This window comes from Bradyrhizobium sp. SRL28, from assembly GCF_018596315.1.
Taxonomy (GTDB): domain Bacteria; phylum Pseudomonadota; class Alphaproteobacteria; order Rhizobiales; family Xanthobacteraceae; genus Bradyrhizobium.
This window is the reverse complement of the sequence record NZ_JAHEAG010000002.1, coordinates 114,943-169,532: the sequence shown is the minus strand read 5'-3', so window position 1 is coordinate 169,532 and position 54,590 is coordinate 114,943. Positions and strand designations below refer to the sequence as shown.

60 protein-coding genes and 1 pseudogene (2 of these 61 only partly in view) are annotated in these 54,590 nt (G+C 63.5%); 23 read left to right on the top strand and 38 right to left on the bottom strand.

Annotated elements, in window-relative coordinates:
• Together KIP88_RS05205 and KIP88_RS05200 are read left to right on the top strand one after the other, a co-directional pair.
• Positions 1-390 carry the end of an alpha-D-ribose 1-methylphosphonate 5-triphosphate diphosphatase gene (locus KIP88_RS05205; RefSeq protein WP_214486790.1) on the top strand. The gene continues 804 nt to the left of window position 1, outside the view, so only the last 390 of its 1,194 coding nucleotides appear in the window; the start codon falls outside the window, past its left edge; it ends in the stop codon at positions 388-390.
• 20 nt (positions 391-410) lie between these two features.
• Complete coding sequence (locus tag KIP88_RS05200; protein WP_214486789.1) at positions 411-1,100, top strand: DUF1045 domain-containing protein; 690 nt, start codon at positions 411-413, stop codon at positions 1,098-1,100.
• A gap of 9 nt (positions 1,101-1,109) precedes the next feature.
• On the opposite strand, the gene KIP88_RS05195 is transcribed toward KIP88_RS05200, so the two are convergent.
• The 3 genes from KIP88_RS05195 to KIP88_RS05185 are packed head-to-tail and all read right to left on the bottom strand — an operon-like array spanning position 1,110 to position 4,077.
• Positions 1,110-2,609 carry a tripartite tricarboxylate transporter permease gene (locus KIP88_RS05195; protein ID WP_214486788.1) on the bottom strand — a complete coding sequence of 500 codons (1,500 nt, stop codon included), beginning with the start codon at positions 2,607-2,609 and terminating at the stop codon, positions 1,110-1,112.
• Between the two features lie 27 nt (positions 2,610-2,636).
• Positions 2,637-3,086 carry a tripartite tricarboxylate transporter TctB family protein gene (locus tag KIP88_RS05190; RefSeq protein WP_214486787.1) on the bottom strand — a complete coding sequence of 150 codons (450 nt, stop codon included), beginning with the start codon at positions 3,084-3,086 and terminating at the stop codon, positions 2,637-2,639.
• 10 nt (positions 3,087-3,096) lie between these two features.
• Positions 3,097-4,077, bottom strand: a complete 981-nt coding sequence (locus tag KIP88_RS05185) for a tripartite tricarboxylate transporter substrate binding protein (RefSeq protein ID WP_214486786.1) — start codon at positions 4,075-4,077, stop codon at positions 3,097-3,099.
• Between the two features lie 234 nt (positions 4,078-4,311).
• On the opposite strand from KIP88_RS05185, the gene KIP88_RS05180 reads away from it, so the two are divergent.
• A complete protein-coding gene (locus KIP88_RS05180; protein ID WP_214486785.1) occupies positions 4,312-5,238 on the top strand; it encodes a LysR family transcriptional regulator in 927 nt (308 codons plus the stop codon).
• A 64-nt stretch (positions 5,239-5,302) separates the two neighbouring features.
• Positions 5,303-6,253 carry a 5-dehydro-4-deoxyglucarate dehydratase gene (kdgD, locus tag KIP88_RS05175; protein WP_214486784.1) on the top strand — a complete coding sequence of 317 codons (951 nt, stop codon included), beginning with the start codon at positions 5,303-5,305 and terminating at the stop codon, positions 6,251-6,253.
• A gap of 243 nt (positions 6,254-6,496) precedes the next feature.
• On the opposite strand, the gene mmsB is transcribed toward kdgD, so the two are convergent.
• The 7 genes from mmsB to KIP88_RS05140 form a co-directional block, all read right to left on the bottom strand.
• A complete protein-coding gene (mmsB, locus tag KIP88_RS05170; protein ID WP_108512923.1) occupies positions 6,497-7,678 on the bottom strand; it encodes a multiple monosaccharide ABC transporter permease in 1,182 nt (393 codons plus the stop codon).
• Positions 7,675-9,237: a multiple monosaccharide ABC transporter ATP-binding protein gene (gene mmsA / locus KIP88_RS05165; protein WP_214486783.1), complete on the bottom strand. Its 1,563-nt coding sequence runs from the start codon at positions 9,235-9,237 to the stop codon at positions 7,675-7,677. Before mmsA ends, mmsB begins: the two co-directional genes overlap by 4 nt.
• Positions 9,238-9,326: 89 nt before the next feature.
• Positions 9,327-10,400, bottom strand: a complete 1,074-nt coding sequence (gene chvE / locus KIP88_RS05160; protein ID WP_283848488.1) for a multiple monosaccharide ABC transporter substrate-binding protein — start codon at positions 10,398-10,400, stop codon at positions 9,327-9,329.
• A 116-nt stretch (positions 10,401-10,516) separates the two neighbouring features.
• A complete protein-coding gene (locus tag KIP88_RS05155) occupies positions 10,517-11,401 on the bottom strand; it encodes an SMP-30/gluconolactonase/LRE family protein (protein ID WP_214487282.1) in 885 nt (294 codons plus the stop codon).
• Between the two features lie 8 nt (positions 11,402-11,409).
• Complete coding sequence (locus tag KIP88_RS05150; RefSeq protein ID WP_214486782.1) at positions 11,410-12,549, bottom strand: aldose epimerase family protein; 1,140 nt, start codon at positions 12,547-12,549, stop codon at positions 11,410-11,412.
• Entirely contained in the window at positions 12,546-13,478 is a 933-nt protein-coding gene (locus KIP88_RS05145) for a Gfo/Idh/MocA family protein (protein WP_214486781.1), read from the bottom strand. Before KIP88_RS05145 ends, KIP88_RS05150 begins: the two co-directional genes overlap by 4 nt.
• On the bottom strand, positions 13,475-14,245 hold the full coding sequence (locus KIP88_RS05140) for a FadR/GntR family transcriptional regulator (protein WP_214486780.1): 771 nt from the start codon (positions 14,243-14,245) through the stop codon (positions 13,475-13,477). Before KIP88_RS05140 ends, KIP88_RS05145 begins: the two co-directional genes overlap by 4 nt.
• A 295-nt stretch (positions 14,246-14,540) precedes the next feature.
• Here KIP88_RS05140 and garD point away from each other — a divergent pair, with 295 nt between their 5' ends.
• A complete protein-coding gene (gene garD / locus KIP88_RS05135; RefSeq protein WP_214486779.1) occupies positions 14,541-16,076 on the top strand; it encodes a galactarate dehydratase in 1,536 nt (511 codons plus the stop codon).
• Between the two features lie 52 nt (positions 16,077-16,128).
• Here the strand turns inward: garD and KIP88_RS05130 are convergent, their stop codons facing one another.
• Positions 16,129-16,584, bottom strand: a complete 456-nt coding sequence (locus KIP88_RS05130; RefSeq protein WP_214486778.1) for a host attachment family protein — start codon at positions 16,582-16,584, stop codon at positions 16,129-16,131.
• Between the two features lie 350 nt (positions 16,585-16,934).
• Here KIP88_RS05130 and KIP88_RS05125 point away from each other — a divergent pair, with 350 nt between their 5' ends.
• Entirely contained in the window at positions 16,935-17,258 is a 324-nt protein-coding gene (locus tag KIP88_RS05125; protein WP_214486777.1) for a hypothetical protein, read from the top strand.
• A gap of 153 nt (positions 17,259-17,411) precedes the next feature.
• The gene (locus KIP88_RS05120; RefSeq protein WP_214486776.1) at positions 17,412-17,843 is read left to right on the top strand and encodes a CBS domain-containing protein; all 432 of its coding nucleotides are present in this window, start codon (positions 17,412-17,414) and stop codon (positions 17,841-17,843) included.
• Between the two features lie 131 nt (positions 17,844-17,974).
• On the opposite strand, the gene KIP88_RS05115 is transcribed toward KIP88_RS05120, so the two are convergent.
• Both KIP88_RS05115 and KIP88_RS05110 read right to left on the bottom strand, forming a co-directional pair.
• Complete coding sequence (locus KIP88_RS05115; RefSeq protein ID WP_214487329.1) at positions 17,975-18,214, bottom strand: hypothetical protein; 240 nt, start codon at positions 18,212-18,214, stop codon at positions 17,975-17,977.
• A 77-nt stretch (positions 18,215-18,291) separates the two neighbouring features.
• Positions 18,292-18,528: a hypothetical protein gene (locus KIP88_RS05110; RefSeq protein ID WP_214486775.1), complete on the bottom strand. Its 237-nt coding sequence runs from the start codon at positions 18,526-18,528 to the stop codon at positions 18,292-18,294.
• Between KIP88_RS05110 and KIP88_RS05105 the strand changes: the two genes are divergently transcribed.
• Positions 18,527-18,706 (top strand): hypothetical protein, encoded by a 180-nt coding sequence (locus KIP88_RS05105; RefSeq protein ID WP_214486774.1) that lies wholly within the window; start codon positions 18,527-18,529, stop codon positions 18,704-18,706. The two genes, KIP88_RS05110 and KIP88_RS05105, sit on opposite strands and share 2 nt — an antisense overlap.
• On the opposite strand, the gene KIP88_RS05100 is transcribed toward KIP88_RS05105, so the two are convergent.
• A complete protein-coding gene (locus KIP88_RS05100) occupies positions 18,703-18,861 on the bottom strand; it encodes a hypothetical protein (RefSeq protein WP_214486773.1) in 159 nt (52 codons plus the stop codon). The two genes, KIP88_RS05105 and KIP88_RS05100, sit on opposite strands and share 4 nt — an antisense overlap.
• A 452-nt stretch (positions 18,862-19,313) precedes the next feature.
• Between KIP88_RS05100 and KIP88_RS05095 the strand changes: the two genes are divergently transcribed.
• A complete protein-coding gene (locus tag KIP88_RS05095; RefSeq protein WP_214486772.1) occupies positions 19,314-19,541 on the top strand; it encodes a hypothetical protein in 228 nt (75 codons plus the stop codon).
• Positions 19,542-19,840: 299 nt separating this feature from the next.
• Positions 19,841-20,056, top strand: coding sequence for a hypothetical protein (locus KIP88_RS05090; protein ID WP_214486771.1), 216 nt, complete (start codon positions 19,841-19,843; stop codon positions 20,054-20,056).
• Positions 20,057-20,088: 32 nt separating this feature from the next.
• Here the strand turns inward: KIP88_RS05090 and KIP88_RS05085 are convergent, their stop codons facing one another.
• The 13 genes from KIP88_RS05085 to KIP88_RS05025 form a co-directional block, all read right to left on the bottom strand.
• Complete coding sequence (locus KIP88_RS05085; RefSeq protein ID WP_214486770.1) at positions 20,089-21,423, bottom strand: c-type cytochrome; 1,335 nt, start codon at positions 21,421-21,423, stop codon at positions 20,089-20,091.
• A gap of 11 nt (positions 21,424-21,434) precedes the next feature.
• Positions 21,435-21,800: a gamma-butyrobetaine hydroxylase-like domain-containing protein gene (locus tag KIP88_RS05080; protein ID WP_249790585.1), complete on the bottom strand. Its 366-nt coding sequence runs from the start codon at positions 21,798-21,800 to the stop codon at positions 21,435-21,437.
• A gap of 29 nt (positions 21,801-21,829) precedes the next feature.
• Positions 21,830-21,985: a hypothetical protein gene (locus KIP88_RS05075; protein WP_214486768.1), complete on the bottom strand. Its 156-nt coding sequence runs from the start codon at positions 21,983-21,985 to the stop codon at positions 21,830-21,832.
• 30 nt (positions 21,986-22,015) lie between these two features.
• Positions 22,016-23,041 carry a formate dehydrogenase subunit gamma gene (locus KIP88_RS05070; protein ID WP_214486767.1) on the bottom strand — a complete coding sequence of 342 codons (1,026 nt, stop codon included), beginning with the start codon at positions 23,039-23,041 and terminating at the stop codon, positions 22,016-22,018.
• A gap of 70 nt (positions 23,042-23,111) precedes the next feature.
• On the bottom strand, positions 23,112-23,708 hold the full coding sequence (gene fdh3B / locus KIP88_RS05065) for a formate dehydrogenase FDH3 subunit beta (protein ID WP_028348819.1): 597 nt from the start codon (positions 23,706-23,708) through the stop codon (positions 23,112-23,114).
• 14 nt (positions 23,709-23,722) lie between these two features.
• A complete protein-coding gene (locus KIP88_RS05060) occupies positions 23,723-26,689 on the bottom strand; it encodes a formate dehydrogenase subunit alpha (RefSeq protein ID WP_214486766.1) in 2,967 nt (988 codons plus the stop codon).
• A gap of 13 nt (positions 26,690-26,702) precedes the next feature.
• Positions 26,703-26,918, bottom strand: a complete 216-nt coding sequence (locus KIP88_RS05055) for a hypothetical protein (protein WP_161853182.1) — start codon at positions 26,916-26,918, stop codon at positions 26,703-26,705.
• A 33-nt stretch (positions 26,919-26,951) separates the two neighbouring features.
• On the bottom strand, positions 26,952-27,740 hold the full coding sequence (locus KIP88_RS05050) for a molecular chaperone TorD family protein (protein WP_214486765.1): 789 nt from the start codon (positions 27,738-27,740) through the stop codon (positions 26,952-26,954).
• Positions 27,741-27,872: 132 nt separating this feature from the next.
• On the bottom strand, positions 27,873-28,571 hold the full coding sequence (locus KIP88_RS05045; protein ID WP_214486764.1) for a DUF3306 domain-containing protein: 699 nt from the start codon (positions 28,569-28,571) through the stop codon (positions 27,873-27,875).
• Positions 28,568-29,080: a DUF3305 domain-containing protein gene (locus tag KIP88_RS05040; protein WP_214486763.1), complete on the bottom strand. Its 513-nt coding sequence runs from the start codon at positions 29,078-29,080 to the stop codon at positions 28,568-28,570. Before KIP88_RS05040 ends, KIP88_RS05045 begins: the two co-directional genes overlap by 4 nt.
• 28 nt (positions 29,081-29,108) lie before the next feature.
• A complete protein-coding gene (locus tag KIP88_RS05035; RefSeq protein WP_214486762.1) occupies positions 29,109-30,131 on the bottom strand; it encodes a DUF6352 family protein in 1,023 nt (340 codons plus the stop codon).
• Positions 30,128-30,703: a DUF6505 family protein gene (locus KIP88_RS05030; protein WP_214486761.1), complete on the bottom strand. Its 576-nt coding sequence runs from the start codon at positions 30,701-30,703 to the stop codon at positions 30,128-30,130. Before KIP88_RS05030 ends, KIP88_RS05035 begins: the two co-directional genes overlap by 4 nt.
• Before the next feature lie 7 nt (positions 30,704-30,710).
• Complete coding sequence (locus KIP88_RS05025) at positions 30,711-31,466, bottom strand: biotin/lipoate--protein ligase family protein (protein ID WP_308163236.1); 756 nt, start codon at positions 31,464-31,466, stop codon at positions 30,711-30,713.
• A gap of 169 nt (positions 31,467-31,635) precedes the next feature.
• Here KIP88_RS05025 and KIP88_RS05020 point away from each other — a divergent pair, with 169 nt between their 5' ends.
• On the top strand, positions 31,636-33,672 hold the full coding sequence (locus KIP88_RS05020) for a 4Fe-4S binding protein (protein WP_214486760.1): 2,037 nt from the start codon (positions 31,636-31,638) through the stop codon (positions 33,670-33,672).
• Positions 33,673-33,733: 61 nt separating this feature from the next.
• Positions 33,734-34,531: pseudogene (locus KIP88_RS05015) on the top strand (Mrp/NBP35 family ATP-binding protein); the annotation flags it as partial.
• A 13-nt stretch (positions 34,532-34,544) separates the two neighbouring features.
• On the opposite strand, the gene KIP88_RS05010 reads toward KIP88_RS05015, so the two are convergent.
• From KIP88_RS05010 to KIP88_RS05000, 3 genes are read right to left on the bottom strand one after another with little or no spacing between them, the layout of a single operon-like run.
• On the bottom strand, positions 34,545-34,847 hold the full coding sequence (locus KIP88_RS05010) for a hypothetical protein (protein WP_249790536.1): 303 nt from the start codon (positions 34,845-34,847) through the stop codon (positions 34,545-34,547).
• 49 nt (positions 34,848-34,896) lie between these two features.
• Positions 34,897-35,922 (bottom strand): histone deacetylase family protein, encoded by a 1,026-nt coding sequence (locus KIP88_RS05005; protein ID WP_214486758.1) that lies wholly within the window; start codon positions 35,920-35,922, stop codon positions 34,897-34,899.
• Positions 35,919-36,659 carry a GntR family transcriptional regulator gene (locus KIP88_RS05000; RefSeq protein ID WP_249790535.1) on the bottom strand — a complete coding sequence of 247 codons (741 nt, stop codon included), beginning with the start codon at positions 36,657-36,659 and terminating at the stop codon, positions 35,919-35,921. Before KIP88_RS05000 ends, KIP88_RS05005 begins: the two co-directional genes overlap by 4 nt.
• 127 nt (positions 36,660-36,786) lie before the next feature.
• On the opposite strand from KIP88_RS05000, the gene KIP88_RS04995 reads away from it, so the two are divergent.
• The 8 genes from KIP88_RS04995 to KIP88_RS04960 all read left to right on the top strand — a co-directional run bounded on the left by KIP88_RS04995 (position 36,787) and on the right by KIP88_RS04960 (position 46,007).
• Positions 36,787-37,575, top strand: coding sequence for a class II aldolase/adducin family protein (locus KIP88_RS04995; protein ID WP_214486756.1), 789 nt, complete (start codon positions 36,787-36,789; stop codon positions 37,573-37,575).
• Between the two features lie 52 nt (positions 37,576-37,627).
• Positions 37,628-39,181: an ABC transporter substrate-binding protein gene (locus tag KIP88_RS04990; RefSeq protein ID WP_214486755.1), complete on the top strand. Its 1,554-nt coding sequence runs from the start codon at positions 37,628-37,630 to the stop codon at positions 39,179-39,181.
• Positions 39,182-39,252: 71 nt separating this feature from the next.
• Complete coding sequence (locus KIP88_RS04985; protein ID WP_214486754.1) at positions 39,253-40,224, top strand: ABC transporter permease; 972 nt, start codon at positions 39,253-39,255, stop codon at positions 40,222-40,224.
• Positions 40,221-41,060, top strand: coding sequence for an ABC transporter permease (locus KIP88_RS04980; protein WP_214486753.1), 840 nt, complete (start codon positions 40,221-40,223; stop codon positions 41,058-41,060). The genes KIP88_RS04985 and KIP88_RS04980 overlap by 4 nt, the downstream gene beginning before the upstream one ends.
• Positions 41,061-41,062: 2 nt before the next feature.
• A complete protein-coding gene (locus KIP88_RS04975) occupies positions 41,063-42,670 on the top strand; it encodes an ABC transporter ATP-binding protein (RefSeq protein ID WP_214486752.1) in 1,608 nt (535 codons plus the stop codon).
• 15 nt (positions 42,671-42,685) lie between these two features.
• Positions 42,686-43,621 (top strand): glyoxylate/hydroxypyruvate reductase A, encoded by a 936-nt coding sequence (locus KIP88_RS04970; RefSeq protein ID WP_214486751.1) that lies wholly within the window; start codon positions 42,686-42,688, stop codon positions 43,619-43,621.
• 9 nt (positions 43,622-43,630) lie between these two features.
• Entirely contained in the window at positions 43,631-44,707 is a 1,077-nt protein-coding gene (locus tag KIP88_RS04965) for a phosphotransferase (RefSeq protein WP_214486750.1), read from the top strand.
• A gap of 4 nt (positions 44,708-44,711) precedes the next feature.
• Positions 44,712-46,007 (top strand): aspartate aminotransferase family protein, encoded by a 1,296-nt coding sequence (locus KIP88_RS04960; protein ID WP_249790534.1) that lies wholly within the window; start codon positions 44,712-44,714, stop codon positions 46,005-46,007.
• A 300-nt stretch (positions 46,008-46,307) separates the two neighbouring features.
• On the opposite strand, the gene KIP88_RS04955 is transcribed toward KIP88_RS04960, so the two are convergent.
• From KIP88_RS04955 to KIP88_RS04940, 4 genes are read right to left on the bottom strand one after another with little or no spacing between them, the layout of a single operon-like run.
• Positions 46,308-47,144: an SDR family NAD(P)-dependent oxidoreductase gene (locus tag KIP88_RS04955; RefSeq protein WP_214486749.1), complete on the bottom strand. Its 837-nt coding sequence runs from the start codon at positions 47,142-47,144 to the stop codon at positions 46,308-46,310.
• Positions 47,145-47,150: 6 nt separating this feature from the next.
• Positions 47,151-48,029, bottom strand: coding sequence for an alpha/beta fold hydrolase (locus tag KIP88_RS04950; RefSeq protein ID WP_214486748.1), 879 nt, complete (start codon positions 48,027-48,029; stop codon positions 47,151-47,153).
• 26 nt (positions 48,030-48,055) lie between these two features.
• A complete protein-coding gene (locus KIP88_RS04945; RefSeq protein WP_214486747.1) occupies positions 48,056-49,105 on the bottom strand; it encodes a hydroxyacid dehydrogenase in 1,050 nt (349 codons plus the stop codon).
• Between the two features lie 28 nt (positions 49,106-49,133).
• Positions 49,134-49,280, bottom strand: coding sequence for a hypothetical protein (locus tag KIP88_RS04940; RefSeq protein ID WP_214486746.1), 147 nt, complete (start codon positions 49,278-49,280; stop codon positions 49,134-49,136).
• A 197-nt stretch (positions 49,281-49,477) separates the two neighbouring features.
• Between KIP88_RS04940 and KIP88_RS04935 the strand changes: the two genes are divergently transcribed.
• The 3 genes from KIP88_RS04935 to KIP88_RS04925 all read left to right on the top strand — a co-directional run bounded on the left by KIP88_RS04935 (position 49,478) and on the right by KIP88_RS04925 (position 51,137).
• The gene (locus tag KIP88_RS04935; protein WP_214486745.1) at positions 49,478-50,032 is read left to right on the top strand and encodes a thiamine pyrophosphate-binding protein; all 555 of its coding nucleotides are present in this window, start codon (positions 49,478-49,480) and stop codon (positions 50,030-50,032) included.
• An 8-nt stretch (positions 50,033-50,040) separates the two neighbouring features.
• Positions 50,041-50,649: a thiamine pyrophosphate-dependent enzyme gene (locus tag KIP88_RS04930; protein ID WP_214486744.1), complete on the top strand. Its 609-nt coding sequence runs from the start codon at positions 50,041-50,043 to the stop codon at positions 50,647-50,649.
• Positions 50,650-50,726: 77 nt separating this feature from the next.
• On the top strand, positions 50,727-51,137 hold the full coding sequence (locus KIP88_RS04925; protein WP_214486743.1) for a VanZ family protein: 411 nt from the start codon (positions 50,727-50,729) through the stop codon (positions 51,135-51,137).
• Between the two features lie 9 nt (positions 51,138-51,146).
• Here the strand turns inward: KIP88_RS04925 and KIP88_RS04920 are convergent, their stop codons facing one another.
• The 4 genes from KIP88_RS04920 to gcl all read right to left on the bottom strand — a co-directional run.
• Complete coding sequence (locus tag KIP88_RS04920; RefSeq protein WP_214486742.1) at positions 51,147-51,530, bottom strand: DUF1236 domain-containing protein; 384 nt, start codon at positions 51,528-51,530, stop codon at positions 51,147-51,149.
• A 128-nt stretch (positions 51,531-51,658) separates the two neighbouring features.
• Positions 51,659-52,546, bottom strand: a complete 888-nt coding sequence (locus KIP88_RS04915; protein ID WP_214486741.1) for a 2-hydroxy-3-oxopropionate reductase — start codon at positions 52,544-52,546, stop codon at positions 51,659-51,661.
• Positions 52,547-52,573: 27 nt separating this feature from the next.
• Positions 52,574-53,359, bottom strand: a complete 786-nt coding sequence (hyi, locus tag KIP88_RS04910; RefSeq protein WP_214486740.1) for a hydroxypyruvate isomerase — start codon at positions 53,357-53,359, stop codon at positions 52,574-52,576.
• Positions 53,360-53,376: 17 nt separating this feature from the next.
• Positions 53,377-54,590: the 3' portion of a glyoxylate carboligase gene (gene gcl / locus KIP88_RS04905; RefSeq protein WP_214486739.1), read on the bottom strand. 586 nt of this gene lie beyond the right edge of the window; the window shows 1,214 of its 1,800 coding nt (coding positions 587-1,800); its start codon lies off the right edge, out of view; the stop codon is at positions 53,377-53,379.

The following is a 54,590-nucleotide window of genomic DNA, read 5'->3' as shown; positions in this document are numbered from 1 at the left end:
GGCGCGCCTAATGTCGTGCGCGGCGGCAGCCATACCGGCTGGACCAAGGCCTCCGACATGATCGCCAAGGGCCTGTGTTCGGTGCTGGCGTCCGACTATTATTATCCGGCGCCGCTGCTGGCGGCGTTTCGTCTCGCGGCTGACGGCGTGCTGCCGCTGGCCGCCGCATGGCAGTTGATCTCGTCGGCGCCGGCGCGTGCTGCCTTTCTCACCGATCGTGGCTTGCTCGCCGCGGGACAGCGCGCCGACATCATTCTGGTCGATGACACGGTGCCGCTACGGCCACGAGTAGTCGCGGTCATTGCCGCGGGGCGTCTGGTGCATCTGACGGAGGCTCACCGTCTCGTCCGTTCATCCACAGCATCACGCAAGGCAGTTGCAGCCGCGTGAGGCGGCCCTATTCTGGCGCAATGGCAAATTACCCCCGTTACGCGATCTATTATACCGCCGCGCAAGGCAGCGCACTCGACCGGTTCGGCGCGTCGCTGCTCGGTTACGACGCCTATGGCGGCGACGAGCTGCCCTTTCCGGATGGGCTCCCGTTGGACTGGCGCGACCTGACGCAGGACCCCCGCAAATATGGCTTTCACGCCACGCTGAAGGCGCCGATGGCGCTGGCCGACGGCAAGGCCGAGGCACAGCTTGCCGCGGCATGCGAATTGTTCGCCGATCTGGCCCGGCCTGTGCCGGCGATCCAACCGGTCGTCGATTCGATCAGCGGCTTCATCGCCGTGATTCCCACCGAACCGTCGGCAGAACTCGAACTGCTCGCCGCTGAAGCGACCAAGGCATTCGATCCGTTCCGCGCTCCCCTTAGCCCGGAAGATCGCGCGCGGCGAAATCCGGCAGCGCTGACGCCGCGGCAGCGCGACTATCTCGATCGCTGGGGCTACCCTTACGTCTTCGAAGAATTTCGCTTCCACATGACGCTGACAGGACGGCTTCCCGCAGAACGGCGCGAACAGGTTGTGGCGATGCTGCGGGAGAGGTTTTCTGCGACAGGCATCGGGCCGCTCGAGATCGACGCAATTGCCCTGTGCCGTCAGGAAAATCCGAATTCACGCTTTCGCGTCATCGGCCGATGGCAATTACAGGACTGACGCCAGCCGTCATTCCGCCAGCGCTTGTTTCCGCGTTTTCAATATTTGCGGCGACAGCATCGCCAGCAACAGAACGGCGACGACGCCAAGGATAACCGCGCTGATCGGCCGTGACAGAAAGACGGTGAAATCGCCGTCCGCGATCAGCATTGCACGCCGAAAATTTTCCTCGAACTGCGGACCGAGCACGAGGCCGAGCAGCAGCGGCGCCGGCTCGACGCCGATCTTGATAAAGAAATAGCCGATCAAGGCGCAGCCCATCATCAACCATACGTTGAACAGGCTGTTGGCGATGCCATAGGTACCGATGCAGCAGAACAGGACGATGGCAGGAAACAGCAGCCGATAGGGAATCTTCAGCATCGAGACCCACAGGCCGATCAACGGAAGGTTGATCACCAGCAACATCAAATTACCGACCCACATGCTGGCGATGACGCCCCAGACGAGCTTGGGTTGCTCGGTCATGATCTGCGGCCCGGGCTGGATGCCCTGCATCATCAGCGCGCCGATCATCAGCGCCATCAGGGCGTTGGCGGGAATGCCGAGCGTCAGCAGCGGAATGAAGCTGGTCTGTGCGCCGGCATTGTTGGCGGCCTCTGGCCCTGCGACGCCCTCGATGGCGCCCTTGCCGAAGCGCGACGGATCGCGCGCAAGCTTCTTTTCCAGCGCGTAGGAGGAGAACGGCGGAAGCGCGGCGCCGCCGCCAGGCAACACCCCCAACACGGAGCCCAGTGCCGTGCCGCGCACCATGGCCGGAAAGGCGGCCCGCAGGTCCGCCCGGCTCGGGATCAGACTGCGGATCGACTGGCTGACGACGCGGCGCTCGGAAGGTCTCTCCAGATTGGCGATGATTTCACCGAGCCCGAACAGGCCCATCGCGATCGGCACGAAATCAAGACCATCCGATAGAGCGGCGATGCCGAAGGTCATGCGCGCGACGCCTGAGCTGACGTCGATGCCGACGAGACCGAGCAACAACCCCAGCAGCACCATCGCCAGCGATTTGGCGACCGAACCATGCGCGAGCACGACGGCGGCGATCAGGCCAAGCACGAGCAGACTGAAATATTCAACCGCGGTGAATTTCAGCGCCAGCATCGACAACGGCACGCTAAGCACTGCGATCACGATCGTCGCCGTGGTGCCGGCAAAGAACGAGGCGATGGCGGCAATGGCGAGCGCGGTTCCGGCCTTGCCCTGCTTCGCCATCTCGTGACCGTCGATACAGGTGACGACCGACGACGTCTCGCCCGGCACATTGACCAGGATGGCGGTGGTCGAGCCGCCATATTGTGCGCCGTAGAAGATGCCGGCCAGCATGATCATCGCGCTGGGGGGCGACAGGCCGAAGGTGAAGGGCAACAGCAACGCGACCGTCGGAATTGGGCCGATGCCGGGCAGCACGCCGATCGCGGTGCCGATGACCACGCCGATCAGGCAGAACAGCAGATTGTTGAGTTCGAGGGCCGTCGAAAGGCCCATCAGCAGGTTGTTGAAGAGTTCCATATGCGTCTGCCTGAGAAGCCCGCCGCCCTAGCGGGGCCAGATCGGGATCGGCAAGCCGAGCAACTTGACGAACAGAAGCACCGCGGCACCTGAAAGTACGATGGCAAACGCTATCGTTTCGATGAGCCGCCCTTCCCGCGTGGCGAAGCTCGCAAGGAGCACGGCAACGACGGAGGCGATCGCGAGGCCGAGGCGCTCGGCCGTGAGCGCGAAAACGCCGACGGAAGCCAGGATCGCAAGCAGGGGCCGCAACTGAACGGGCGCAATGCCGATGCGCATGCGCCAAAGGCCGCGCCCGGTGAAGAAGAGACCGAATCCCATCAGCGCGAGTGCGACGACGCGGGGCATGTAGCCCGGCCCCATATCGGCGGCGTGACCGACCGTCAGGTTGCGCGTGGCGACAAGGGTACCCGCCGCCACCGCCACCAGAAACAGGCCGAACAGCAGGTCCTGCAGGTCGATCCGGGAACGCGTCATCGTCCCGCCCTCAGCTGCCCTTGATGCCGGCCTCGCGGATGATCGTGCCCCAACGGGTCGTCGCATCATTGAGCCAGTTACGGAACTCCTCCGGCGATTGGGCCTTCACGACGCCGCCCTGCTCGGCGATCTTCTGTTGAATTTCAGGCTCTGCCAGGATCTTGCGGATCTCGGCGTTCAATCGCGCGACCATGGCCGGCGGCGTTCCGCCCGTGGTCAGGATGCCTTGCCAGGTCCCGGCATCGCCGCCGGGCAGGCCCGCCTCCTTGAAGGTCGGCAGATCGGGAGCCGACGCAATCCGCTGCTCGCCGGTGACGGCAAGTCCGACAAGCTGCTTGTTCACCACGAAGGGCATCGTCGCCGCAGCGCCGTTGATGATCACGCCGCTCTCGCCGGATACGACGGCGCGCGAGGCAGCCGCCCCGCCCTTGTAGGGAATGTTCTTCCATTGAATTCCAAGCTGCTTCGCCATCGCCACGGCCGTGATGTGCGTGGCGCCACCGACGCCTGAATTGGCGATGGTGAGCTTGTTCGGATTGGCCTTGGCGTAGTCGATCAGTTCCTTCGTCGACTTCGCCGGGACCGATTCATGGACGGCCAGGACGTAGGGGCCGAACATCACCATGGAAATGGGTGCAAGGTCCTTCTGAACGTCGAACGTGAGATCGGAAAACAGGCTGGGCGCCGTCGCGAGCGAGGCGACATCCATCAGCAACAACGTGTGGCCGTCAGGCTGCGCCTTGGCGACGGCGTCGGCCCCGAGATTGCCGGCCGCGCCCGGCTTGTTCTCGACCACGACCGACTGGCCGATGGCGGCGGACAGTTTTGGGCTGATCAGGCGGGCGAGAATGTCGGAGGTGCCACCGGGAGCGAAAGGCACGATCAGCCGCACCGGCCGCTCGAAATTCTGGGCCCCGGCCCCGCTTGACGCCAAAGCAGACACCGAAAGGACTGCGGCCGCGATCGCCCGGGCGAGAGATGGCATAGACATCGGTCTTCCTCCGTTTCAAAGCGCAATTGCGCGCGATCCCGCCGTTTCACCGGCAGGCTGCAGGCCTTCGAGGCTGCGTTGCGAGAAATGATAGGTCATGGGCAAGGTCGCCCATGAACTAGTCTGCGGATAGGTCGATACCTTTTTTGGATGGATCGGCCATGTCTCAGCCTATAGAAGCAGGACATCCGGCCGGTGACCGGCCCCTCGTCTCACGTTGAAAATACGGGTTTCATGTTTGAGTTGAGCCAGTTGCGCTGCTTCGTTGCAGTTGCGGAAGAACTGCATTTCGGGCGCGCGGCGCTGCGGCTGAACATGACGCAGCCGCCGCTCAGCCGCCAGATCCAGATTCTCGAACGCGTCCTCGATGTCACGCTGCTGGAGCGGAGCAACCGGGCGGTCAGGCTAACGCCCGCCGGGCAGCGTTTTCTGACCGATGCGCGGCATCTCCTCAAGCTGGCGGAAAGCGCGGCCGTGCTGGCCCGGCGGATGGCGAACGGCAAGGCCGGATCGATCAATATCGGCTTCACCGCGACCTCCGCCTACAGCTACGTGCCGGCGCTGGTCGCGGCCTGCCGGCGCGAACTGCCCGATATCGAGATCTCGCTGAAGGAGATGGTATCCAGCGATCAGCTCAAGCGGCTCGACTCCGGCGAGATCGATATTGCCCTGCTCCGCCCGCCGATTCCACGCGGCAATCTCGGCGCCTTCCGTGTGACGGCGGAGCCGCTGATCGCGGCACTGCCGAGCGGCCACCCGCTGGCGCAGGCAGCCCAATTGCGTCTGGAGGATCTCGCGGGCGAGCCCTTCATCATGTACGAGCCCTATGAAGCCCGCTATTTCCACGATCTCCTGGTCGAGCTGTTTTCACGCGCAAGCCTGGTGCCGAATTATGTGCAGCATCTTGCCCAGATCCATTCGATCCTCGCCATGGTGCATTCCAGTGTCGGCGTGGCGCTGGTCCCCGAGGCCGCGCTGAATCTGCATTTCAGCGGCGTGGTGCTGCGCCCCGTTCTGATGCAGTGGCAGCGGCCGGCCGAGTTGTTCTTTGTCTGGCGCGGCGACAACGACAATCCGCTGCTTCCCATCATTGGCGACATCGCCCGAGGCCTTGCCGCGGAGGCAAGCTCGATCCAATCAATGGATCGATCGATACAGTGATTGGGTGTCCATCCCCGGCCATCTTGCATTAATCGTTCAGCCTAAGCCGCTGAAGGATCAAAGCATGAGCAGGATGCCCCCCAAGGAGATGGCCAGCCGGATCGGCAATGGCCTGCTGTCGTTTCCCGTCACACCGTTTCGGCCCGACAACGCGTTCGACGAGGTCCGCTACCGCTCCAATCTCGACTGGCTGTGCGGCTATGAGGTGGCAGGGCTCTTTGCCGCCGGCGGCACCGGCGAATTCTTCTCGCTGAGCCCGGCCGAGGTCGCGAAGGTGGTGGCAACGGCCGTGAGCCAGACCAAGGGGCGCGTGCCGGTCCTCGCCGGGATCGGCCATGGTACGGCGACGGCGACGCAGCTCGCCATTGCGGTCGAGGCGGCTGGCGCCGATGGCGTGCTGCTGCTGCCGCCCTATCTGGTCTTCTCGGAACAGGAGGGCCTGGCGGCCCATATCGAGGCGGTGTGCAATGCCACAAAGCTCGGCGTCATCGTCTATAACAGAGACAATGCGATCCTGAACGAGGATACGCTCGAAAAGCTGTGCCAGCGCTGTCCCAACCTCGTCGGCTACAAGGACGGCATCGGTGACATCGAGTTGATGACCCGCATCCATCTGCGCATGGGCGACCGGCTGACCTATATCGGCGGGCTGCCCACGGCCGAGACCTTTGCACTGCCTTATCTGGAAATGGGCGTAACCACCTACTCCTCCGCAGTATTTAACTTCGTCCCGGAGTTCGCGACCAAGTTCTACTCCGCCGTGCGCCGCCGCGACCGCGAGACGGTGCAGGCGGGGCTCCGCGACTTCATCCTTCCGCTGATCGAGATCCGCAACCGCAAGCGTGGCTATGCCGTCTCGATGATCAAGGCCGGTATGAAAGTGATCGGCCGTGACAGCGGCCATGTCCGTTCGCCCCTGACCGACCTGACGCCGGCCGAGACCGAGGAGCTTGCGGCGCTCGTCGCGCACCTCGAAATGTGCGAGTTCGCAAAGCGGGAGCTGGCGGCTGCCTAGATCGGGATGGGTTGGAGTCGAATCGATTTCGCCGTTAGTGCGAAGCACGATCTCGTGTCCCGGATGCCGTGCAGATACTCTTCGGCGGTACACCGCAAGGCCCGGACACAAAATCGCGAAAACAACCCCATGCAAAGTAGAATGGGCCCCGGCCCGCAGCACTTTGGCCGCTTGCGTCCGGGGCACGAGATGGTCCGTCGTCACGGCCCAACCTAATCTCATCCTGCTCTAGCCGCCAAGGCGCTATCGCCGCTGATTGTAGACATCGAGGCAGACGGCGCCGAGCAGCACCAGCCCCTTGATCACCTGCTGGTAGTCGATGCCGATGCCGAGGATGGACATGCCGTTGTTCATGACCCCCATGATCATGGCCCCGATCACCGCGCCGCCGACCCTGCCGACCCCGCCATAGGCGGATGCGCCTCCGATGAAGCAGGCCGCGATGACGTCGAGCTCGAAGCCGGCGCCGGCCTTCGGCGTCGCGGTATTGAGCCGCGCGGCGAATACGAGGCCGGCGAGTGCAGCCAGCACCCCCATGTTGACGAAGGTCAGAAACGTCAACCGTTCGGTCTTGATGCCGGACAGGCTCGCGGCCCGGGCGTTGCCGCCGATAGCGTAGATATGACGGCCAATCACGGTGCGGGTGGTGACGAAAGCATAGAGCCCGATCAGCGCCGTCATGATGACAAGCACGTTGGGCAGGCCGCGATGCGAGGCGATCAGGCCGGCGAAGAACACAATCACGGCGAACAGCACCGCGCTCTTGGCGACGAAGAAGCCAAAGGGTTCCACGTCGATGCCGTGCGACGCCTGCCGCGCCCGGCTCTTCGCGCTGGTATAGACCAGCGCCACCGCCAATACGGCACCGATCAACAGCGAGGTCGGATACAGCGTACCGGCGCCGGGAAACAATTCCGGGATGAAGCCCGAGGACAGTTTCTGGAAGGTCGGCGGAAACGGCCCGACCGACTGTCCCGCCAGGATCGCGAGCGCAAGCCCCTTGAACACCAGCATGCCGGCCAGCGTCACGATAAAGGACGGGATCTTGAAATAGGCCACCCAATAGCCCTGTGCGGCGCCGATCGCCGCGCCGACGAGCAGGCAGGCGAGGAAGGCCAGCGGATAGGCAACGTGATAGCGCACCATCAGCACCGCCGCGACGGCGCCGACGAAGCCCGCGACCGAGCCGACCGACAGGTCGATATGGCCGGTGACGATGATCAGCAGCATGCCGAGCGCCATGATCACGATGTAGCTGTTCTGCAGCACCAGATTGGTCAGGTTGAGCGGCTGCAGCAGCGTGCCGTCGGTCATGACCTGGAAGAACAGCATGATCGCAAACAGCGACAGCAGCATGCCGTAGTTGCGCAGATTGTTCTTGATGAAGCCGGTGTGCCCGGGCAGCGCAACCGCCTTGTCGGTCATGGCCGCAAATCTCCCTGAAGTACCTTCTTGTCCATTTCCTTGTTGCGCATGATGGCGCGCATGATCCTTTCCTGGGTGGCCTCGGCGGCGGCGAATTCTCCGACAAAGGCGCCGTCATTCATCACGCAGATGCGGTCGCAGACGCCGAGCAGTTCCGGCATTTCCGACGAGATCATCACCACTCCCTTGCCCGCCTCAGCAAGCTCGTTGATGATACAGTAGATTTCGTATTTTGCCCCGACATCGATGCCGCGCGTCGGCTCGTCGAGGAATAATACTTTCGGATCGGTCATCAGCCATTTCGACAGCACCACCTTCTGCTGGTTGCCGCCGGATAGCTGGCCGGTCTCCTGATAGACGTCGGAACACCTGATCCGCATCCGGTTGCGGTAATCGTTCGCAACGCGCAATTCGGACATGTCATCGATCATACCTTGGCGCGCCACGCGGCCGAGGCTAGCGAGCGTGATGTTCTTGCGGACGTCGCTGTCCAGGATCAGGCCGAGCTGCTTGCGATCCTCGGTAACGTAAGCGAGGCCGGCATCGATCGCCGCCGCCACGCTCGACAGGTTGACTTCCCTTCCGTCGAGCCAGACGCGGCCGCTGATCCGGTCCCCCCAGGCGCGACCGAACAGGCTCATGGCGAATTCGGTACGGCCGGCGCCCATCAATCCGGCGATCCCGACCACCTCGCCGCGCCGGACCTCGAAATCCACTCCTTTGATCACGCGGCGTTCCCTGTGGAGCGGATGATGCACCGTCCAGTCCTGCACGGCGAAAACAGGTGCGCCGATCGCGGCGGTGCGTTGCGGAAAGCGATGGGCAAGGTCGCGATCGACCATGCTGCGGATGATCCGGTCCTCTTCCACCGGCTCGGCCCGGCAATCGATGCTGTCGACGGTGCGGCCGTCGCGCAGCACCGTGATCCGGTCGGCGACGCGCGCGACCTCCGACAATTTGTGGGAGATCAGGATCGAGGCGATGCCCTGGGCGCGGAACGCAAGCAGGCGATCCAGCAATGCAGCGCTGTCGTTCTCGTTCAGACTGGCGGTCGGCTCGTCGAGGATCAGCAGCCGCACCCGCTTGGACAAGGCCTTGGCGATTTCCACCAATTGCTGCTTGCCGACGCCGAGGTCCGTCACCAGCGTGTCGGGCATCTCGGTGAGGCCGACCTGGGCGAGCAGTTCCTTGGTCCGGCGGTAAACCGTGTCGCGGTCGATCACGCCAAGACGTGAGGGCGGATGCGACAGGAAGATGTTCTCCGCGATCGACATCAGCGGAATCAGCGCCAGCTCCTGGTGGATGATGATGATGCCCAGCGCCTCGGAATCATTGACGTCGCGAAAGCGCCGCTCCTCGCCGTCGAAGATGATGCTGCCTTCGTAATCACCGTAAGGGTAGACGCCGCTGAGCACCTTCATCAGGGTCGACTTGCCGGCGCCGTTCTCACCGACCAGCGCATGGATCTGCCCCGCCTCCACCGTGAAGTTCACGTCGCGCAGGGCCTGAACGCCGGAAAAACTCTTGCTTACGCCGCGCATTTCGAGAATTGCGGTCATCGCGCCATCACGTCCATTATCTGTTCACCCGCAGCGATCGGATACAGGCAGGTGGCGGCGCCGGGTCATTGCCGGCGCCGCCGTCCCACTCAGTCGAACTGCGAACGCTTGTAGTAGCCGCTGTCGATCAGCACCTTCTCCCAGTTGCTCTTGTCGACGACGACAGGTTTCAGGAGATAGGACGGTACCACCTTGACGCCATTGTTGTAGGTCTTGGTGTCGTTGACGGTCACTTCCTTGCCGCTGAGCGAGGCATCCACCATGTCGGCGGTGACGCGGGCGAGATCGCGGGTATCCTTGAAGATGGTCGAATACTGTTCGCCGCGTTGCATCGACTTGATCGACGGCACTTCGGCATCCTGGCCGCTGACAACCGGCATCGCCATGTTGCCGCTGCCATAGCCGACGCCCTTCAGCGAAGAGAGAATGCCGATGGACAGGCCGTCATAGGGAGAGAGCACGGCATCGACCCGCTTGCGGCCATAGAACGCGCTCAGGAGGTTATCCATGCGTGCCTGGGCGGTGGCGCCGTCCCAGCGCAGGGTCGAGACCTTGTCCATGCCCTTCTGGCCGCTGCCGATCACCAGCTTGCCACTGTCGATATAAGGTTGCAGCACCGACATCGAGCCATTGTAGAAGAAGTAGGCGTTGTTGTCGTCCGGCGAGCCGCCGAACAGCTCAATATTGAAGGGCCCCTTGCCTTCCTTCAACCCGAGCCCCTGCTCGATCGACTGCGCCTGCAGCACGCCGACCTGGAAATTGTCGAAAGTGGCGTAGTAGTCGACATTGGGCGTGTCACGGATCAACCGGTCATAGGCGATGACCGTGATCCCCTTGGCCTTGGCCTGCTTCAGCACGTCCGACAGCGTGGTGCCGTCGATCGCCGCAATCACCAGCACCTTGGCGCCCTTGGTCACCATGTTCTCGACCTGCGAGAGCTGGTTCGGAATGTCGTCCTCGGCATATTGCAGGTCGGTGCCGTAGCCGCGCTCCTTCAGGATTTTTACGATGTTGTTGCCATCGTCGATCCAGCGTGCCGAGGACTTGGTCGGCATGGCGATGCCGACGGTCCCCTTGCTCTGGGCGAAAGCGCCGCTCACCGCCGCTGCGGCCATGGTTGCTGCCAGCGCAACGGCCGACAATGTGGTCTTCAGACTAGTCATGCTTCACTCCCTTGATATCAGAGGATTTATGGTTCCTGGATCGTCAGACCGCTGAATGCGGCTCTTGATACTCAGTCGTTCTCGCGCGTTTGGCCGCCGCGCCTCGCCTTCCTCCGTCAACCCGTTGCAAGTTTTACGTCTGGTTCAGGGCGGCCACGCGCGGCCACATCGAGCACGAAGGTGCGGCCATGATCGGGATCGGCGCGTCTCGCTTCTTCCGCCATCCCCTGCCAGGCCGAGGTAACGAGCAGACGCGAGAAATCCTGTCCGACAAAGGCGGGACAACTCGACTGCCGGGCCGGGACGCGGAGCGTGCGCAGATGCTCGCCTTGCGAGCTGTAGACGTCGATGCAGCCGTCGCCCCAGCGTGCATTCCAGATCAGCCCGTCGGCATCGACCACTGCGCCATCGATGCCGCCGCCGTGCCGCCGGGTAACCAGCGCGGCCGGTTCACCGCGCGGCAGGCCGGTCGCCGCATCGAGATCGACGCGGAACAGCACATTCTTCCCCGTGTCGGCGAAATAGCCGATAGTCCCGTCCGGCGAGAAGCAGATCGCATTCGGGATCGTGATGCTTTCATAGAGGCGCGACAGCTCACCGCGATGCAGCGCATAGATGGCCCCCAGCCCCCGCTCGGCCTGGCGGCCCATGGTGCCGATCCAGAACGTACCTGACGGATGAACGCGGGCGTCGTTCGAACGCGTTGCAGCATTGCCTGCTTCGAGCGGACGGTACAGCGTCATCCGCCCATCCGCCTGCTCGCGGATATAGAGACCGTCATCCGCAACGAGAAGCTGACGATGCGCGTCGATCCGCCCAAGCGCGCTGCCCATCACGTCGAGGGAATGGATGGTGGTCTGCCCGGTGTCGAGCCGCGCCTCGAACAGCCGGCGCTCGAGGATGTCGAACCACCAGGCCGTATCGGTGGCTGCGTCGTACGTCGGTCCCTCGCCAAGATGGCATCGCTCACCACAGAGAACAGCCGTCGGTACCTCTTCCATCTCACCGCTCATCGCCCCGCTCCCTCAGGCGACTCTACCGCGGATTGTGTCTCGATTGCGCCGTGAATTGCATGCGTAAAGCGGTACAGCGTGGTGTGGCGATAGACCTCGCCCGGGGTAAGCCGTGCGGTCGGGAAGTCAGGTCGATTGGGCGTATCGGGCCACGCGTGCGGTTCGAGGCACATGGCGTCGGACTGCCGATAGAGGCGGCCGCCCTTTCCGGCGGTGGAGCCGTCGAGAAAGTTTCCGGAATAGACCTGCAGCCCGGGCTGGTTGGTGAACAGTTCGAGCACGCGGCCGGACGCTGGCTCAGTGAGCCGCGCGGCGAAGCGGGGCTCGCCGCTTGCCGGCGCGAGGCAGAAATTGTGATCGTAGCCGCGGCCAACCCGGAGCTGCGGATGGTCGTCGCGAATTCGCGCACCGATCTCGACGCCGGCACGGAAGTCGAACGGCGTGCCGGCCACCGCACAGGGCGGCTGCGGCAGCGGGATCGCACCAGCATCAATGGCAAGAAAATGATCCGCTGCCACGGTGAGGTGATGATCAAGAATATTTCGGCCCGAGCATGCGCCGGCCAGGTTGAAAAAGCTGTGGTTGGTGAGGTTGACCACGGTGGGCCGATCGGTCCGCGCCGACATATCGAGCAACAGTTCCATCGGCCCGACCAGGCGCCAGGTCACCTCTACGTCCAGCGTGCCGGGATAGCCCTCTTCGCCATCGGGACTGGTACGCGCAAGCATCACAGCCGGACGCGCGCCATTGTCGATCGCAACAATCCGCCAGTTGTGCCGATCGAAACCTTCCAACCCGCCATGCAATGCGTTGGGCCCGTTATTGGCCGCGAGTTGCACGTCAGCCCCATCGAGCGTGAAGCGCGCACCGGCGATGCGGTTGGCGTAGCGGCCGACGGTTGCGCCGAAGAACTGGCGCCGGGCGAGATATCCCGCGAACTTGTCATGGCCGAGCACGATGTCGTCGCGGCGTCCGGCGGCATCCGGCACCAGCAATGCCTGCAGCGATGCGCCATAGGTCATGATGCGCGCTTCCAGTCCATCCGCGGCCTGCAAGGTCACGCGCTCGACTTCGGTGCCGTCGGGCAGCAGCCCGAAGGAGGAACGCGCGACACGCGGAATGGAAGACACGCTCATGCCGCGTCCTCAAATGGTTCAACCATGCGGCGTCGTCCCAGCAGGAACGCGTCGGCAACGAGCTGAAGCGGCGCCAGATCGACGTCGGCCTCGCCAGTTTCCGCGAGTTCGCGGAAGCGGCGATAGAGCCCGGCATATTCGGCATCGGGGGCATCGACGAGCTGCTTGCCCCCTGCCCGCAACCTCGCCCCGCCCATGGAAAGCGTGACCGGGCCACTATCAGTGTCGAGATCAACGTCCCAGCTCTGCGGGCCGGTCTGGAGGAAGTCGAATTCGGCCGTGATCTTCAACCCCTGCGCGTCGCTGAGCGCAAGGCTGGCTGCGATCGGCGCATCGCGATTGGCGGGGAATGCGAGGTCAGCCGACGTCACGAACAATGGCTGCGGCAGAATCCGCGTCAGGATCGAAAGCGCGTTGATGCCGGGATCGAACACGCCGAGCCCGCCCGGCTCAAAGATCCAGGCCTGACCCGGATGCCAGACCCGCACGTCTTCCTTCCAGGTAATTTTGACTGATGTAACCTGCCGGCCGGCGAGCAATTGCCGCGCCGGCTCGACGGCAGGCGCGAACCGCGAGTGCCAGGTGGCGAACAGCGTGCGTTGCGCGGCCCTTGCGGCGGTCACGAGCGGAGTAATTTCGGCTACCGTGGCTCCCGGCGGCTTTTCCAGCATCACATGCTTGCCGGCGGCAAGCGCCATCGCCGCCTGCGCGTGGCGAACCTGCGGCGGGGTGCACAGCGCCACCGCGTCGATCTCCGGGCCGTCGCGCAGCAGTTCATCGAGCGTCGCCGCATGCGGCACGCCGGGAAGCGAGGCATTGCGGCTGGCGACGGCAACCAGCTCCACGCCGTCAGTCGCAGCAATCGCCGGCACATGCTGGTCGCGTGCGATTTTGCCGAAGCCGACGATGGCGACGCGAAGCGGGCTCATGATCGCTCTCCTGACTCGACGGCCGCAGGCGCAGCGCCTGATGATGCCGGCGTTCCCTCATGACGGCGCAATCCATTGTGGATCACCTCGATCATGGCGGCAGTCGCCGCCTCGGCGTCGCCGCTCTCGATCGCATCGACAATACGCTGATGCCACAGCAGCACCGTCTCGCGGTCCTGCGTTTCGACCGGCGCGCTGAGCAGGAATGAGGCCCGCAACGCCGCCTCGATGACGTTGCCGATCGAGCGCATGAACAAATTGCCGGAGGCGTTGGCGACGGCCAGATGCAGGGCAAGATCGCCGTCGGCAAAACCAACGGAGTCGGAGGCCTCCGCCCGCATTCGCGCCATGCTCCGGTTGAGTTCGGCGATATCGGCCTCCGAGCGCCGGCCGGCCGCAAGCGCGGCGGCGCGCGGTTCGACCGCGAGCCGGATTTCGGCGAGATCGTTGAGAAAACGCCGGTCGATGCCGGCATCGAGATGCCAGGCCAGCACGTCGGCGTCGAACATGTTCCAGGCGCCGCGCTCGCGCACCACGGTGCCGACCCGCGCCTTGGTGGTGAGCAGCCCCTTCGCCACCAGGGTCTTGACGCTCTCGCGCAACACCGGCCGCGATACGCCGAACATCCCTGTGAGTTCGGCATCGCCCGGCAGGCGTCCGCCTTCGGCGTAACGGCCGGCAATGATGTCGACGCCGATGCTGCGGGCAACCTCGGCGTGGTTGGAATGCGCGCGACGCGTCGGGATGACGACAAGCCGGGACGTCATGATTTCCATCCCCGAAATCGGTATGAAGGCACCTTGTTGGCTGTCCGTTGGCGACAGCACGGGCAATATTTCACGGAAGGTCTGCGCTGACTAGTAATATTATTTTACTATTTGGTTCCTCAGACGCTACGTCAGGTCCAAGGATTAGTTTCCCATAATCCGACCGTCGCGCTCATACCCGCCGGCTTCTTGTCCGAAGAGCCGCTTGATCGCACGCGCGGTTTGACCTTGATTGCCTCGATCATGCTGCGCAGCTACGCGTTGCCTGATGCCTTCAGTGAACTAAGGATTCGACATGCAGCCCGTCACCGCGAAACCGCTCTACATCCGCATGCATGCGGACGATAACGTCGCGATCGTCGCGAACCGCGAAGGCCTGCACCCGGGCGCTGAGTTCGCGTGCGGTTTGCGGCTGATCGAGCAGATTCCGCAGGGACACAAGGTTGCCCTCGCCGATATCGGAGAAGGCGAAGCCATCCGCCGCTACGGCGAGGTTATCGGTCGTGCCGCAGCGCCGATCGCGAGGGGTAGCTGGGTCAAGGAATCGCTGGTGCAGATGCCCGACGCGCCATCGTTCGACAATCTGCCGACGCCAAGCGGCGGCGCGATCAGGCTGCCGCCGCTGGAAGGCTACACGTTCGAAGGCTATCGCAATGCCGACGGCTCGGTCGGCACCCGCAACATCCTCGCGATCTCGACCAGCGTGCAATGCGTCGCCGGCACGGTCGAGTTCGCGCTGGACCGGATTCGCAAGGAGCTATTGCCTGGATATCCCAACGTCGACGACGTGGTGGCGATCACGCATGCCTATGGCTGCGGCGTCGCGATCAACGCGCCGGGTGCTGCCGTTCCGATCCGCACGCTACAGAACCTGGCCCGCAATCCCAATTTCGGCGGCGAGGTGATGATCGTTGGCCTCGGTTGCGAGAAGCTGCAGCCTGAATTGTTGCTGCCCGAGGGCATGAGCGCCGACGACGAAATCATGCGTATGCAGGACGAAGGCCTCACCGGATTCGGTGAAATCGTCGAGAACATCGTGGAGATGGCCGACTCGCGCCTCAAGATATTGAACCAGCGGCGGCGCGAAACCTGCCCGGCGTCGGCGCTGGTGGTCGGCATGCAATGCGGCGGCAGCGATGCGTTCTCAGGCGTGACCGCCAATCCGGCGCTGGGCTTTGCTGCTGATCTTCTGGTGCGCGCCGGCGCCACCGTGATGTTCTCCGAAGTTACGGAAGTGCGCGACGCCATCCATCTGCTGACGCCGCGCGCGGCGAGCCAGGACGTTGCGGACGCGCTGGTGCGCGAGATGGCCTGGTATGACCGCTATCTCGCCGGCGGCGAAGCCGACCGCAGCGCCAACACCACGCCGGGCAACAAGAAGGGCGGCCTCTCCAACATCGTCGAGAAGGCGATGGGTTCGGTGATCAAGTCAGGCACCAGCCCGATCGCAGGCGTGCTCGCGCCGGGTGAGCGAGTGAGCCAAAAAGGGCTGATTTTTGCGGCCACTCCGGCCAGCGATTTTGTCTGCGGCACGCTGCAACTAGCCTCCGGCATGACGCTGCACGTCTTCACCACCGGCCGCGGCACGCCCTATGGGCTCGCCGCCGTGCCGGTCATCAAGGTCTCGACCCGCAGCGAGCTCAAGCAGCGCTGGCACGATTTGATCGACGTCGATGCCGGCAGCATCGCGACCGGCGACGCCACGATCGAGGACGTCGGCTGGCAGATCTTCCGTCTCATGCTCGATGTGGCGAGCGGCCGCGAGACCTGGGCCGAACACTGGAAGCTCACCAACTCGCTTGCGCTGTTCAATCCGGGCCCCGTGACCTGACCAGGTGCAAGCTGCAAGCCTTGCCGCCGCGAGCTGCGGCGGCTGCAGGCCGCTACGCCGCCATCAGCTTTTCGATATCGGGTATCGGATGGGAAGTTAATTCCTTCGAAATTTCGCCGACAATCCGCTCTGTCACTTCGGCATGAAATGCCTGTCGGAGATTGCCCAGCACCTTCGCGGGCGCCACGACGACCAGCTGGTCGAAGCGGTTACTGTGAGCAAGGCGATAGAGCGCTTCGGCAATGGCGCCGGCGAACCGCTCTTCCGCGATATAATGCCAGTCGGCCTGCTCCATGGCACTTCGGGCCGTGCCGACGCTCTGGATAGACCGCCCGGGACGGTCAGTTCCCTGTTCGCGCGTTGCGGGATTGTCCTGCTCGAGGACGTGCTCGACCTCCAGGTCGAGCTGCTGCGGGGTACCTTTATTGCGTAGAAAGAGGGCCTTTTGTCCATCGCCGATGAGAACGAGCGCGTTGTGAGAAATGCGGGGTTTTGGTTCAGTCGCCATTATCGTTGCTCCATGTGGCCCAACGCATGAACTGGGGCGTGGTTGCCTGCGGGACGATGAAACTCGTAACCAATTCGGCCGCGCACTTTGAATCAAATGCCAGAAACGTACCGCCGTTCGTCGCGGCTGCGCGACAACGAAGAGAAAGCGGGCCGCAGCCTCCTCTCCTTACTTCCATAATGTCGATCGTCGATTTCATCTACCAGCCGGCGTTCGCCCGGCTGGATAGTATAGCTCCGATCGTCACGCTCGACCTTTCGGAACTCCGTCCCCATTGCCCGCCCACGTCGGAACCAAAGCGGGTGCGATGCTTTGAGCCCAGAGGGCAGTATTCGAATGAGGAGGAACTTATGAGGAAGATCGCAATCGGCCTGCTGGCCGGCGCGGGCGCGCTGCTGACCGGCAGCGCAAATGCGTCTGATATCTACACCAGCAGCGAATATACCAACTCCGACCTGATCCAGCAGGTTCGCATGGTCTGCGACGAAGACGGACGCTGCTATCGCACCCGCGGCGGCAGCCGCGTGGTCGTTCGCGATTCATACGCCTATCAGCCGCGCGAGCGATACATCGAGCATCGACGCTACCGCGACTACGATGAGCCGCGCGCTGGCGTCGGCATCCGCGCACCCGGCGTGAGCGTGGGCGTAGGTGTCGGCAACGACCGCTGGTAAACAGAGGCAAACAAACCAGGAGAAACGCGGCGAGAGACTTCGGCTCGGTCTGAAGTCTCTCCGCCAGCGTCGGGATTATTTCATTTGCCCGCGGGAACGGCGGTCCGTGGTACCTGTTAGCCGATGAAGCAACGGCCGAACGGAGAGCCTCACATGAAAGTTTCCGATGCGATGACCCCTGAGGTTCAACTCTGCACCCCCGACGACACGTTAAAGGACGCCGCGCAGGCCATGGCGGCGCTCGGCGTCGGATTGCTGCCGGTGACCGACAATGACCGCCTGGTCGGCATGATCTCCGACCGCGATATCGCGATCCGCGGCATCGGCATGGGCCGAGGTCCCGAGGGACGGGTCGGCGACGTGATGACGGCCGAGGTTAGATATTGCTACGAAGATCAGAATCTCGACGAGGTGAGCGCGATCATGGGTGACATCCAGGTCCGTCGCCTGCCGGTGCTCAATCGCGACAAGCGTCTCGTCGGCATCATCGCGCTGGGCGACATCGCGCTGGTCCAGTGCGGCAATGGCACCAGTGCAGCATTAAGTGGAATTTCGCGGCCCGGCGGGCAGCATGTACAACTCTAGTCGTGAAGTATCTCGCCCGCATCGTGCGGGAACGCTGGTACCTCATCACGCATAAACCAAGGCGAATGCCGGTGCCTGCAGGCAACGGCATTCGCGTAAGCGTCTAACGACCATTAAGCTGCGGGCCGGAATTATTTTTTGGCGCCGGCTCCGGCATTGTCCATGCTGGACGAACTGCCAGCCTTCATTTTGCCGGTAGAGGCTCCCGTCGTCGTTCCCTTTTTCATGTTCGTATGCTTGGTCGTGCTTTTGGTCGCCCCTTGGGCGGCGGCTTTTTCGCTTGATGCGCCGGGGGCCGGCTGCATTTGTGCGAATACGCTCCCCGTCGACAGCAACAGGGCACATGCGCAAGCCAGGATGGTTTTCTTCATTGGGGAACTCCTTTGATTGAAGCGAGTCCTCAACCTGCGCTCCCCCGAAGGGTTCCGACGCAAACAAGTGAGCGCCATCACGCCGACGCGAGCACCGGAGGCACGGACTGCTGCCGCCTGAATTGCTGATAAGCCGCGATTGCCTTGTTGGCCAACATCAACCGCCGCCGTTCGCCACGGCGCACCATCAACTCTATCGCGTCGCTGAGAAAGCGGCCGGCCACCATCGCGTCGCCCAACTCTCCGGTACGGTTGAGATAATCCCAGGCGATTTCAATCGAACTGTCTATCAGCAGAGGCAGCGGTTCCGTCATGTCTACGTCCAACCATTTCTGGGAAAACGTCCAGCGGCAGTCTCTGTTCCTGATCCAGCTTGCTGGGAAGGCAGCCCCGCAAAGGCCGTTACGGTCCTCCTGCAACGGCGCCCGCAATCACCGCCAGATCGTCCAGATCGACGACGACGAGGCCGCCGTCGCGCAACCGGGCGGCTAATGGGTGTTGGTCTCGTGCCACTTTTCCAGATCGGGTTTTGACGATCCCGGCCGCTGTTCCTTTTCCGGATTTCCCTTCCAGGGCTTGTCGGTCTGCTTGTGCGATCCCCAGTCCGTCTGCTGACGGGGATCATCGCTAGGCTTCTCTTTGCTCATTGGACACCTCCAGAATGGGAACCGGACAGCAGGTGATTTAGTTCCTGACGAATCTGTGAACTCGGGTTCCAATGTCCGGAACCGAACAGACAGGGGACGATGGTCCCCCCTAGTCTTTCTGTATGGACAAGAAGAATGCCGAGAGTCGGCCCCAGCACGACTTGCACATGGAAGCGCTCGCGGCGCTTGAGCAAGCACGGGCCATGCCTCATGGTCCCGCACGAAGCGAAGCTTTGAAGCGCGCTGGCATGCTTCAGCACGCGGCCGACATGCAGGGGCTGACGTTTGCCAAACGTGGTCGCCCGCCGAAAACCTGACCCGTCCCTCGGTCAGGATTGTCTGCTGTGGCGACCGCCAGCACAGCAAGTGCCTGCCACTTCACCCATGCGGTAAGCCACCGGAACCCGAGAACAGGTCTCAACGTTGCTCTGGCGGGCAGCAAGGAGGCTCCAATGGGATTGGCCGAATACATGATCGTTTCCAAGCCGGACGGCTGGACGGTCCTCCACGACGGGACCACGCAGAACGACTACGACACAAAAGAAGCGGCGTTCGAAGCGGCCGTCGCCGCCGCGTCGCTGGCGATCCGCCAGGGCCACGAGGTTCACGTCAGCGTCCCCGGTCGCGAGGCGGGCAACAAGACCGCGCTTGGCGCCAAGGATCCTCAAATCGTACCGTGATACGCTCGCACGCGCCGCGCTCCGCCGTCGAGATCATCGCCCCAATAGTTGGAGGCAATCGGGCGCGACTGCACGCAATTCCCGCGAGCATCAGCGCAGCAACGATCGCAGTACGGCATTCAACGGCGGTGATTCAATGCAACATAAAGTGGACGCGCTGCTTCCCTATGCGCCAATGACACCGGTTCAATTGTCAAAAACAAGATCGTGATAGGTGACGCAGACCACATTCGCGCGTGACCGTTGGCTCTAATGCGGTGGTGCAAGCCACACTGCATATCGAGCCAACGGAGTTTTCCATGAAGCGTCTGTTGATTTCCGGATTCGTGGCAGTCGCCCTGCTCGCTGTCGCAACCACATTTCGCTCGCATTCAATCATTTCGGCCGAGCGCTCCACCGTAACCACCGGCGTGGCGTTGTCGAAGAAATCTCCGGCCGCCGCAGGCGTAACCAGGCTTCCGATCGAGGAGTACGAGGATATGTCGATGGTGTTTTCGACGCCCGTGAAGCATTGACGCAACAGGAATAGTCGCCGCGCCGAGCACTTTTATCGCCTGGTCGCGCGCTCGAGAAATTGCACCAGCGCGGCGCGGTCCTGCTCCGAGCCGATGCGCTGCTCCGGCATCTTGGTGCCGGGCGTATACGCCTGCGGCCCAATTTCGAACAGTTTGGAAACCGTCTCCGGCGTCCAGACGATATCGAGCCGCTTGAGTGCTTCGGAAAAATTATAACCCGGTGCGGTGGCGATCCGCCGGCCGAAGATTCCGGCGAGCGTCGGACCTGCGCGGTTGGCCTGCTCGGCGCCAAGCGTATGGCAGGCGACACAGGCGCGAAAGACCTCCGCGCCGCGATCGCCGGTATAGGCGGCGAGCGGATCTCCCGCCGTCTCCAGCAGAATCGGATCGACCGGCTCGCCCGTCGCCGCATTCCAGCGCCGGATGATGTTATCGGCGCCGCCCGTGAGCAGCGTGCGGCTGCCGGGCAGGAATGCCACCGACCAGACCGGCAGGCCCGGACCGACCAGCGTGCGCGTGAGCGTGCGCGCCTTGCGGTCGATCACAGCGACCGTGCCGCCAATGCCCGCGGCAGCAACCAGCGCACCATCAGGCGAAATCGCAATCGAGATCACCGGCCTTGGCCCTGCCGCAACCTCCCCGGCACGTGCGCCGCCGGCGGTCAGGAAGTAGACCTTGCCGTCGGCGCCGCCGACCGCGATTTCACCGTCGGTACCGGCGGCCACGGCGTTGAGCGGGGTCGGCATCGAAACGACGGTTGGCGTTTGCGCGCCCGACAGCGGCCAGATGCGAACGCTGAGGTCGTAGCTGACGCTGACCAGGGCACGGCCATCGGCGGTAAACGCCACGCCGTTGACGTTCTGCGTATGCTCGTCGAGCACGCGCGGCGCACCGCCTGCGAGCGGCCAGAGGCGCACCGTGTGATCCCACGAGGCGGATGCGAGCGCAGCGCCATCGGGCGATGCCGCCAGCGCGACGATCGGCGCCGTGTGGCCTTCGAACACCGCGTCGGGCTCTGCCTTGCCAAAGGTCCAGATGGCGATGCGACCATCGGCGCCGGCGGTCGCGGCACGCCTCTCGCCGAGCAGCACGACCGCGTTGACGGCGTCGGCATGGAAACGAAGCACCTGCTCGGCCGCATTGCGCGTCAGCGACCAGCGGATCGCGGTCGAATCGAAACTGCCGGAGATCGCGCTTTGCCCGTCGGCCGATATCGCCAGCGCCCGCACCGGCCCGCCATGGCCGCGCAACTGCGCAAAGGCTGAGGTGGTTCCGATCGGCAGAGCGATCAACACGGCCGCAAAGCTCAGAATCGCGAACCGGCCTCCCCTGGCGAGCGAAGCGATCGCGGCAATGCTTTGCTGCATCCGCATCGGCCTCAGCGTACGCCCGGCCTGTCGCGGTCGAGGCCTTTGGCCTGGAGGTCGTCGAGGTAGTCCTGAAAGCGCCGCCCGGCGTTCAGGCCGAGATCGCGCAGAAACGCCCAAGAGTAGATGCCGGTTGAGTGCATGTCGTCGAATCCTATTCTGACGGCATAATTGCCGACAGGATCGACGGAAAGAATGGTGACATTACGTTTGCCGCCGACCGTCTTGCGCTCGGCTTCGGAATGCCCCTGCACTTCGGCGGACGGGCTGGTCACGCGGAGCAATTCGGCGGGGAGATCGAAGGTGCGGCCATCGTCAAAGGCAACGCGCAACGCGCGGCGATCCTTTGGCAGGCGAATTTCGACCGGCCACGCCAGCGTGACGTCAGGTACACCCACCGCCGGCGTCAGCTCGGGCCAATCAGATTATGGCCGGGATCGCCGACCCTGGCGCCCGTGGTCGTAAACGCAACCGAGCTTGGCTCCTGGATGGTATTGAGCACCATCGCGACGCCGACAGCAGCGACGACTGCGAACGCCAGAGCCGCAACAAAGGATTTCATGTCACTTCCTCACCTTTGACTTGAGCCGGATTATTCGGCCGGCACGGCATGCGGCGTGCGGTCGGACGGCGCGCCAGCCTTTTTCTGCTCTTCCTCGACCCAGAGCGCGTGATGCTCCTTGGCCCAGTTGAGATCGACCTCACCGGTTCCCATCGCGTCGAACGCCCCCTCCATGCCGACGGAGCCGATATAGATGTGCGCCAGCATGGCGGCGATGAAGAGCATCGCGATCACGGCGTGGATCACGGTCCAGAACTGCAGCGCAGTGACGTTGCCGGGCAGATACGGGAACAGCAGGAACCACCCGGACAGCGACATCAGCGCGCCGCCGATGATCACGATCCAGAAAATTGCCTTTTGTCCCGCGTTGAAGCGCTTGGCCGGCGGATGCTTGCCATTGGACAGAAGACCGCCGCCCTGCTTGATCCACTCAACATCGAGCTTGCCGGGAATGTTATTCTTGATCCAGATCAGGAACATGATCACAAGCCCCAGCATGAACGGGAATGCCAGGTAGTTGTGCGCAAGCTTGGCCCAGGCCGACATGGCGGCGAAGGCGTCCGCGCCGAACAACGGCAGGATCAGGGTCCGGCCGAAGCTGACGTTCAAGCCTGAGAGCGCCAGAACGATGAAGCAGGTTGCCGTCAGCCAGTGGACGAAGCGCTCGAAGCTGGAAAAACGCAGGATCGTCCTGCCAGAGAATCCCTGATGCACGCGAATCCGGCCGCGTACCATCAGGAAGATCGCCAGAAGAGCCAGCATGCCGAGAATGGCAATGCCGCCGATCCAGGGCAGCTTGCTGCGCTGGAAGTCTCGCCAGTCGCGCCCCGCAGGCTGGATCAGATTGGCAGCGCTTCCGTCGGGGATCGATACGCGCCCGGTGATCTTATCGCCCTCCTTCAGCGCGTTCAGCAGCTTGTCTTCCTGAACGGCCTCGGCGGTCGGCTTGAAGGAAAGCTGGGCGGCTGCGGGACTCGCGAGAACGAACAGCAGCGCGAACGCCGCGAACAAAGGCTTGAAACCGGCGAGCTTGAGAATTGAAAGTGAGCCTGGCATTTGCACAACGCCCTTTCGGTTATCGGAATTACGCATTGCGCCGCCGCGCCGGGGCGCGGCGGCCGTGGCATCAGCCGGTCGGTGAATCGCTGTAGGCGGTCTTCCAGCCCCACATGCCGGAGCCGTAACCGCGCTTCATCACCCGCTCCTTGTAGATCTCGGCGATGATCGCGCCGTCTCCGGCCAGCAGCGACTTGGTCGAGCACATCTCGGCGCAAATCGGCAGCTTGCCTTCGGCGAGGCGGTTGGCGCCGTATTTGGCGTATTCGGCCGGCGTGGAGTCGGCCTCCGGGCCGCCCGCGCAATAGGTGCACTTGTCCATCTTGCCGCGCGAACCGAAGTTGCCGACCTTCGGATATTGCGGCGCGCCGAACGGACAGGCGTAGAAGCAGTAACCGCAGCCGATGCACAGATCCTTGGAGTGCAGCACCACGCCGTCGGCGGTGGTGTAGAAGCACGACACCGGGCACACCGCGGCGCACGGCGCGTCCGTGCAGTGCATGCAGGCCATGGAGACCGAGCGTTCGCCGGGCTTGCCGTCATTGATGGTGACGACGCGGCGGCGATTGATGCCCCACGGCACTTCATGTTCGTTCTTGCAGGCCGTCACGCAGGCGTTGCACTCGATGCAACGGTCGGCATCACACAGAAATTTGACGCGAGCCATGATCTATTCTCCTCTCACGCCGATTGGATCTGGCACAGGGTCACTTTGCCCTCGTGCATGCCGGTGACCGGATCGTAGCCGTAGGACGTGATCGTGTTGACGCTTTCGCCCAGCACGATCGGGTCACTGCCCTTCGGATATTTGCCGCGTTGGTCGACGCCCTGGAACCAGCCGGAGAAGTGGAATGGCATGAATGCCACGCCCTTGCCGACACGGTCGGTGACGAGCGCCTTGACGCGGGCCTTCGAGCCGTTTTCCGGACCGAACACCCAGACCCAACCGCCGTCCTTGATGCCGCGTTCGGCGGCATCCGACGTGTTGACCTCGACGAACATGTCCTGCTGCAATTCGGCGAGCCATTTGTTCGACCGGGTTTCTTCGCCGCCGCCTTCGTATTCCACGAGGCGTCCCGAGGTCAGGATGATCGGGAATTGCTTGGCAAGCCCCTTGTCTACCGCCGCCTTCTGAACGGAGAAGCCAAGATTGGCCATACGGAACTGACGCCCGTCCGGACGCGTCGGGTATTTCGCGACGAGATCGGGACGCGCCGTATAGATCGGCTCGCGATGCACCGGCACGGGATCGGGCAGATTCCACGCCACCGCGCGGGCCTTGCCGTTGCCATACGCCATCACGCCATGCTCCAGCGTGACGCGGATGATTCCGCCCGACAGGTCAACCGCCCAGCCGACGCCATCGGGATTGTTGCCGCCGATCTTGTTGATGGTGGCAAGCTCGTCCGCGGTGAGGTCCTTGTCCCAGCCGAGCTTCTTGAGCACGCCGTAAGTGAACTCGGGATAGCCGTCGGTCAGCTCCGAGCCCTTGCTGTAGGAGCCCTCGGCCAAAAGGTTGACGTTCTTCACCGAGCCGTCCGGCTGCTTCTCTTCGTAGACCACGCCGAAGCGCGCGCGGAACGTACCGCCGCCGTCCTTGGCGTGAAGGTTGGTGTTGTAGAGCGTGTGGGTGCCCGGATGCTTGATCTGCGGCGTGCCCCAGCACGGCCATGGCAGGCCGTAATAGTCGCCGCCGATTTCGGGCTCGTCCGCCTTGGCGCGCAAGGTCACCAGGTCGAATTTGCCCTGGTTCTTCATATGCGCTTTCAACCGCTCCGGCGACTGGCCGGAATAGCCGGTCGAGAAGCCGCCACGGTTGATTTCCCGCAGCAGGTCTTCCGGCGACGGCTGCTTGTTCTCGACCTTGATGTTCTTGAACATCTTGTCGGCGAAGCCGAGCTTCTCCGACAGCCGATAGATGATCTCGTAATCGTCCTTCGATTCGAAGATCGGCTTGACGATCTGCTCGCCCCACTGCAGCGAGCGGTTGGAGGCCGTGCGCGAGCCCGAGGTCTCGAACTGGGTGCAGGCCGGCAGCAGATACGTGCCGTTCTTGCGCTCGGAGATCGCGGCGAACGTCGTCGGATGCGGATCGGCGACGACGAGCAGTTCGAGCTTTTCGAGGCCCTTCACCATCTCCGTCATGCGCGGCACGGTGTTGCCGCCATGCCCCATGATGACCACGCCCTTCACGACATCGCGCTGGTCGACGTCGTCAGGGTTGGCCAGCGTCGCATCGAACCAGCGGGTCCACGGGATGCCCGGCAGCTCCATGTTCTGCTTGCGGGTGCGCGCCGGACGGCCCGCCTTCGCCGGCACTTCGTCGAAACGCGACTGCAGATAATCGTATTCGACTTCCCAGACGCGCGCCCAATGCTTCCAGGCGCCTTCGACCAGGCCGTAATAGAGCGGCAGCGTCACGATATCGAGGCCGATATCGGTCGCGCCCTGCACGTTGCAGTGGCCGCGGAAGATGTTGGCGCCGCCACCGAAGGTACCGACATTGCCGGTTGCCAGCAGCAGGTTGCAATAGGCGCGGACGTTGGCGGTGCCGACGGTGTGCTGGGTGCCGCCCATGCACCAGACAAAGGCCGATGGCTTCTGCTTGGCAAACGTCTCGGCGACCTTCTTCAACTGCTCGCCGGGAATCCCGGTAACGCGTTCGACCTCTTCCGGCGTCCACTTCGCGACTTCGGCGCGGATCTGGTCCATGCCGTAGACGCGTTGCTTGATGAATTCCTTGTCTTCCCAGCCATTGTTGAAGATGTGGTGCAGCATGCCCCAGATCACCGCAATGTCGGTGCCGCCGCGGAACCGGACATATTCGGTGGCATGCGCCGCGGTGCGGGTGAAGCGCGGGTCGAGCACGAACACGTTGGCTCGGTTGAGCTCCTTGCCCGAGAGGATGTGCTGCAACGAAACCGGGTGCGCCTCGGCGGCGTTCGATCCCATGAAGACGACGGTCTTCGAGTTGCGCATGTCATTGTAGGAATTCGTCATCGCGCCGTAGCCCCAGGTATTGGCGACGCCGGCGACAGTGGTCGAATGACAGATGCGGGCCTGGTGGTCGATCGAGTTGGTGCCCCAGAATGCCGCGAACTTGCGGAACAGATAGCCGCCTTCATTGGAGAATTTCGCGGAGCCGAGCAGATAGACGGAATCGGCGCCCGACTTGGCGCGAATCTCCATCATCTTGTCGCCAATCTCGTTGATGGCCACGTCCCACGAGATCTTCTGCCACTCGCCGTTGACCAGCTTCATCGGATATTTCAGCCGGCGGTCGCCGTGGACGAGTTCGCGCACGGCCGCGCCCTTGGCGCAATGCGAGCCGCGATTGATCGGGCTGTCCCACGCCGGCTCCTGGCCGACCCAGACGCCGTTCTGCACTTCGGCGATCACGGTGCAGCCGACCGAGCAATGCGTGCAGATGTTCTTTTTGATTTCGGTCGGTGCGCCGACCTTCTCAGGACCGGCCTGCGCCTTGCGCACCGAGCCGAGCGGCATCAGGCCGATCGCGGCGCCGGCACCGGCCGCCAGACCGGACCGCCGCAGGAACGTGCGGCGATCGAGAACTCCCGACGCGAGGCCGGCAGCGATACCCTGCAAACGCACCCTGCCCGCGGATCCGTCTCTTCGCTTCATCAACATGTGCGTGGTCCCATCAATAGCGGTTGACGCGATAGAAATTCTTGACGTGATCGGTTTCCTTGTAGCGCGCCTTGACGCGCTCGGCCTGCGACTCGTCCGCCGCCGCCTCGCCGCCAGTGAGCGGCACAACGGCTGCTGCAGCGACCGCCGAACCGCCCATCAGAAACAGGCTGCGCCGATCCACCCCTGTGGCCCGTGACTTGCCCTTGCTGTCAGATGGTTTGCTCATTGCGATCTCCTTCATAGTTCTTGCCTTTCGCCGTCACTCGGACAGCGTGAAGGCCTCGGATTCCAATTCGATGAAGACACGGCCGGCGCGACCGACGGCGCGGTAGAAGCGCGCCGATGGCGACATTTCCAGATCAACGAACATCCGCGCCGCCCACGGCTTGAGATGCCGTTCGAAAAAACGCGCCTGTTCGGCGAACTCAGCCTCGAAGTCGTTGCGTGCGAGGCCAGCCATGACCTCGAGCAGAATCGCGATGTGATCTTCCGGCTCGCGCGACGTGCCCGCGCGCTCGATCCCGAGCCCGCGCAAATCTTCGCGCACCCGCGCGAGCGGACGCTCGTGAAGAAAGCCGGTCAGATAGTAAGAGGCATAGGGCAACAGTTCGCCGCGGCCGAGACCGATGAAGAGATCGAAGAACTCCTTGCTGACGGCGCGATCATCGGTCGCCGCGGCTGCCGCTGCGAGTTCGATATGCGCCATGCCGAGTTCGGAACCATCGCCCTTCAGCATGGCCACACGCTTGAGTGTTTCGGCCTCAGGCGCCTTGCCGAGCAACAACGACAACAGGCCGTATTCCGCGGCACGCAGTTGATCGATCTCGTCAATTTCGGGCTTCGATGTCACCTGATCCTCGGATGGCCCGTACAGATCGGGACGAAGAACAAAACGATTCACCTGCGTCAGCGCCTCGACGGCCAGAACCCGCTCGGCGGGAATGCGCGACCACGCCGAAACCGAGGGCTGCGCAATGCCGATCCCCCGTGCCAGCGATCCGACGCCACCCGCTGCTTTGATAGCTAGTTCCAGTCCGGCATCACGCATGGTGCTACCGATTTCTCCCCGCCCACTCGCGCCCGCCGCCCGTGTCCCCGGGCAAACAAACTTAGAACTGGAATTATTCCAAGCTGGGGAATCTCTAACATAGCCTTTGGCTATGTCCGCAAAAACTTTTGTCTAAACAATCGGTTTCGCGGTGCCATGACGTCGCAGTGGTTGCTGCGGCGCAACAGACTGCGCCGGCTGGGTTTTTTCGACCGGCGCGCGTTCGCTGGCATCACCATCGGCCTTCACTTCCGTCTCCGCCGCCGGTTCCCCGGACCGTCTGAAAGACTGCACCGGGTGATCTTCCTGCGGTTCCGCCGACAGCTCCCGTTCGGTCGGCCCTGTCGGGGAACCTGCCGCCTCATCTCCGGACTTCGCGTCGGAACTTGTCGTTTTGGCTGCGGGTTCGCCCATGATCTGCGACACCAGCCGCGCCACATCGACGCCTGCGCCGAGTTCGCCGCCGCCGGGAACTCCGCCCGGCGTGTTCCAGTCATAGGCGTATTCGAGCGCGGGATTGACGTAACTGCGGATCGCGGGATCCAGCGCCCAGGATTTTTGCAAGGCCGCATTCCGCAAATGCTCGGGAACGCCTTTGCGAAGAAATGCGGTGATGTCGGTGCTAGCAGTCAGTTCCTCGAGCTTTGGCAAGGTCGAGAGATCGAATTCCGGCGTGACTTCTTCGCCTTGCAGTGCGGGCGATCCTGGCGATTCGACGCTTTCGCCAGCCGGCGCGTCCGGCATCGGCTCCGGCTGTTTTGCCTCCTGCTTGCGCTGCGACCATCGCGCCAGAAAGCCCTTATCCCCTTCGGTTTCGTCCGGACCACTCATCGGCGTCCCGTTCCCTCATCCGGCCGGCCGCCCGGCACGCGCGGCCGATCGCCGCTCGCGCGATCCCGCTGGCGTTTGTGGAACACGCGCTCGACATGGAATCGATCGACAAAGGCTGCAATCCATGACGCGATCTCCGGCGGCATCGGCACGGTACCGATCACGTCGCAGCCGCTTTCGAACATCGCCTCCCCTTCGGTCGGGTCAGCAGTGACCTTTGTCAGCTCAAGTTCGGCGCCGCCGTCCTGGCGCCGCAACGCGACCCAGATCCGCGGCTCGCCGTCGGCAAGATTGTCGCGATAATTGGCCGTTTCCGCGCTGAAGAGATCGATGCTGGCCGAGCCCGCGTAATAGGTCGTCGTATCGGCCTCGGTGGACAGCACGGTCCACGGCGCCGTTGACGGCACCTCATCCAGAATCATCGCCGGCGACCACAACTGGTCGATCCAGGGATTGTCGATCGAACGGCGTCGCACCACCACGCCAACCTCGCGGGATGCTTCAGTCATTGCCATTCCCGATCCTCTCTTCGGTGGATCATGTAACATTCGCAGTCGCGGCCAACGGCAACCCCGCGACCAGATTTTGCGGCTTTAATCGCACCACCTTGTCCGCGCCCATGGCGAGGATGAGGTAGACCGGCTTGTTGCCGACCCGCTCATCCACCAGCCGCGTATCTTCGATGGTCAGCCGCATCAAAGCCACGATGCGCTCGGCGACGCCGCCGTCCAACCGCTCGCCGTGCCACAGCGCATTGCCGATCCGCGTTGCGTCGCTGTCGAGGCCTATGAACCAGCGCCAGTCGCGATCCTCGATCGAGGCGATGGTTTCGACACTGACGGTAACGCCGAGCAGATGGCCAATCCAGCGCTCGATGACCCGGCACAGCCCGGCGCGCGCCTTTGCATTGCCGCCGAGATTCATGACCATCGCGTGCGCGTCCGATCGCGACCAGTAGGTCCAGGCGTTTTCGTCGTCCATCACGTCCATCTCGCCGAAGGTCTTCGGCTGCTGCAGCATGGCCGTGAGCGGCGATGAATGCAGGTCATGCTGGGCATGCTGCTCTGCCTCGATCACCTCCGCATCGGCCAGCAGCAGCGTGCCGTCGTGAACGGCCGCCAGTTGGCTGCGATAGAACAGCTCCGCCGCGCGCAATATATAAGGGTCGTCGCAGCCTTCGAGTGCGTTGCGCAGGATCAGGTGGCACAGTTGCGACAGAAAGATCGGCGGCAGGTCTCCCGCTCCTTTGCGGGCCAGCGCGACATAAACCGCCTCGAGCGACGGCGCCGCCATCAGCCGGTCGCGGAAGTTCATCATGAAGGACCAGTTTTCACGTGCGTCGGCATCGGCAAGCCGGGCGATGTCCGCGCCCGACACCGGGCGTAGCGGATCGGCCATTAGGCTCGCATGCAGATCGCGCTCGGCCTCGCAGGCATCCGCCGGCGGCATCAATTCCGGCCGCGCCAGATAGGCCATGATGAGTTCAGGCGTCGCCACCAGCCCGCCGTGATCGGCGCGGCGCGTGAGGTGATGGCCCGAGGCGACCCAGAATTCTCTCATGTACGATCCGTTGTTCTGGCATCGGTCCTGATCAGCCCGAGAAGATCGACCTCTTCCTGGGGTTCAACGTCGCCTTCGACTTCATGAAAGGTAAAGGCGCTGGCATGGGCGTGCAACCGGTCGGCATCTGTGGCACCCGGGCGCGGCTTCAGGGTACGAAAGCGTTCGCGGATTTCGCCGTTTTCGACGCTGCGCTGAACGGCAAGCAGTGTCTGCGGCGGATGCTCGCACAGCGAGCTTGCGAACGCGATCTCCTCCTCGGCGGCAAGGCGCGCGGCCTCCGCGTCAGGCGCCCCGAATTTCTCCATCAACTGCCCTGCAAGCCGCTCGATCATCGCCGACCGCTCCGTTTCGGTGGCTTCGGTGACGATGGCAAGGGTCGACCATCCCAAACTGTCGATCCCGAGAAAGCCCGAACGCAGCGCCACGCGCTGCTTCTGGTCGAGCGCGGCCGGATCCCGGTTCCAGAACACGAACGCGCCGGAAACCGCCCATTCCCCGGGTTCGGCTGCCCGCTCGAAGACGAACGTATCCGACGGGTCCAGCCTGATGGTTCGCGGAAATTTCAGCATATCCGCCTCATCCGAATTTCGGACCGCGCGCCTGCGGATCATACCAAGCAGCGCGTCCAAGCGCATCCAGAAGACTGCTCCGTTCCGGCGCTCCGCCGCTGGCAGGCATGCTGACCAGAAGATCGCCGTTGACATCGATGCCCCGGCGCTCGCCGGCCTTGCGCTTGGGAAGCCGTTCCAGATAGTCCCGCGCGATCGCCTCGAAGCCGCGCTCTTTCCATCGGTCAAAGGCGGTCATGAGGTGGCGGCTGAAGCTCTCGATGATCGCATCGGTATCGACCATCTCGAAACCTTCGCTCAGCAAGGAGACGCCCGAGGCCGCCTGCACCTCGGGGACATGCGCCATGGCGGCAGCGCGCAGGATCACGCCGAAAACGAGCCATTCAGGTATGTCGTCTTCGGTGCATTCGGCCGGCCAGCCGAGCCGCCCCCCGCCGAGCAATCCCGCATCGAAACGGATCGCATCAGGCCAGTCGAACGTGACTTCCCGCTCCGGCGGACAATGGGCGGCAATCGCATCGGCCAGCGCATTCATGCCGGCAAAGAATGCCCTTCGCGCTGACTTGAGCGGCTCGTCGGGTTCAAGTACCACCGCGAACTCGACCAAGTCATAACGGCGCACCCACACGAGTGTCCCGGCACCCGCCTCCGCCGCGATCTCGCAGCCATGCGTGAAGGCATCGCCGAGCTCGCGCAACGCGACCAAAGTATAACCGGGGGGCAGATCGAGCGTCTGTTCCGTATCCCCGAGACGAGCGATCACGAAGAACTATTCCCTCATTGCTTCAAAGCCTGCGGGTGTATGCTATCCCGCGCAAGCCGGCGGCGCGAGCGGCCATTGTGTCTTGCAGATATCCGCCCGAGCGGTTACCGCAGAACCGTGGGATGAAGCAACCGCCCGCGTGGGTGCATCGGGTTCAAGGTATTTCAAAATGAGTGCGGCGACGTCTCGCCTCCTAATTTGCAGTTGCGAGAAGACCATGCCGCTCGACGCGGAAGCGATCGGTCGTGGCTGCACGGCCAGGATCGGCCAGGCGAACCAGCTTTGCGGCCTCGACCTCGACCGCTTCAAGGAGGCGCTCGCCGAAGGCTCGCCGATCACGGTTGCCTGCACCCAGGAAGCGCCGCTGTTTCGGGAAGTCGCGGAGAATTCGCCGCAAGCCGAGCTTACCTTCGTCAACATCCGCGAGACCGGTGGCTGGTCGAAGGACGCCGCGGCGGCGGGACCAAAAGCCGCGGCGCTGATTGCCGCAGCAGGCGAAGACATGCCGCCGATCTCGCTGGTCACGCTCGAGAGCAACGGCGTTGCATTGATCTACGGCCGCGACGAGATTGCCATCGAGGCCGCACAGCGTCTCGCCGATCGGTTGGACATCACCGTGCTGCTGACCAGGCCCGGTGACGTGACACCACGCCGCACAAACGAATTTCCGGTTCTCAAGGGCACGATCCGCAATGCGCGCGGACATCTCGGGCAGTTCGAGCTTGCGATCGACGATTACGCGCTGCCCTCCCCCTCCTCGCGCGCGAAACTCGTGTTCGGGCCTTCGCGCAACGGCGCCACTTCCACCTGTGATCTGATCCTCGATCTCTCGGGCGGCATGCCGCTGTTTCCCGCGCATGAACTGCGCCCCGGTTATCTGCGCGCCGATCCGCGCGACAAGGCGGCCGTCGAGCGGGCGATTGCGGATGCCGGCGCGCTCGTTGGCACCTTCGACAAGCCGCGCTTTGTCAATTTCGAGCCGTCGCTCTGCGCGCATTCGCGCTCTTCCATCACCGGATGCACGCGCTGTCTCGACCTGTGTCCGACCGGTGCAATCACGCCGAACGGGAACGCCGTTGCGATCGACGCCGATGTCTGCGCCGGCTGTGGTTCCTGCGCTTCCGTATGTCCGACCGGCGCGGCCTCCTATGCGCTGCCAAGCGCGGACGCCCTGATGCGGCGACTGCGGACGCTGCTGCAGACCTACCGCAAGGCCGGCGGAAGCGACGCCGTGGTATTGTTTCACGACGGCGAGCACGGCGAGGAAATCATCGATGCTCTGGCGCGGTTCGGCGACGGCTTGCCGGCCAATGTGCTGCCGCTGCGCGTCAACGAAGTAACGCAGCTCGGCCCCGAACTCCTCGCGTCCGTCTTTGCGTATGGCGGCAGCGGCGTCGCGCTGCTCACGCGCGCCAAGCCCCGCCACGACATCACGGCGCTCCGCCGCGCGGTCGAAACCGCGGATCGCGTCGTTAGCGCGCTGGGTTTCGGCGCCGGCATCATTCAGATCATCGAGACCGATGATCCGGACCAGTTGCGCGCCATGCTGGATGCCGCCCCTCGTGGCGTCGCAACACAAAAGCCCGCCGGCTTCGTGCCGCGGGGCGCGAAACGCGGCGTGCTCGAGACGACGTTTCGCGAGCTTCATCTCGCCGCTCCCACCCCGGTCGACGTCGTGCCGCTGGCGCCGGGCGCCGCCTTCGGCACCGTGAACCTGAATGTCGAAGGCTGCACGCTGTGCCATGCCTGCGTCACCGCCTGTCCAACGGGTGCGCTTTCAGACAATCCCGATCGCGCGATGCTGCGCTTCACTGAGAGCCTCTGCGTACAGTGCGGGCTTTGCGAATCCACCTGCCCCGAGAAGGTCATCAGCATCGAACCGCGTCTCGACTTCCAGGCCTGGAACACGCCGCAGCGTGTGCTGAAGGAGGAAGAGCCGTTTAACTGCATCGCCTGCGGCAAACCCTTCGGCACCAAGAGCTCGATCGACCGCGTGCTTGCAAAGCTCGGTGAGAAGCACTGGATGTTCCAGGGCGCCAATGCCAAACGCCTCGACGTCATCAAGATGTGCGCAGATTGCCGCGTCGAAGCGGTGGTGAACGAAAGTTTCGATCCGCATGCGGCGCCGCAACGCCCGCCGGTCATGTCGACAGAGGATTATCTGCGCGCGCGCAATGTAAAGAAGGACGATCCGCTTGGATCGTGAGCAGTCCGTGTCCGCTTCTCCTCCAGATCTCAAGGCTCGCGCGACCTCAAGAGCCGCCGGCATTCCCGGCGTCAAGCACATCATTGCCGTTGCCTCCGGCAAGGGCGGCGTCGGCAAATCCACCACCTCCTGCAACCTCGCGCTCGGCTTCGCCGCGCTCGGACTGAAGACCGGCATTCTCGATGCCGACATCTACGGGCCGTCGCAACAAAAACTGTTCGGACTGCGCGGCAAGCCGCGGCAGCTCGGCCCGCGCATGCTGGAGCCGATGGAGCGTTTCGGCGTCAAGGTGATGTCGATCGGCTTTCTGGTCGAGGAAGACAACGCCATGATCTGGCGTGGGCCGATGGTCATCTCCGCCATCACGCAGATGCTGCGCGAAGTGGCATGGGGCGATCTCGATATCCTGGTCGTCGATCTGCCGCCCGGCACCGGCGATGCGCAGCTCACCATGGCGCAACAGGTGCCGCTCGACGGCGCAATCATCGTCTCGACGCCGCAGGACCTCGCCCTGATCGACGCGCGGCGCGGGATTGCGATGTTTCAGAAGGTGAGCATTCCGATCCTGGGCCTGATCGAAAACATGTCGAGCTTCTGCTGCCCGACCTGCAACCACGTCACGCCGATCTTCGGTCACGGCGGCGCGCGGACCGAGGCCGAAAGCCGCGGCATTCCCTATCTCGGCGAAATCCCGCTCGACATGCAGATCCGCCAGACCTCCGACGACGGCCGTCCGATCGTCGCCGTCGACCCCGACGGCATCCACGCGAGGCATTATGTGAGCATTGCGCGTGAGATCTGGACCACGATCGTCACCGGCGCAGCGCACCGGCCGCCGCCGCGCATCGTCATCGAGTAGCCGCGCGAGTAACTCACGGGCTCATGAAGACCGGATTGATCCGCTCTGCTCCACCGACAAGACCGAGCGCTCGCAGTTCATCGCGGTGCAGATCGATCATGAGGATCGACAGGATCGAGAAAAGAACGACGGCGCTGAAGATGAGGAACGGCGAAGCAGGGACGTCGGCCGCATCGCGTTGCGCAGCCTTCCGCTCCCGGAAATTGCTCCAGAGCGGAGCCAGCAGAGCCCACAACGCATAAAGCATCGGGATCTTTTTTCTTTGCATCGCGCCCGAAGCGTAGATCGACCCATGGCCAATGTCGAGATCGGCCAACAGGACATCGTGCCACACCCGCGAGCAGGCGAGAGCACGAGTGTGCGAGCTAACGCGCCTCCTCGAAACCACCGAGCGCAGCGGTGAGATTCGCGCCGAGAATATCGGAGAGATAGCCGCCCTCCTGAACGAAAACGGTCGGAAAGCCCAATCGGGCGATTGCAGCACCAATTCGCCGGAAGCCGGCCGTCGTCACCGCTAGGCCGGCGAGCGGATCGTGCTCCGAGGCATCGAGACCGAGCGCCACCACGAGCGCGCCGGGTGCAAACGCGCGGATGGTTTTTTCCGCTTCACCAATCGCCTTTATGTAGTCGTCATCCCCCGTGCCCTTCGGCAATGGAATGTTCAGATTGGCGCCGAGGCCGGGACCGGCGCCGCGTTCATGGGCGTATCCCCACACGAACGGATTGAAGAAAGTCGGATCGGCATGGATCGAAACGGTGAGCACGTCGGGCCGTTCGTAGAAGATGCCCTGCGTGCCGTTGCCGTGGTGGACATCGACATCGAGAATAGCGACGCGCTCATGCTTCAGCTTAAGTTGAGCCGCCGCCACTGCGCTGTTGTTGAGAAAGCAGAATCCGCTCGCGAGATCGCGGTAGGCATGATGACCGGGCGGCCGGCAAAGAGCGTAGGTTGCGTCCTCACCGTCCATGACAAGCTGGGCAGCCGTGGCAGCGACATCGGTCGCGGCACAGGCGGCAGCCCAGGTGCCGGGACCGATCGGGCACGAGGTATCGATGGTGTGCCAGCCGAGGCGACCGACGATGTGGGTCGGGTATGTGGCGGCGTAACGCACCGGATGCATGTTGGCGATCATTTCGGGACCTGCATCGCCAAGGGCCGACCAAGCGTCCCACGCCTCCTCCAGGAAGCGAAGGTATTCGGGGCTGTGGACCCGCGACCGCGGACCCTGACCGAAAATGGTCGGCGCGACCAGATCGTGCTTGCCGGCTTTCAACCCTGCCAGCAAACGATCGGCGCGTTCGGGCTGCTCGGTGGTGCGCTTGATAACGCCGCGCACCAGGAAGAATTGCGGATCGTGGCTGCGGTGCAGTTCGGTGTAGACGGCCTTCACGCGGGTACTCCGTTGGTGGGCAATAGAATTCCGCCTGGCGCCGCGCCCGCATCGGCGCTCGGAGGCGTCAGCTCCCGCACCAGCCTGCCGACCTCGCGCCAGGCGTGACCGATATGGTGATCGACATGTGCGGTGATGCGTTCGGGGTGCCCGGCTTCGATCGCCGCAAGCAGCGGCTCGTGCGTCCGCGCGATCTCATGCGGATCGTCGTACAGGCGGCCGATCAGCCCGATGACCATGCGCAGCTCGGCCGCGAGATCATCGAACAGCCGCAGCAGGCGCCGGTTATCGGCGATTTCGAAGATCAGCCGATGAAAGCGATAGTCTTCTTCCACCTGTCGCGCGGGATCGTCGAGATCGGCGGTCTTGTGCAGAATATCGAGTTGTCGCCTGAGCGCGTCGCGCGCTTCGGCCGTGAGATTTCGTGAGGCCAGCACACTGGCGTGACGTTCGATGCAAAGCCGCAGATCATAGATCTCGTCGATGTTTCGGATTTCGAGCTTGCGCACGAAAAAGCCGCGGCGCGGCTTCGCCACCAGCAGCCCCTGCTTCTCCAATAGCCGCGCCGCTTCCCGCACCGGCGCCCGGCTGATGCCTAATTCGCGGGCAATCCCCGCTTCCACCACTTTGGAACCCGGCGGCAGACGGCCCTGAACGACCGCCTGCGTGAGGATGCGGGCGACCTGGCCGACCAGATCGCTGTCGGTAAGTGCCGGTAATCCGACGGGAAGAGACATAGGTCGCATCGGCTAAACCCGCGTCAGTCTGTGTATATTTTTTAATCGTCGATTGTCGACAGTTTAATCTTGCCCTAGTGTCCCGTCGCACGCAAGCTGAAAACGTTGAATGTGGGCAAAGGCGAAAATGACAAGTGCAGCTCCAAACACCGCAAAGGCATGGCCAGCGGCGGCAGACCAGACTCTCCAAATCCGGATCGACCTCGCGGCCGCCTACCGGCTGATTCACCGGCTCGGGCTTGATGACAGCATCTACACCCACATCTCCGTCCGGCTTCCGGGCCGGCAGGACCGCTTTCTCATCAACCCCTACGGCCTGCGCTTCGAGGAAGTCACGGCGTCCAACCTGGTGACGGTCGACCTCGACGGAAACGTCATCGACGATCCCATGGGCCTCGGCATCAATCCGGCAGGCTTTACGATTCACAGTGCGATCCATGCCGCGCGGCATGACGCGATTTGCGTCCTGCACACGCATACGGTTGCGGGCATCGCCATCGCCTGCCAGAAGCAGGGCCTGTTGCCACTCAATCAATGGTCGCTGCAGTTCACCGGCTGCCTCGCCTATCACGACTACGAAGGCATCGCGCTCGATCTCGACGAGCGTTCGCGCCTTGTCGCCGATCTCGGCGACAAGTTCGTGATGGTGTTGCGCAACCACGGCATGCTGACCTGCGGACGTTCCGTCGCCGAAGCCTTCAAGCTGATGCACAATCTTGAACGCTCCTGCCGCGCCCAGCTCGCCGTGCAGTCGTCCGGCGCCGAGATTATCCCGCTTTCGGATGCCGTCGCCCGCAAGACGGCCGGCCAATACGCCAATTTCTACGACGCGATCGAAACCAATGGCGTGCCCGACAGCGAATGGGCCGCCTTCAAGCGCATGCTTGAACGGACCGATCCCGATTTTGCCAACTGACAAACGTAACGCCCGGTAGCGCGCCGGCCAGCCCTTTTGAGCGAGGTAAGTAATGTCCAAGCGTAAGATATTGATGAGCGTTGCCGTGCTTTGCATGCTGAGCACCGCGGCAGTGGCCGAGGGGCCGAAGGCAGGCGGCGTCGTCAATGCCGTGATTCAACCGGAGCCGCCGAGCCTGATGGTGGGCCTGGTCCAGAACGGTCCGACGCAGATGGTCGCCGGCAACATCTATGAAGGCCTGCTGCGCTACAGCCCCAAGCTGGATCCCCTGCCCGGCCTCGCCGACAGCTGGACGGTCAGCGAGGACGGCAAGGTCTACACGTTCAAACTCGTGAAGGGCGCGACCTGGCACGATGGCAAGCCGTTCACATCAGCAGACGTCCTGTTCTCGATCGATTTCCTCAAGCAGACCCACGCACGCGCGCGTGGCAATCTGGTGCAGCTCGACAAGGTCGAGGCGCCGGATGAATCGACGGTGGTCTTCACGCTGAAGCAGCCGTTCGGCCCCTTCATCGGCATCTTCGAGGTCGGCTCGCTGCCGATGATTCCGAAGCACATCTACGAAGGCACCGATTTCAAGACCAACCCGGCCAACAACACCCCTGTCGGCACCGGGCCCTACATGTTCAAGGAATGGCAGAAGGGCTCGTTCATCCGCCTGGTCAAGAATCCGAACTACCACGTCAAGGGCAAGCCCAATATCGACGAAATCTATTGGCACGTGATTCCAGATGCCGCCGCGCGTTCGGTCGCTTATGAGACCGGCAAGGTCGACGTGCTGCCGGGCGGCTCGATAGAAAATTTCGACGTGCCGCGCGTGAGCAAGCTCAAGAACACCTGCGTCACCGGTGCCGGTTGGGAATTCTTCAGCCCGCATTCCTGGCTCTGGCTCAACAACCGCTCTGGGCCAACCGCGAACAAGAAATTCCGTCAGGCGCTGATGTTTGCGATTGATCGCAACATGGCCAAGGACGTGGTCTGGAACGGCCTCGGCAAGGTCGCGACCGGCCCGTCGGGCTCCGCGATCAAGTACTACACCGGCGCGGTACCGAAATACGACTACGATCCGGCCAAGGCAAAGGCTCTCCTCAAGGAAGCCGGCTACAACGGCGAGAAGATCCGCTTGCTGCCGCTGCCCTATGGTGAGACGTGGCAGCGCTGGGCCGAAATGGTTCGCCAGAACCTGCAGGACGTCGGGATCAACGTCGAGATGGTCGCAACCGACGTCCCCGGCTGGAATCAAAAAGTCAGCGAGTGGGACTACGACATCGCCTTTACCTATCTCTACCAGTATGGCGATCCCGCGCTCGGCGTCGGCCGCAATTATGTCTCCAGCCAGATCGCCAAGGGCTCGCCCTTCAACAACGTCGAAGGCTATTCGAACCCTGATATCGACAAGCTGTTCGCCGACGGCGCGGTCGCCTTCCCCGACGCGGCGCGCGGGGAGATCTACGCCAAGGCACAGAAGATTCTCGTTGAGGACGTGCCGGTCGCGTGGATGCTCGAACTGCAATTCCCGACCATCACGCGCTGCAACGTCAAGAACCTGGTCACGACCGGCATCGGCGTGAACGACGGTTTCCGCGACGCCTGGATCGAGAAGTAATCGGCCCACTCATCGGGCGTCAGACTGAGGTCTGACGCCCGATATTACGACTCTAACGCAAGCGACCGAACATGATTTCCTTCATCGCCCAGCGGATCGCGAAGGCCATCGTCGTCCTTCTCGCGCTCGTCGTTCTCAACTTCTTCCTGATCCGGATGGCGCCGGGCGACCCCGCGCTGGTGATGGCGGGCGAAGCCGGCGCAGGCGATCAGGTTTTCCTGGCCCAGCTGCGCGAGAAGTTCGGTCTCGACCAGCCGCTGCCGATGCAGCTGTTTCTCTACGTCAAAGGCATTCTCAGCCTCGATCTCGGATTCTCGTTTCGCCAGCAGATGCCGGTCGCGTCGCTGATCCTGCAGCGCCTGCCGGCGACGCTGTTGCTGACCGGGACCGCCTTCGCGATCTCGCTGGCATTCGGCATCCTGTTCGGCGCATTGGCGGCGCGCTGGGCTGGGACCTGGGCCGACACCGCGATCACGGTGCTGGCGCTGATCTTCTACGCCACGCCGCTGTTCTGGGTCGCGCTGATGGCGATCCTGCTGTTTTCGGTCACGATGGATTGGCTACCGAGCTTCGGCTACGAGACGGTGGGCGCAAACTATACCGGGCTCGCGCACGTGCTCGATGTCGCCGCCCACCTCATCCTGCCGGCAACGACCATCGGCCTGTTCTTCATGGCCACCTATGCCCGCATGACGCGCGCCTCGATGCTCGAGGTCAACCGGCTCGACTTCGTCAAGACCGCGCGCGCCAAGGGCCTGTCTGACACCGTGATCCAGCGCCGCCACGTGCTGCGCAACGCGCTGTTGCCGGTGGTGACGCTCGCTGGCCTGCAGGCCGGAACCCTGGTCGGCGGCGCTGTTCTGACCGAGACCGTGTTCGCGTGGCCGGGTATCGGCCGCCTGATGTACGAGGCGCTGCTGCAGCGCGACTACAATTTGCTGCTCGGCGTCTTCGTCGTCTGCTCGGCGATGGTGCTGGCCTTCAACCTGATCACGGACCTGGTTTACCGCTCCGTCGATCCCCGCATCGAGTTCGCCTCATGAGACAGGTCTGGCGAATGCTGTTGCGCAATCCCGGCGGCATGATCGGCGTCGCGATCCTGACTATTGCGATTGCGGTGGCGCTGTTTGGTCCGCTGCTGTTTCCGACTTCGCCCTGGCGCATGGTGCAGCGGCCGTTCCTGCCGCCGTTTACGATGGCTAATCTGCCGCTCGGCACCGATGCGCTCGGCCGCGATGTCATGGCAGGCATCATCTATGGCGCGCGGGTTTCCCTGCTGGTCGGCCTGATCTCGACGCTGGCCTCGCTGGCGGTCGGCATCCCGCTCGGCGCCGCCGCCGGATATTTCGGCGGCCGCGTTGACGATGCCCTGATGCGTTTCACCGAGTTCTTCCAGACCGTCCCCAGCTTTGCACTGGCGATCGTGCTGGTCGCCATCATGCAGCCCTCCATCGTATCGATCGTTTCAGCCATTGCCATCGTGAGCTGGCCCCCGGTGGCGCGGCTGGTGCGCGGCGAAGTACTCTCGCTGCGCACGCGCGAATATGTCCAGGCGGCCGTCGTGACCGGCCAAAGCAACTGGTGGATCATCTGGCGCGAGATTCTGCCGAACGCACTGTCGCCCGTCATCGTGCTGGCCTCGCTGATGGTCGCAACCGCGATCCTGCTGGAATCCTCGCTCTCCTTCCTCGGCCTCGGCGATCCCAATCTGATGTCGTGGGGCTACATGGTGGGCGCCGGCCGCACCGTCATCCGTCAGGCCTGGTGGATCACGGTATTCCCCGGCATCGCCATTCTGGTCTCCGTGCTGGCGCTGAACCTGATCGGTGAAGGCCTCAACGACGCGCTCAACCCCCGCCTCGCCAAAGGGGGACGCTGAGCATGACCGTCGTCATCAAGAACCTGAAGCTGGCGCTGCCACCCGGCGGCGACCGCGCGCATGCGGTGGACGATGTTTCGTTCGATCTCACCGCCGGAAAAATCCTCTGCGTGGTCGGAGAATCCGGGTCCGGCAAGTCGATGTGCGCCCACGCGTTGATGGGCCTTCTGCCAGAAGCGGTGACGGCTGAATCCGGCGAGATCCTGTTCGACGGCAAGAACCTCGTGTCACTCAGCCCGACGGAATGGCTCGCACTGCGCGGCCGCGGCATCGCCATGGTGTTCCAGGAGCCGATGACGGCGCTCAATCCCTTGATGCGGATCGGCGACCAGATCGCCGAAATGTTCGAGGCGCATGATCTTTTGACGCCGAAGGAGCGGCGGCAAAAGGCCCTCGCCCTGATTCGCGAGGTCGGCCTGCCCGATCCGGAGCGGATCGTGCGCGCCTATCCCCATCAATTGTCCGGCGGCCAGCGCCAGCGCGCGATGATCGCCATGGCGCTGGCGCTCGAACCCGCCGTGCTGGTGGCCGACGAACCGACCACCGCGCTCGATGTCACGACGCAGGCGCAGATCCTTAAATTGATCCGCGACCTGCAGCGCCGCCGCAACATGGCCGTCATGTTCATCACCCATGATTTCGGCGTCGTCGCCGAGATTGCGGATCGCGTGGTCGTGCTTCAACATGGCAAGGTGGTCGAACAGGGCACCGCCGATGACGTGCTCCTGCGCGCCCAGCATCCCTATACCCGTGCATTGCTTGCCGCCGTTCCCACCCTGCAGCCACCACCGCGGACGCCCCTGCTCGACCGGAGCAAGGCGGTGGAAGTGGTGGGCCTCGGCAAGACCTATGTCAGCGGCGGCGGATGGTTCCGCGCCGAGCGGCGCGTTCAGGCCGCCAAGGAAGTCAGCTTCGACATCTTCCGCGGCGAGACGCTCGGTCTGGTCGGCGAATCCGGTTCCGGAAAATCGTCTGTCGCACGCCTCGTCATGCGCCTGATCGAGCCTGACGCCGGCACCGTCCGTATCGGCGACGTCGATCTCACCCGGATCAAGGGAAAGGCGCTGCGCGAACAGCGCCGCCGCATTCAAATGGTGTTCCAGGATCCGTTCGCCTCGCTCAATCCGCGCCGAAAGGTCGGCAACATCATAACCGATGGCCCGATTGCGCATGGCGTCGATCCGGCAGCGGCGCGAAAGCGTGCCGGCGAGCTGCTCAGCCTCGTCGGCCTCAATGCGAGCGCGATGGAACGATTTCCGCACGAATTCTCCGGCGGTCAACGGCAGCGCATCGGAATCGCGCGAGCGCTGGCGCTCGACCCGGAAATCCTGGTCGCCGACGAAGCGGTCTCCGCGCTCGACGTGTCGGTGCAGGCGCAGGTGCTGGACCTGCTGGAGGATCTGAAGGCCCGGCTCGGTCTGTCGATGCTGTTCATCACCCACGATCTTCGCGTGGCTGCGCAGATTTGCGACCGCATCGCCGTGATGCAGCACGGCGCGATCGTCGAACTCAAATCGGCGGCCCTGCTGTTCGCGGCTCCTGAGCACGCCTACACCCGCGAACTCCTTTCCGCGGTGCCTGGCCAGACGTCATCGTCCAAGGCGGCATGAACGGGACCACGAACGATGCGCTGCGTCCTGGTTAGCAAGAGCCTCGATCTTCGCGGCTATCTCGGCCCGCAATTCATGCGCGCCGCCGACCGCATCGAAATCGTCAGCCATCCGCACGAGGGTCCGGCAACGGACGTGCGGCTGGCGGTGGCCTGGCATCCGCCGGATGACGCATTCGAACGCTATCCCAATCTGCAGGCCGTCTGCTCGATCGGCGCCGGCGTCGACAACATTTTGGCGTGTCCCAGCCTTCGCCCCGATGTCGACGTGATCCGTGTCGTTGACCCGGCGCAGGCGCAGATGATGTCGGGTTTCGTTGCCTGGCACGTCATCGGCCATCAGCGGCGCTTTGCGGCCTATCGGGCGCAGCAGCGCGAGGAACGCTGGCAGCGTCTCGCCCTGCGCCGCGCGCAGGACGTGCCGGTCGGCATTCTGGGCTTTGGCGAAATCGGCCGCAGGGTCGCCGCCGATCTTGCCTTGCTTGGCTTTCCGGTCATGGCGTGGAGCCGAACCGCAAAGCCTGCGCCGCAAGGCGTGCGCGGTTTTCACGGCGCGGCCGGCTTGGAGGCCATGCTCGGCCAGACCGAGGTTCTCGTGAACCTGCTGCCGCTGACGCCGGAGACCAAGGGCATCCTCAATCAAAGGACGTTCGCGCGAATGTATCGTGGCGGCTACCTGATCCAGGTCGGCCGCGGCGAGCATCTGGTCGAAGCCGATCTGCTCGCTGCGCTGGAAAGCGGCCAGCTTGCCGGCGCTTCGCTCGATGTGTTCGCGGCCGAACCATTGGCGCCGCGGCATCCGTTCTGGCGACACCCCCGCATTGTCGTCACGCCGCACGATGCCTGCGAAGTCAGCGTCGAAGCGATCGGGGCAACGTTTCGCGCGACGGCGGAAGCGATACGCGCCGGCCGGCGCCCGCCGCACTCCATCGACCGCGAACGCGGCTACTGAGCGACACCAATGGATATTCTAGTGCCGGACTCGTCTCCTGCGACGGTTGCCGCTCATCCCATCGACACGCTGCGCGCCGCATCCGCCGTCCCGGAAGCGCTGGCCCAACGACTGGCGGCCGAGCACTACGGCCTGATCGCTGCCGTGCACCGGCTCGACAGTGAGCGCGATCAAAACTTTCGTCTGCGCTCGCTGAGTGGCCGCGAATATGTCCTGAAAATTGCCAATCCCGCGGAAGACCGCGCGGTGACCAACCTGCAGACGGAGGCCCTGCTCCACCTCGCTGCCGCGGACCCCGGCCTGCCGGTCCCGCGTATCTTTCCGGCGCGGAACGGCATGACAGAGCTTGATGTTACATTCGACGACGGCTCGATCCGGGTGGTGCGCCTGTTGTCGTATCTCGCGGGAACCCCGATGCATGCGGTCGCAGGGTCGACAGCGCTGCGGCGCGATCTCGGCCGGTGCGCCGCACGGCTTGCGCGGGGGCTTTCCGATTTCAGCCATCGCGGCGCCAATCACAAACTGCTTTGGGACCTTCAGCACGCCGCCGAACTGCGGCCGCTGATCGACGGCGTCCCCGGCGAGCGGCGCAGTCTGGTTGAGGATGTTCTCGAGGGTTTCGAAACCAACGCCCTGCCGATACTTCCGCAGTTGCCGACCCAGCCGGTCCATAATGACCTCAACCCGCATAACGTCGTCGTCGACCCCGAAACCCATGCCAGCGTTGCCGGGATCATCGATTTCGGCGATCTCACCTGCACCGCGCGGATCAATGACCTCGCGATCACGGCGGCGTATCAGGTTGCCGACAACGACGATCCCCTTGCGCCGGCCTGCGAGATGATCGCGGCCTACCATGCCGTGCTGCCGCTCGAACCCGCCGAACTCGGCGTGCTGTTCGACCTGATCGCCACGCGCATGGCCATGACGGTCGTGATCAGCAGTTGGCGCGCCGCCCGTTATCCTGCTAACCGGAGCTACATTCTGCGCAACAATGGTGCGGCCTGGGCGCGGCTGCAGCGCATGGCCACGCTGTCGCGCGACCAGGCCAGATTTCAGATTCAACGCGCATGCGATGTGGAGTAGAGAGATGTCCGCCGCCGATGAGGCCATTTCGACACAAGACATGATCGCGCGGCGAAGCCGGCTGCTCGGGCCGGCTTACCGGCTGTTCTACGACCAGCCGGTCCAGTTCGTTCGAGGCGAAGGCGTCTGGCTCTACGACGCCGCCGGTCATCGCTATCTGGACGCCTACAACAACGTTGCATCCGTCGGGCACTGCCACCCGCACGTCGTGCAGGCGATTGCACGGCAGGCCGCCGTGCTCAACACGCATACGCGCTACCTGCATGAGACCGTGCTCGACTTTGCGGAAAAACTGCTCGCGACGTTTCCACCCCAGATCGGTCACGTCATGTTCACCTGCACCGGCAGCGAGGCCAACGACCTCGCGCTGCGCGTCGTGCGAACCTGCACCGGCGGCACCGGCTTCATCGTCACGGCAAACGCCTATCACGGCGTCACCAGCGCGTTGACTGAGCTGTCTCCCTCGCTTGGACTTCCGCTTCCGGAAGGAAGCCACGTGCGGCTCGTGCCGGCGCCGGGTTCGGCCGCAAACGCCGGCGAAATCTTTGCCGGTCACGTCAGTGACGCATTGGCCGATATGAAGAAGAGCGGCATCCGTCCGGCAGCGCTTCTGGTCGATACGATCTTTTCAAGCGACGGCGTGTTCGCCGATCCCCCTGGTTTTTTGCGTCCCGCGGTCGAAGCCGTTCGGGCAGAAGGGGCGCTGTTCATCGCTGACGAAGTGCAACCCGGCTTCGGCCGTTGCGGCGGGCAGATGTGGGGCTTTGCGCGCCATGGCCTCGTGCCCGATCTGGTCACGATGGGCAAGCCGATGGGCAATGGCCATCCGGTCGCCGGGATGGCAGCGCGTCCTGAGCTGCTGGCAGAGTTTGGCCGGCGGTCGCGCTACTTCAACACCTTTGGCGGCAATCCGGTATCGGCCGCCGCCGGCATTGCGGTGCTCGACGTGATCGAGTCCGAGAGGTTGATGCAGAACGCGCAACATACCGGTGGCTATCTGGTCAAGCTGCTCATGGAGTTGCAGGCGCGGCACAAGTTGATCGCCGAAGTGCGCGGTGCCGGGCTATTCGTCGGCGTCGAACTGCGGCACGGTGGACAAACGGGCGCGCCTGCCACTGCGGAGGCGCTGCGTGTCGTGAACCTGCTGCGTGAACGGCGCGTGCTGATCAGCTCAGCCGGACCGCACGGCAATGTGCTCAAGATCCGTCCACCGCTGGTGTTCGGCACCGAACATGCCGACCTGCTTGTCGAGACGCTCGATAAGGCGCTGGCGGAAGTAGATGTAATGTCGGAGGAGTAAACGCAGCGCGCCTTAAGCGCCGGCGGCCGGCAGGCTGGCGGCGGCGATGGCGACGATCTGTGCTATGCGGCGTCCAATCCGGGACGGGGCGTTGCGCAGAAATGAACGAACCTGTCGCATCTGACTTCTTCCATGGGCGCCGGTGGAACAAGGGCGCACAGGGAAAATGGTCTCAAGCAGCTAAGTAGTCGAGATCCCAGGGAAAATAGCAATGCGCGCTTCGTCCGGGGGCTGATCGGCAGTGGATTTATTGCCCCGATCGACCTGCCGGCGGATGAAATCTTCTCCCCGGATTTTGGCTCATAGCCCGGTGATGCCGCTGTCGACCGCCAGCGCCTGCGCGTTGACGTAAACGCTCTCGTCGGAGATGAAAAACAACACCGCGTAGGCGATTTCCCAGCCCGTCGCCATCCGCCCGAACGGAACGCCCGCCGCGCTTCGCGATGGCCGGCCGGCGCTGGTGTGCCGGCCGAGCGGCGTATCGACCAGGCCCGGGTAGATGATGTTGGCGCGGATGCCGCGCCTGGCGCCTTCCTTCGCGACATTGCGCATCAACCCGCCGAGCGCTGCCTTCGACGCGTCATAGGCGATCAGCTGCGAACCGGAACGAAGGGCTGCGATCGAGGAGATGAACACGATCGAGGACCCGTCGGCGATGTGCTTGAGCGCCTTGCGGCAGCAGAGCATCGGGCCGGTCGGATTGACCGCAAACGTATCGTTCCACTCCTTGAGGTCCACGCCGTCGAGGCCGAGCGCGCCCACCCCGACACCAACATTGAGCACCATGCCGTCAATGCCGCCGAGACCCTCCATCGCCTCGTCGATCATCCGGTTCACATCGGCTTCATGCGCGATGTTGGCTTCGATCGAAAAGGCCTGGCCTCCCTCGGCCGCAATGCGCTGGACGGTATCATCGGCGCTGGCCCGGTTCAGATCGGCGACCGCGACATGGGCCCCTTCCCTCGCAAACAGCAACGACATGGCCCGTCCGTTTCCAACCGGATCGGTGGCGGCGTCGAACGTCCGCTGCCCGCCGCCGACGACCAGAATCTTGCGGTCCTGAAGCCGCCCACGACCCGGCGCCTCACCTGCGGATTCCGGACTTAGCTGGCGGACATGGCGTATCTTGTCTGACATTTCATCTCACTGTGCTTGAACGGGCTGCGGCGCACCGAGAAACCGCCGCAGCAACGCGAGGACTTCATCGAGCCGGTCGTGATGAAGCCAGTGTCCAGCGCCCACAACCTTTTCCAACGTGGCGTGCTTGAAATGGCTGAGCAGGCCGGCGGCCTCCGGATCGGGAAGAAAGCTTTCGCTGCCCCACATCAGTAGCGTGGGACAGGTAATCCGCGACCACAAGGCGATATGGTCGTCCGGCGACAGCCGATACGGCGCCCTCGCCCGCTGGTAATGATCGAACTTCCAGCGATAAAGGCCGTCGGTGTCCTGCCGGACGCCGTGCCGGGCGAGATGAAGCGCCAGTTCGGGCGTCAGCCGCTTGTTGCGCGTCGAAAGCCGCTGCGCCGCTTGCTCGATCGTGCGGAAGGCGCTGGGATCGCGCTCCCCGATGCGGTCGAGCTGATCGATCCATCGCGACATCTGTTCATGGATCGGCGCGGGTTGTGAACTCGACAGGAAGGCCCCGTCCAACACCGCAAGGCGCGATATCCGATCCGGATAGGTTCCAGCATAGGCGAGCGAGATCATTCCCCCCAGCGAATGACCGACGATGGGGGCATCCTGCAGCTCCGTGAAGCGCATCAAGCGACTGAGGTCATAAACATGATCGGTCAGGCTGTAGCTGCTTCCTTTCGCCCATTCGGAATCGCCGTGCCCGCGCAGATCCGGGGCGATGATATGGAAGTGCGGCTGCAATTCCCGCGCGATCGCATCCCAGTTGCGGCAATGGTCGAGCCCGCCATGGACCAGGATCAAAGGCGGCGCGGCTTCGTTGCCCCAGTCGACATAGTGCAACCGCAGCCCCTGGGACTCATAAAAGCGGTCTGCCGGTTCGGCCATCATGGATCGTCTCTTGTGGAGGTGACGGCCTATTTCGGCACAAATCCGAACGTCCGCTCGAAGCGCTTCACGTAAGCCGGCCACACCTCGGGATTGACGACGCGCGGCGGGCGCTTGCCGTCCAGCGCATCGAGAATCTGTTCGGCGGCGATCCTGCCCATATTTACCCGCGCTTCCTTCGTCACACCGGCCGTGTGCGGGCTGGCCAGCACATTGTCGAACTGCAGCAGCGGATGCTCCGGCGGCGGTGGCTCCTTGTCCCAGACGTCAAGCCCGGCTCCGGCAATCCGCTTGTCGCGCAGCGCTTCGTACAGCGCCTCCTCGTCGTGAATGAAGCCGCGCGCGGTCGTGATGAAAAATGCGTGCGGCTGCATCAGTGCGAATTCGCGGGCGCCGATCATACGGCGATTGTCCTTGGTGAGAGGGCATGAGATCGAGACGAAGTCCGAACGGCGCATCAGATCGTGAAGCTCAACCTTTTCGCCACCGCGGGCGACGATTTCTTCCGCAGTCAAATACGGATCGTAGGCGATCACCTTCATATGCAAGAGGCCGTTGCAGAGCTCGGCGATGCGGCGGCCGACATTGCCGATGCCGACGATACCGACGGTCTTGCCCTGAAGCTCATTGCCGATCAGCGAATTTCGATTGACATTGGCCTCGCGGCGCAGCGCGCGGTCGGATTCCAGGATGCGCTTGGACAGCGTCAGCATCATCCCGAGCGCATGCTCGGCGACCGAATTGGCGTTGCCGCCGGATTGGTTGACGACCAGCACACCCGCCGCCGTGCAGGCATCGACATCGACGGGATCGAAGCCCGCGCCGTTCGAGGACACGATCAGGAGGTTCGGCGCGCGCTGCAACAGGTCCCTGTCGACATGGAAATGCCTGGCGATCTCGTCGCGCGCCGCACCGACCTGATAGGCATGCGCCGCCGCCAGAATTGGCGCTGCGACCGCATCGGGACTGTCGTTCTCCAGCCGGTCGAGCCGAACGTCGGCGCGCGCTTTCAGGATATCGATATAGATCTCGTGGGCGAGATACTTGACGTAGAACACACGCTTGTTGTTGACGGTCATGTTTCCTTGCAACTTTCCTTGGCAACTTTCAGTTCGGCAGAGCGTAGGGCTTGACTGGCTTGGCGATGGTCGCTCGGGACCACGATCGGGTGACAAATCTCAGCGGAAGTGCGGGCGTTGCTGCCGCAGCGGCCAGCGCCGCGGCGTTGGCAGCAGTCCGGATACGTTCAGCCATATCCCCTCCCATATCTTTTCTTATTTATCTCACATCGTCGCATGCCGCTGTAGCGCTGCGAGGCGCAGAGCCGGATACGATCAGGACATGTTGACAATCCCGCCGATGGCGTCAAGTTTCGCCGCTCAAGGGATGAGCGCGAACGAAAGATCGTCGCGGGTAGCGAACGAAAGATCGTCGCGGTAAAGGAGACCAAAATGGCGGTTGCGGAGGAAAAAACCTCGCCCGAAACCTCTGAGAAGAGCTGGCACGGCATCGTGCTGCAAACCCTCAAGCGCAACGATATTCGCCTTGTCCCCTATGTGCCCGACCGCGTCCTGACGACGCTGATCAGGAATCTGCACGCCGATCCCTTTTTCACGACCTTCCCCACCGCGCGCGAGGAGGAAGCGGTCGGCATCGTCTCCGGCGCCTGGATGGGCGGCATGCGCGGCGCGGTGCTGATGCAGACTTCGGGATTTGCCACGCTGGCGAACGTGCTGGCGTCGCTGGCGATCCCCTACCAGATTCCGCTGATCATGTTCGTGTCCGAACGCGGCACGCTCGGCGAATTCAACTACGGCCAGTCGCTGGTGTGCCGCACCATGCGCCCCGTGCTGGATTCGCTCGCGATGGAGCACCACACCGCCACAAGGCTCGATGAATTCGAGTTTATCGTCGACCGCTCCATCAAGCAGGCCATCACCACGCAGGCGCCGGTGGCGCTGATCCTCTCGCCGCTGCTGACCGGCGGCAAGGTCTTCGACAAGTGAGCGATCTCATGAACAACGACAACCCGGCCCGCAATACCAAGGTCATGAACCGCTTCGATCTCACCTCGCGGCTGATCGCGAAATTGAAGAACGAGGAAGCCGTGATCGGCGGCATCGGCAATACCAATTTCGACCTGTGGGCCGCCGGCCACCGGCCGCAGAATTTCTACATGCTCGGCAGCATGGGCCTCGCCTTCCCGATCGCGCTCGGCGTGGCGCTGGCGCAACCGGACCGGCGCGTGTTCGCGCTGGAAGGCGATGGCTCGCTGTTGATGCAACTGGGGTCGCTCTCGACGATTGCGACGCTGGCGCCGAAGAACCTCATCATGGTGGTGATGGACAACGGCATCTACCAGATCACCGGCGCGCAACCGACGCCGGGTGCCGCCGTCGCCGACATCGTCGCCATCGCAGTCGCGAGCGGGCTCACCAACAGCAGCTGGGCGGCGGACGAAGACGATTTCGAGCGACTGATCGAAGAGTCCATGTCGGCCACAGGCCCGACGCTGATCGGCGTGCGTATCGACGAGAAGCCGGGCACAGGCACCACCCGCCGCGACCCCGTGCAGATCCGGGAGCGCTTCATGCACGGAATGGGCGTACGGGAGCCTCTCTAAAAGGCAGTTAACCACAGACATCGCCCATTCGCGCGGATGGGGGGTGTCCGGCGCGTAAACTGTGCTATGCGACCCTCATGACGATCATCCTTCGACTATTTGCCTGGAGCCTGGCCGCCGCCGTCGCCTTTGCGACGCTCGGGCCGGCAGAACGACGGCCGCACTTGAACCTCGGACAGAACGGAGAGCACGCACTTGCCTTCGTACTGCTGGGGCTCGCTTTCGGACTGGCCTACACCCGCAACCGGTTGCACACGGCGGCCTTCGTCATCGCCTTCACCGGCCTGATCGAAATCCTGCAGTTTTTGGCGCCCGGCCGGCACGCCCGGATGCAGGACTTTGTGGTCGACGCGCTAGCGGCATCCCTCGGGCTTGCGATTGCTGGGGCGCTCGACTGGACGATCAGGCGAACGCAGTTCGCTGCGATAGGCGCCCGCACAAAAAGTCCTCGCGGGACAACGACCCGCGAGGACTTAACTTCAGAATAGCCGTCTTCGTTAGTCGATGATCCTGACGACCCGGCGCGTGCGCGGCTCCACGATCACACGGCGATCATTGACGACCGCATAGCCGTATTCGGTGTGCTGCGGCACCGCACGCAACTCGACGGTTGGCGGCAGCGGCTCGCCAACGACCACCCGCTCACGGACCACGACAGAACGGTCCCGCGGGAGCCCGGTAATCACAGCGTTCGGAATTTCCACGGCCGCGCCGACCGCAGCACCCACGGTGCCGCCGACGATGGCGCCGACCGGACCTGCGGCTTCACCACCCCTCGCGGCGCCCTCCGCCGCACCTTGCGCGGTGGTCGATTGAGCAAAAGCCGCGCCCGGGACCAGCAGCGAAGCGGCAATCAGCGAAACAGCCAAACGATTATTCATCACATCCTCCAGTGAATTGACGATGTGTCTCAACCACTGGAAGCGTGAGAGGTTCCTGTTCCAATGCGGCAGCAAAAGAGCCGCGCCGAAATTTCGACGCGGTTCCAGTCACAGGGGAGTTCCGGTCTTCAGCCTTTTGCGACCTGATGGTTCGCCATCATCTCCAGCGCCCGCACCATGCCCGAATGGTCCCACGCCTTGCCGCCATGGGCGGCGCAGGAGCTGAACAATTGCTGGGCCACCGCCGTGCTCGGCAGGGAAATGCCGAGCGCACGCGCGCCTTCCAGCGCCAGGTTGAGATCCTTCTGGTGCAACTCGATACGGAAGCCCGGCTCAAAATTGCGCTTCACCATGCGCTCGCCATGCACTTCAAGAATGCGCGACGATGCAAAGCCGCCCATCAGTGCCTGCCGCACCAGCGCCGGATCCGCGCCGGCTTTCGACGCGAACAACAGCGCCTCGCCGACCGCCTCGATCGTCAGCGCCACGATGATCTGGTTGGCAACTTTCGTGGTCTGCCCGTCGCCGTTGGCGCCAACCAGCGTGACGTTCTTGCCCATCTTGTCGAACACGGGCTTCATGGCGTTGAACGCGCGCTCGGGTCCACCGACCATGATGGTGAGGCTGGCCGCCTTGGCGCCGACCTCGCCGCCGGAGACGGGCGCATCGAGATAATCGGCGCCGAGCGCTTCCACCTTCTTCGCAAATTCCTTGGTGGCAAGCGGCGAGATCGAACTCATGTCGACGACGATTTTCCCCTTCGAGAGCCCCTCCGCGACGCCGTTCGGTCCGAACAACACCGCCTCCACATGCGGCGTATCAGGCACCATAATGATGACGATGTCGGCCTTCTCGGCGACTTCCTTGCCGGACTTGCAGACCGCGCCGCCCGCAGCGACCAGTTCCGGCGCAATCGGTCCTACATCGTGCAGAAACAGGTGATGGCCGGCGGCCTGGAGATGGCCTGCCATCGGGCGCCCCATGGTGCCGAGGCCGATAAAGCCGATATCGCTCATATCAAACTCCCCTTTGTCGTTTCTTGTTCAGGTATCGGCCGTCAGCGCGGCGTGCCAACCGAGGCCCTCGACCGTCGTCGTCCTCGGCTTGTATTCGCACCCGACCCAGCCACGATAACCAATAGCGTCGAGATGGCGGAACAGGAAGGGATAGTTGATCTCGCCCGTACCCGGCTCATTGCGGCCGGGATTATCGGCAAGCTGGACGTGGGCGATGCGGGCCAAGTGTTTTTGCAGCGTTCGCGCAATGTCGCCTTCCATTATTTGCATATGGTAGATGTCGTACTGCACAAACAGATTGCTCGATCGCACTTCCGCAACGATCTGAAGCGCCTGTTCGGTCCGGTTCAGAAAGAAGCCCGGAATATCGATCGTGTTGATCGGCTCGATCAGAAGCTTGATCCCTTCCCTGGCGAGCGCGTCCGCGGCAAAGCGCAGGTTGCCTACCAATACTTCGTTGAGATCGATCGCATCAGCGCCGTCGGGCGCGATGCCGACGAGGCAGTTGAGCTGATGGCAATCGAGCGCCTTGGCGTAGTCGATGGCGCGCGCGACACCGTCGCGAAACTCCTCGACCCTGTCGGGCAGGATGGCGATGCCGCGCTCGCCGGCGGCCCAATTGCCCGCGGGAAGATTGTGCAGCACCTGCGTCAGCCCGTGCTGGTGCAACTGCTCGCGCAGCTCGGCCTTGTCGAAATCATAGGGGAACAGATATTCAACTCCGCTAAATCCTGCGGCCTTGGCGGCGGCGAAGCGATCGAGGAACGGCTGCTCGCCGAACAGCATGGTGAGATTGGCGGCAAATTTGGGCACGATCTACTCTCCTCGATTTATGCTGGCAGCAGCTTGCCGGGTTGTGACACAGTCGGTTTTGCCGGCGTGTCGTCCAGCGGCAGATCGAGCACCTCCTCGAATTCGACGATGTTGTCGATCTCGGTACCCATCGAGATGTTGGTGACCCGTTCGAGAATGAACTCGACAACGACTGGCACCTGGAATTCGGCCATCCATTCACGCGCGGTCGCGAACGCCGCCTGCGCGTGGTTCGGGTCGGTGACGCGGATCGCCTTGCAGCCGAGCCCCTTGGCGACCGCGACGTGGTCAACGCCATAGACGCCGATCTCGGGCGCGTTGATGTTCTCGAAGGAAAGCTGCACGTGGTAGTCCATGTCGAAGCCGCGCTGCGCCTGGCGGATCAGTCCGAGATAGGAGTTGTTCACGACGACGTGGATGTAGGGCAGCTTGAACTGGGCGCCGACCGCGAGCTCCTCGATCAGGAACTGGAAATCATAGTCGCCCGACAGCGCGACGATCTGGCGCGAAGGATCGGCCGCGCGCACGCCGAGCGCCGCCGGCAGTGTCCAGCCGAGCGGACCGGCCTGCCCCGCATTGATCCAGTTGCGCGGGCCGTAGACGCCGAGGAATTGCGCGCCGGCGATCTGCGACAGGCCGATCACGCTGACATAGCAGGTGTCGCGCCCGAACGCCTTGCTCATCTCTTCATAGACACGCTGCGGCTTGATCGGCATGTCGTCGAAATGGCTCTTGCGCAGCATCGTGCGCTTGCGGTCCTGGCACGCCGCCGGCCACGCCTGCCTCTCCCGGAGCTTGCCGGCCTTGCGCCATTCCCTGGCGACCGTAACGAACAATTCCAGCGCCGCCTTGGCGTCAGACACGATGCCGAAATCGGGATTGAAGACGCGCCCGATCTGCGTCGGCTCGATATCGACATGCACGAACGTCCGACCCTTGGTGTAGGTCTCGATCGAACCGGTGTGCCGGTTGGCCCAGCGGTTGCCGATCCCGAGCACGAAGTCGGATTGCAGCATGGTCGCGTTGCCGTAGCGGTGGCTGGTCTGCAAACCGACCATGCCCGCCATCAGCACGTGATCGTCGGGAATGGCGCCCCACCCCATCAGCGTCGGCACCACCGGAACGTTGACGGTTTCGGCGAACTGCACGAGCAACTCGGACGCATCGGCGTTGATGACGCCTCCGCCCGCGACGATCAGCGGCCGCTCCGCGGCGTTGAGCATTTCGAGCG

Bases quoted from the DNA above. Each gene is read 5' to 3' on its own strand.
- KIP88_RS05040 (WP_214486763.1), bottom strand. From the start codon at position 29,080: ATGACTGAAGCATCCCGCGAGGTTGGCGTGGTGGTGCGACGCCGTTCG.
- KIP88_RS05120 (WP_214486776.1), top strand. From the start codon at position 17,412: ATGAAAGTTTCCGATGCGATGACCCCTGAGGTTCAACTCTGCACCCCC.
- KIP88_RS05190 (WP_214486787.1), bottom strand. From the start codon at position 3,086: ATGACGCGTTCCCGGATCGACCTGCAGGACCTGCTGTTCGGCCTGTTT.
- KIP88_RS05195 (WP_214486788.1), bottom strand. From the start codon at position 2,609: ATGGAACTCTTCAACAACCTGCTGATGGGCCTTTCGACGGCCCTCGAA.
- KIP88_RS05200 (WP_214486789.1), top strand. From the start codon at position 411: ATGGCAAATTACCCCCGTTACGCGATCTATTATACCGCCGCGCAAGGC.
- fdh3B (WP_028348819.1), bottom strand. From the start codon at position 23,708: ATGGCTCGCGTCAAATTTCTGTGTGATGCCGACCGTTGCATCGAGTGC.
- KIP88_RS04995 (WP_214486756.1), top strand. From the start codon at position 36,787: ATGACAAGTGCAGCTCCAAACACCGCAAAGGCATGGCCAGCGGCGGCA.
- KIP88_RS05125 (WP_214486777.1), top strand. From the start codon at position 16,935: ATGAGGAAGATCGCAATCGGCCTGCTGGCCGGCGCGGGCGCGCTGCTG.
- KIP88_RS05150 (WP_214486782.1), bottom strand. From the start codon at position 12,549: ATGAGCGTGTCTTCCATTCCGCGTGTCGCGCGTTCCTCCTTCGGGCTG.
- KIP88_RS04955 (WP_214486749.1), bottom strand. From the start codon at position 47,144: ATGTCAGACAAGATACGCCATGTCCGCCAGCTAAGTCCGGAATCCGCA.
- KIP88_RS04960 (WP_249790534.1), top strand. From the start codon at position 44,712: ATGTCCGCCGCCGATGAGGCCATTTCGACACAAGACATGATCGCGCGG.
- KIP88_RS04990 (WP_214486755.1), top strand. From the start codon at position 37,628: ATGTCCAAGCGTAAGATATTGATGAGCGTTGCCGTGCTTTGCATGCTG.
- mmsA (WP_214486783.1), bottom strand. From the start codon at position 9,237: ATGACCGCAATTCTCGAAATGCGCGGCGTAAGCAAGAGTTTTTCCGGC.
- KIP88_RS04925 (WP_214486743.1), top strand. From the start codon at position 50,727: ATGACGATCATCCTTCGACTATTTGCCTGGAGCCTGGCCGCCGCCGTC.
- KIP88_RS05000 (WP_249790535.1), bottom strand. From the start codon at position 36,659: ATGTCTCTTCCCGTCGGATTACCGGCACTTACCGACAGCGATCTGGTC.
- KIP88_RS05055 (WP_161853182.1), bottom strand. From the start codon at position 26,918: ATGAGCAAACCATCTGACAGCAAGGGCAAGTCACGGGCCACAGGGGTG.
- KIP88_RS04950 (WP_214486748.1), bottom strand. From the start codon at position 48,029: ATGATGGCCGAACCGGCAGACCGCTTTTATGAGTCCCAGGGGCTGCGG.
- KIP88_RS05090 (WP_214486771.1), top strand. From the start codon at position 19,841: ATGAAGCGTCTGTTGATTTCCGGATTCGTGGCAGTCGCCCTGCTCGCT.
- chvE (WP_283848488.1), bottom strand. From the start codon at position 10,400: ATGACTAGTCTGAAGACCACATTGTCGGCCGTTGCGCTGGCAGCAACC.
- KIP88_RS04915 (WP_214486741.1), bottom strand. From the start codon at position 52,546: ATGAGCGATATCGGCTTTATCGGCCTCGGCACCATGGGGCGCCCGATG.
- KIP88_RS04935 (WP_214486745.1), top strand. From the start codon at position 49,478: ATGGCGGTTGCGGAGGAAAAAACCTCGCCCGAAACCTCTGAGAAGAGC.
- KIP88_RS05035 (WP_214486762.1), bottom strand. From the start codon at position 30,131: ATGAGAGAATTCTGGGTCGCCTCGGGCCATCACCTCACGCGCCGCGCC.
- kdgD (WP_214486784.1), top strand. From the start codon at position 5,303: ATGAGCAGGATGCCCCCCAAGGAGATGGCCAGCCGGATCGGCAATGGC.
- KIP88_RS04940 (WP_214486746.1), bottom strand. From the start codon at position 49,280: ATGGCTGAACGTATCCGGACTGCTGCCAACGCCGCGGCGCTGGCCGCT.
- KIP88_RS04945 (WP_214486747.1), bottom strand. From the start codon at position 49,105: ATGACCGTCAACAACAAGCGTGTGTTCTACGTCAAGTATCTCGCCCAC.
- KIP88_RS04975 (WP_214486752.1), top strand. From the start codon at position 41,063: ATGACCGTCGTCATCAAGAACCTGAAGCTGGCGCTGCCACCCGGCGGC.
- KIP88_RS04965 (WP_214486750.1), top strand. From the start codon at position 43,631: ATGGATATTCTAGTGCCGGACTCGTCTCCTGCGACGGTTGCCGCTCAT.
- KIP88_RS05020 (WP_214486760.1), top strand. From the start codon at position 31,636: ATGAGTGCGGCGACGTCTCGCCTCCTAATTTGCAGTTGCGAGAAGACC.
- KIP88_RS05045 (WP_214486764.1), bottom strand. From the start codon at position 28,571: ATGAGTGGTCCGGACGAAACCGAAGGGGATAAGGGCTTTCTGGCGCGA.
- KIP88_RS05140 (WP_214486780.1), bottom strand. From the start codon at position 14,245: ATGACGTCCCGGCTTGTCGTCATCCCGACGCGTCGCGCGCATTCCAAC.
- KIP88_RS05130 (WP_214486778.1), bottom strand. From the start codon at position 16,584: ATGGCGACTGAACCAAAACCCCGCATTTCTCACAACGCGCTCGTTCTC.
- KIP88_RS05050 (WP_214486765.1), bottom strand. From the start codon at position 27,740: ATGCGTGATGCCGGACTGGAACTAGCTATCAAAGCAGCGGGTGGCGTC.
- KIP88_RS05030 (WP_214486761.1), bottom strand. From the start codon at position 30,703: ATGCTGAAATTTCCGCGAACCATCAGGCTGGACCCGTCGGATACGTTC.
- KIP88_RS05085 (WP_214486770.1), bottom strand. From the start codon at position 21,423: ATGCAGCAAAGCATTGCCGCGATCGCTTCGCTCGCCAGGGGAGGCCGG.
- KIP88_RS05155 (WP_214487282.1), bottom strand. From the start codon at position 11,401: ATGGAAGAGGTACCGACGGCTGTTCTCTGTGGTGAGCGATGCCATCTT.
- KIP88_RS04930 (WP_214486744.1), top strand. From the start codon at position 50,041: ATGAACAACGACAACCCGGCCCGCAATACCAAGGTCATGAACCGCTTC.
- KIP88_RS05075 (WP_214486768.1), bottom strand. From the start codon at position 21,985: ATGAAATCCTTTGTTGCGGCTCTGGCGTTCGCAGTCGTCGCTGCTGTC.
- KIP88_RS04970 (WP_214486751.1), top strand. From the start codon at position 42,686: ATGCGCTGCGTCCTGGTTAGCAAGAGCCTCGATCTTCGCGGCTATCTC.
- garD (WP_214486779.1), top strand. From the start codon at position 14,541: ATGCAGCCCGTCACCGCGAAACCGCTCTACATCCGCATGCATGCGGAC.
- KIP88_RS04980 (WP_214486753.1), top strand. From the start codon at position 40,221: ATGAGACAGGTCTGGCGAATGCTGTTGCGCAATCCCGGCGGCATGATC.
- KIP88_RS05185 (WP_214486786.1), bottom strand. From the start codon at position 4,077: ATGTCTATGCCATCTCTCGCCCGGGCGATCGCGGCCGCAGTCCTTTCG.
- KIP88_RS05070 (WP_214486767.1), bottom strand. From the start codon at position 23,041: ATGCCAGGCTCACTTTCAATTCTCAAGCTCGCCGGTTTCAAGCCTTTG.
- KIP88_RS05180 (WP_214486785.1), top strand. From the start codon at position 4,312: ATGTTTGAGTTGAGCCAGTTGCGCTGCTTCGTTGCAGTTGCGGAAGAA.
- KIP88_RS05105 (WP_214486774.1), top strand. From the start codon at position 18,527: ATGTCTACGTCCAACCATTTCTGGGAAAACGTCCAGCGGCAGTCTCTG.
- KIP88_RS05060 (WP_214486766.1), bottom strand. From the start codon at position 26,689: ATGTTGATGAAGCGAAGAGACGGATCCGCGGGCAGGGTGCGTTTGCAG.
- KIP88_RS04985 (WP_214486754.1), top strand. From the start codon at position 39,253: ATGATTTCCTTCATCGCCCAGCGGATCGCGAAGGCCATCGTCGTCCTT.
- KIP88_RS05110 (WP_214486775.1), bottom strand. From the start codon at position 18,528: ATGACGGAACCGCTGCCTCTGCTGATAGACAGTTCGATTGAAATCGCC.
- mmsB (WP_108512923.1), bottom strand. From the start codon at position 7,678: ATGACCGACAAGGCGGTTGCGCTGCCCGGGCACACCGGCTTCATCAAG.
- KIP88_RS05100 (WP_214486773.1), bottom strand. From the start codon at position 18,861: ATGAGCAAAGAGAAGCCTAGCGATGATCCCCGTCAGCAGACGGACTGG.
- KIP88_RS05115 (WP_214487329.1), bottom strand. From the start codon at position 18,214: ATGAAGAAAACCATCCTGGCTTGCGCATGTGCCCTGTTGCTGTCGACG.
- KIP88_RS05145 (WP_214486781.1), bottom strand. From the start codon at position 13,478: ATGAGCCCGCTTCGCGTCGCCATCGTCGGCTTCGGCAAAATCGCACGC.
- KIP88_RS05095 (WP_214486772.1), top strand. From the start codon at position 19,314: ATGGGATTGGCCGAATACATGATCGTTTCCAAGCCGGACGGCTGGACG.
- KIP88_RS04920 (WP_214486742.1), bottom strand. From the start codon at position 51,530: ATGAATAATCGTTTGGCTGTTTCGCTGATTGCCGCTTCGCTGCTGGTC.